Genomic DNA, 52,360 nt, shown 5'->3' on the forward strand with positions numbered 1-52,360 from the left:
CAAATGGGCAGCACCCTGGCGCTGTGTGCTATGGTAGAACAACCATAAGCGAAAGTTAAAACCCCAGGCTAGGTAAAACCAAGGAGGATGTATGGGCTTTATTGCGTGGTTGATCATTGGTGGTTTGGCTGGCTGGATTGCTGGCAACATCATGCGCGGCGGCGGTTTTGGCGTGCTGGGCAATATCGGGGTAGGGATCATTGGCGCCTTGGTCGGGGGCTTCTTGTTCAGTCTTCTGGGCCTTCAGGCGGGCGGTTTCATTGGTTCGCTGGTGACGGCGACCGTGGGGGCCGTGGTGTTGTTGTGGGTCATCAGTAAAGTCAAAAGCGCTTAGCGCTTCTCTCGGTTGTTCCCTACGCTGCCCGGCCCTTGTGCCGGGCAGCGTTGTTTTGTGCGCGGGCTATCGGTCTTGGCGTTAGTTTCCGTTACACTATGGCGCTTTTGGCAGCCCTGCCTCCGCGCGGTATTGCTTTCATGGATCGCTTTCTGTTTCTTCGAGGTGTCTTTTGGCCGATGCACTAAATGCCTGGTGGGCTCAACAGCTGGTGCTGTGTGATTGGGCTTTCACACCACACCCCTTGGCGGTAGATGCAGTGGCGGCCGAACAGCGCCTGCTGCAGCTGGGCATCACGGACCGCGGGACGTTGGCGGATCAGCTGTTTTTTGCACTGGGCGCGCCTGCCGGTCACGCAGACCGACTGCTGAGCGCCCTCGAGTGGGCCGCACTGGGTGGCGCCGCTGGCTGGCTGGCGCCGGATCAGGCTCAGCGCTGGGCGCATCACGTGGCGCGGCGTATCACCACGGATTACAGCGACCTGCGCGGCTGGCTGGCCGACCTGCGCCGGGCCATGGGTGCCAGGGGCTGGGAAACCGGCGCCGATGACCGATTCATCGACGCCTGCCAGGCGCTGGCCGACCTTGAAAGCGACGGTGAGGGCATCACCTGGCCTGCGCTGGAGGCGGCTTTGGCTAAGCTGGCGCCGCCCGCCTCGCTGTGGCCCGATGCGCCTGAGGCGCGGCCTTGGCGGCTGGGCGCCCTGTTCCGGCCGGTGATCTGCCATCCCGCCAGCGCCGCCGACTGGCCCGAGGCCCGCGTCTGGATGGAGCGCGTCTGGCAGGTCTACGACCGCGAGCAACTGCTCGAAGTGATGCTATGGCTGAGCGCTCAGGGCGAGCGTCAGCGCTGGAACATCGAGGCCCGAGAGCTGTTGAGCATGGATCATGCCCAGCGTCAGGAGTGGCAGCGCGGTGTCGAGCAGGAGTCTGCCCATGCGCCCGTACTTACCACCTTCGTACACCAGGGGGAGCCCCTGGAGTGGGCGGCCTGGGACTGGCTTCGGCTGGTCGAACTGGCCTGGGCGGGCGTTTGCAGCGGCTGGCTGAGCCAGGCCGAAGCAGACGACCTGGCGGCCCATGCGGCTGACCTGATTGGCCGTCGTTACCATGACTGGCATGCCATGCTGAAGGCTTACCTGCGTGGTCAGAGCCTGTTCGAGGGCGTCGATCGCCGGGGCATGACGCCTTCGCCACGCCACAAGCTGTTGATGCACGCCCCGTTCAGCCCATGGAAACAGGCGCCCAGCGCCCTGCTGGACGATGCCACCCGCGACGCTTCACGTCAGCGCATCCGCAGCTGGCGCAATACCCCTCATCATTGGCTGCTGGCGCTGGCAGGGGTGCGTGAACCCGATGTGATGCTGCGCCAACTGAACCCTGCAGCACCGATCAGCGAGCAGCGCCGCACCGACGCAGCGGTGTATCTGCAAGAGTCGTTGGGGCTGCATGCCGACGAAGGGCATCAAGTGCTGGCGCGCTACTGGTTGCCCGCTCAGGCACACCACCTGAATCAGCTGGCGGCGGATGCCGTCCATGGGGTGATGCCGCCTTCGCAGACGCATTTCGGCCAGCCTACCCCCGACGAGCTGAAGCAGCGCAATGCGGTGAAAGGCGTCAGCCGACACGCCGCTACCATTCACATGGCCGAGAAGTTCGCGTTCTATCTCCACATGGCGCTGGACAGTGGGCTGTTCGAGCGCGAACCGCTCATGGAGCATGCCAGCGCGTTGCGCAGCTGCCTGTGCCGTTTCTATGCCTCGCCCAAACGCTTGCTGGAAGCATGGTTTGCCTGGGAAAGCTGCCTGCCGGAGCCCGAGCACGACTCCTTGATCAGTGAAATTGCCTGGCACCTGGAGGATCCCGGCAGCCTGTTTCATTGGCTGAACTGGCAGCCAGACGCCTGGTGTGAGCCAGGTGAGCGGCCTACGCTGAGCCACTTTACGGCGATGTCTCTGGTGGGGCCATTGAATAGCGCCGTATGGAGCGAGCCACAGCTGGAGAGCCCGCGCGAATGTGCGGATATTCGCGAGTGGGTCGAAAGCCACTACCACCTGACCAGCGCCGACGACATGCAAGAGTTCCTCAGCTTCATGCTGGAGGCCGGGGACCGTCAGGAGTACCAGATCAATTACGCGCCCTACACGTTGAACCCTGAGCGGCTGGCGGCAGAAATCGCCATTCTCGAATCGGGTGACTGCGGCGAAGAGGAGCGCCACCATCTGCTACGGTTGCGCCGAGTGAGCGCCAACGAGGACGGCTGTAACGACGTCGACATGGCCGCGTGGGATATTGCTCAGCTCGTGGACCTGGCCATTGCTGCCCGGCAGTTGGGCTGGCTGGACAAGCAGGCCTTTGCCGACGTGCTGGACCGCGCCTATCAGCTGGCCGCAGACCATTACGCCGGTTGGCAAGAGTATGCGGCGGGGATGTACGCCGGATTCTCGTTCTTCATGGGGGAAACCCCCGAGCGAGAAAGCTTTCTGGCAGGCTTTCGCCAAGCGCTGGTGGCCTGGCTGTGTGGCGCGCCCATTCTGGCGGGGCCCTGGGCCAGTCTGGATTTTCCGGGCAACAAACCGCGCCATTTTGCGCCGCTACATATCGATACGTTACCGGGAGATCAGCGTATTTTGCATTGAGGCTCGCCAAACATGGGACAAGTGGCTTATAGTCCAGTGTTTGTGTCCATGAGCTTTCTCATGCTCGGTTTACTTTTTCCTATACATTTTTTACGAGGTTGATCGCATGGTTGCGTTGCCACACCCCGCTGTGACCGCTGTCCGTGTTGTAAGTGTTTGTGTCTTCGTAGCATTGTTGGCTGGTTGTGCAGGCTCCGGTGGACGTCAGGATATGGAGCCCCCCGAGGATTATTTCTCGATGGTGCTGCCCGGCATGAACGGCGCCACGCCGCAAATGTCGCCAGCCGATCCGATCATGGCGCAATTGCGCAGCATGCAGACCCCACCACCTACGGTAATTCGCCAGGCCCTCCTCGAACAGCACCAGCGCTGGGCCGGCACTCCTTACCGAGTCGGGGGAACCACCGAAAGGGGGATCGACTGCTCTGCACTGGTTAGACATGTTTTCCGCGATACGTTCAACATGGAGCTTCCGCGCTCCACCCAGGATCAGGTGCATGAGGGACGCTCGATCGACCGCCAGGAGCTGCAGGCGGGCGATCTGGTCTTCTTCCGCCCTCCAGGACGCTACAACCATGTCGGGATCTACGTTGGTGACGGCTACTTCCTGCATGCTTCCACCTCGCAAGGGGTGACCATCTCGAGCCTGGATAATAGCTACTGGCAGCGCTACTACTGGCAGTCTCGCCGGGCGCTGGAGCCGACCAATCTTGCTCAGCTGAATGGTCGTTTCGAACAGTCCTATCTTCCGTAGCCTTGGGCCCCCGTTGCACTGGGGGGCATCGCGCCAATTAACCATGGACATGGCATGATTGAAGCGAAAACGCGCGCTTGGTGGCGCGCGACGGCAGCACTCTGCCTCGGCTCTTTTCTGGTATTCATCAACCTGTATGCCCCGCAGCCGCTGCTGCCCGAGTTGAAAGAGGCATACGGCGTTTCTACCCTGGGCATCAGCCTGCTGATGTCGGCTTCTACCTTGTCGTTGGCACTGGCGCTGCTGGTCTTTGGGCCGCTTTCCGATGCCATTGGCCGTGAAGCGATCATGCGCTTTACGCTGCTGTTGGCGGGTGGCCTCTCGCTGGCGCTGGCCTTCGCGCCCACCTTTGAAAGTCTGCTGCTGCTGCGCTTGCTGCAGGGCTTCGTGCTGGGCGGGCTGCCCGCCGTGGCCATTGCCTGGATGGGCGATGAGTTCGACAAGCCCGCCCTGCTGAGCGCCGTGGGGCTCTATATCGGGGCCAATTCGCTGGGGGGCATCAGCGGCCGCATCGTTGGCGGGGGAGCGTCGGCAGTAGGTGGCCCAGGCGCTGCGTTTCTGGCCGTGGGCGCCATGACGATCATCGGCTGCGTGCTGTTCTGGCGGCTGCTGCCCAATAGCCGGGCCTTCCAGCCCAAACGGTTCAAACTACGCCAGGCGCTGAGTGATCTGGCGGGCCACCTGCGCACGCCTTTGCTGCTGGCGGCTTACTGTCTGGGCGGCATCAATTTTCTGATTTTCATCAATCAGTACAGCTACATCACTTTTCGCTTGGCAGAGGCGCCTTATCATTTGGCGGCCAGCGGGTTGGGGCTGATCTTCCTCACTTACCTGGGCGGTACTCTGGGCTCGACGGTCTCCGGTAAATTGGCCGGGCGTTTCTCTCCCGCCAGCTGCATTGGCATGGGCATCGTCATTCTGATGCTGGGTACGGCCATTACCCTGGCGGAGTCGCTGGTGGGGATTCTGGTAGGGTTGACCATCAATGCGTTTGGCTTCTTTCTGGCCCACTCGCTGGCTTCCAGCTGGGTGGGGCGCTACGCCCTGGGCGCCAGGGGCAGTGCGTCGGCACTGTATCTGGTGTTTTACTACCTTGGAGCAAGCATCGGGGGCTTCTGGCTGGAACCGTTCTGGCGTTGGGCGCAGTGGCAGGGGGTGGCCGTAGGGTCCTGGCTACTGCTGGCCGTGACCCTGATGATTGCGCTGGGTATGCGGCGCGTCGAGCGTCGTCTTGCCAGCGCTTAGTCGCTCCTTAGCTGTCCGTCGGCCAGGTGCAGGTGCCGGGTACAAAGCCGATTCAATAGCGCCATGTCGTGGCTGATGACCAGCACGCCCAGCGCCTGGCGTTCGGCGTGGGCCTTCACGGCTTGCCACAGGCTGAGTTGGGTCAGTGGATCCAGCATCGTCGAAATCTCATCGGCGATCAGATAGCGCACACCCGGGGCCAGGGCGCGTAGCACGCACACCCGCTGCAGCTCGCCCCCGGACAGCTCCCCCGGAAAACGCTTCAGCCACTCGGGCTGAATACCGAACGCTTCCCTCAGCGTCTGTGGCGGTGTCCAGGCCTCTTCCAATAATCGTGCCACCCGCCAGCGCGGATTGACCGCCCGTTCCGGCGATTGAGGCAGCCACTGCACGGGGCGTAGGCCCCGTGATGCCAAGGGCTTTCCATCGATGTGCAAAAAGCCGTGACGTGGTGCCCAGTGGCCCGCCAGTACTCTGCCCAACGTCGACTTGCCTGCCCCGGAAGCACCGCTCAAACCGACCCACTCGCCCCGTGCCAGCGCCATCGACAGCGCCTGGAACAGCGGTGGCTCGCGGCCAAACCCGAAGGTGAGCTGGTGGGCTTCAAGCAAGGCTGGGCTCCTGAACATGAGGCTGGATGGGTAAGGTGCCGAAGGCGTTGTCGGGCAGCGCTTGCCACAGTGCTTTGGCATAGGCGCTGTGCAGCTGCTCCCCTTGGCCATGAAAGGCCCGGGCCGAGGTCGTTTCCACGGCGCGCCCTTGGCGCATGATGGTCACCCGGTGGGCAATGGGCAAGGCATGGCGCAGGTCATGGGTGATCAGCAGGACAGCTTTGCCCTCTTTGGCCAGTGCCTGCAGGGTAGCCAGCACGCGGTCTCGCTGGGCCGGGTCCAGCCCGACGCTGGGCTCGTCGGCAATCACCACGCGGGCATGGCCGGCCTGGGCCATGGCCACCAGCACCCGCCTGGCCATGCCACCGGAAAGCTCATGGGGGTAGCGCCGCGCTGCATGGGCGAGCTGGTAGTGCTGCAGCAGGTCGTGGCTGCGTGCTTGAGCGCTGACGCGGGAAAGGCCTGCGCGGCGAGCAGCCCAGCGTATCTGGTGCTGGCTGCGTGCCAAGGGGTCCAGGGCGTTCAGGGTCTGTGGAATCAGCGCCAGTTCACGGCCACGCAGCTGGCGCTGGCGCTCGGGCGTCAAGAGGTCGCCCTGGAAGGTCAGAGTGCCGTGCTGCCGTGCTGCGGGCGGCAGCAGGCCCAGCAGGGCGTGGGCCAGCAGGCTTTTGCCGGATCCGGACGCGCCGACCAGGGCGTGTACTTCCCCCGCCTGAATGTCCAGCGAAAGCGACTCGATCACGGGTGACCACTCGCGCTTCCACCAGCGGGGGTAGTGGGGCAGGCTCAGGCTCCAGTCGGTGATCTCCAGCATGTTCGGCTCCCTTGATGGTTGAAAACGCGGGCCTTACAGGGCCTGGCGCAGCTGTGTGGCCAGCCGTTGAATGGCCAGCACCATCAGCAGCAGTCCTAGCCCGGGAAACACACCCAGCCACCAATAGCCGCCGCTGAGATAGCGCATGGCGTCGGCCAGCAGCACGCCGGTGGCGGGCTGGTTGGGGTCCAGGCCGACGCCGAGAAAGGTCAGAGCCGCTTCGTGCAGAATGGCGTGGGGAAACAGCAGTAACGCACCCACCACGCAGTGGGGCCAAAGGTGGGGCACGAAGTGCTGGGCGACGATGTACCCCGGCCCTTTGCCAAAGCCTTTCGAGAGCGCCACGTACTCGGCCTCGCGCAGGCTGAACAGCTCGGCGCGAAACACCCGCGCCAGGCTTGGCCAGTGGGTGATGGCCACGGCGATGATCACGGCCTGGGTGCCCCCGCCCAGCGCAAAAGCGATGAGCAGCAGTAAAATGAGGTGGGGCACGCTGAGCAGCGTATCGATCAGCAGTGACACAAGCGCATCCAGGGTGTTCGATAGCGCCGCCAGACTGGCCAGCAGCAGGGCGATGGCCGTGCCCAGCAGGGCCGCGCTCAAACCGACCCAAAAACTCAGCGCCAGCCCCGCCAGGGTACGCGCCCATAGCTCCCGGCCCAAGGCATCGGTGCCGAACCAGTGGAGCAGGCTGGGCGGCTGTAAACGTGCCTCGAACTGCATCTGCTGGGGGCTGTCACCCAGCCACAAACGGCTGCTCAACAGCAGCATCAGCAGGACACTGAAGAGCACCAGGTAAACGGCGGCGGCCAGGCGTGGCTGTGTGTTCATGGGGTGTGTGCCAAGCGGATGCGCGGGTCGGTCACCCGTGCCAGGGCATCGGCGGTCAGGTTGCCGATGCTCACGAACAGCGCGGTGAACAGGGCGATGGCCAGCAGCAGGGGAACATCGCTGCGCAGTCCCGCCGCCACGGTGGCCTGGCCCAGCCCCGGGTAGGCGAAGACCTGCTCCACCAGAATGGAGCCGCCAAACAGCTCGCCCAGCGAAGCAAAGGCCAGGGTGATGGCCGGGAGGCTGGCGTGGCGCAGCCCGTGCCGCCAGGCGATATCGGTGCGGCTAGCGCCCTGGGCAAAGGCGTGTAGCGCCGTGTCGGAGCGCATGAAGGCCACCATTCTGGCGCGGGTGTGCAGGGTGATGGTGGCCATGCTCAATAGCGCCAGGGTGGTCACCGGTAGCACCAGGTGGTGGAGGCGGGTGGCGAGCGTGACATCGCGGCTGACTACCCCCGTGGGGCCTGCGCAGCAGGTGGGGGTCCAGCCCAGGGTCACGGAAAACAGCAGCAGTGCCAGAATGGCCAGCCAGAAAGTGGGCGTCGAGGCGGTCACCAAGGCGTAACCGCTGATCAAGCGGTCGAGCAGCGAGCCTTCCCGACTGCCTGCCACGATACCCAATGCCACGCCCAGCACCAGTGACAGCAGCCAGGCACTGAACAGCAGCCAGAACGAGCGCTGAAAGCGCAGGCTGATGACGTCACCTACTGGCTGTTGGTATACATGGCTCCAGCCCAGCTCGCCGCTGGCCAGTTGACGCAGCCACTGGCCGAACTGCACGGCTGCCGGTTCATCGAAGCCCCACTGTGCGGCGATCAGGGCACGCTGCTCGGGGCTTACCTGGGCCATCTGCGGGCCCAGGTAGGCGTCGATGGGGTCGATGGGCGAGAGCATCATCAGGCCGAAGGCGAGACCGGCCACGCACAGCATGACCAGCCCCAGCCGTAGGCTTCTCCACGCCAGCCAGCGGGCTAGTGGCACGTCCAGCGCCACTCGAGCAGGTTGGCGGTAATCGGCCAGCCGTGTCCATGGGGGGCCACGCCCAGCTCGCCAACGTCCAGGCACGGGTCGGCGGCATAGACATGGGTCAGGTTGACCATCCAGGCCCAGCTGGCATCGCCCTGCAGGCCATAGCCGGTGCTGCCATCCCACTGGGCTGCTTGCCAGTGTGGGTTGGCTTCTTCGGCGCTGGCGGCGGCCTGGGCGGCCTCCAGGTGCTGGTCGACGCGCTCATTGGTGTAAAAGCCGCTGTTGTAGAAGCCAAACCCGGCGTGTTCGCTGTGGAAGAGATAGTAGATCTCTTGCGGGCTATGGCTGCCAAAGCCAAACACAATGGCATCCTGGTGCAGGGCTTCCCGCTGTATTTCATCCCAATGGCGGCCGGTGGGCTGCATCTCGATGCCCAGCGGGCGCACCATCTCTGCGCTGATTTGCGCGAGCTGCTGGCGAGTCGTATCACTGGCCGGGTAGGTGAGCCGGAAGCGAGCCGGCTGCCCGTCCTTGTAGCGCAGGCCATCGTCTGCGCGCAGCCAGCCTGCTTCCTCCAGCAGGGCATTGGCCTGCTCCAGGTCGAAAGCGATGGTTTCCTCGGGGTGCCCCCAGGGCAGGCCATCGGCGGGGCCATACGCCGGGCGGCCAAAGCCGTTCAGGGCCACGTCTACCAGCGTGTCGCGGGATAGCGCCAGGTTGATGGCCTGGCGAATGGCCAGGTCGGACGTGACATCGTTGCCAATCGGGGCACCGTTGGCGGCGCGCTCCCCGCTGTCGGGCTGCATGGGAAACAGAATCCCGCGATTATCGACGCTCTCCATCAGGACCCGCTGCATCTGGCCCGGCATGGTGCTGCCCAGCGCCTGGGGAATGACGGCCAGGTCGAGCTGACCTGCCTGAGCAGCGCTTAGCGTGCCTGCCTCATCGGTAAACAGAAATACCAGGCGCTCGAAGGCCGGAGCAGGGCCGTAAAAATAGGGGTTACGCTCGACGATCAGCTGCTCACCTTCCTGCCACTCCACCATGCGGTAGGGGCCAGAACCCAGCGGCTGGCGGCCGTAACCCGCATGATGGCCATTTTCCCGCTCGGCATCAGGTACAATGCCCAGGGTCATCAGCTGGTCGATGAAGGTGATGCGAGGGGCTTTCAGGGTAAGCGTGACGGTGTGGTCATTCACGGCGTCGGCATGTGCCAGCGCGCTAAGGTCGGCTCGGCCCCCTGCCGTGGCGGCGGCATTGAAGGTGTATGCCACATCCCGGGCGGTGAGCGGCGTGTCATCGGCAAACCGCACGTCCTCGCGCAGATGCAGTGTCCAGGTCAACTGGTCGTCCGACAGGGACCATTCGGTGGCCAACCCCGCTTGAGGGGTGAAATCCTGGCCACGGGTGAGCAGCGTGGACTGAAACAGCGGGCTACCGTATTGCCCCCAGCCCAGCAGCGGGTCGAAGCCCTGGTCTGGCTCGCCGCCGATGGCAAGCACCAACTGCTCTTTGGCCAGCGCGGGAGCGCTGAGCGCCAGGCATGTGCTGGCAATGGTCAGTAGTATCGAACGACGCATGGAGCACCCTGCGATGAATGAGTATGATGTTTTTACAATAACATCATACTCATGCGGCGGGTAGTCAACAGGCCCATTCTACGCTCGGGTGAGCAAAGGAGAACGTATGCAACGTATTACCGTGACGCTGGATGAAGAGTTGCTGCGCGAGGTGGATGCTTTGATGCAGCAGCGTGGCTATCAGAACCGTTCCGAGGCCATTCGAGACCTGACCCGCAGCGGGCTGACTCAGGCCAAGGAAGAGGTCGCGCCGGATGCCCCGTGCATGGGGGCTTTGGTGTATGTCTACGACCATGCGGCGCGAGAGCTCTCCAAGCGGCTGACCAAGCACTCCCACGACCACCACGACCTCACGCTGTCGACGCTGCATGTGCATATCAATCATGACAGCTGCCTGGAAGTGGCGCTGCTCAAAGGGCAGGGGAGTGCCCTGAAGCAGTTTGCCGACGAAGTGACCTCGTCACGCAGCGTACGCCATGGGCAGCTGGTACTGATTCCTGGCGAATAAGGGGCAGGGAAACGGCCACAAAAAAGGCGGCCTGCGGCCGCCTTGATGACGATGGCTTACGCTCAGTGGTGAACGCCGCCTTCGCCGTGTACGTGTCCGTGCTGAACTTCTTCTTCGCTTGCTTCACGAACGGTAGCAATCTCAACGTCGAAGTTCAGGTGCTGACCTGCCAGCGGATGGTTGCCATCCACGACGACGGTGTCACCTTCCACTTTTGTGACGGTGACCATCAGCGGGCCGCCTTGGGTCTGGGCCTGGAACTGCATGCCCGGCTCGATGCTCTCGACGCCCTGGAAGGCATCGCGAGGAACTTCCTGCATCAGCTGCTCCTGAACTTCACCGTAACCCTCGGCAGGGGCTACCTTGACGTTCAGTTTGTCGCCTGCGGCGCGGCCTTCCAGCTCTTTTTCCAGGCCCGGAATGATGTTTCCGGCACCGTGGAGGTAGGTAAGCGGCTCACGGCCTTCGGAACTGTCCAGCACTTCACCTGCATCGTTGGTCAGGGTGTAGTGAAACGCGACAACCGAGTTTTGCGCAATTTGCATTGAATAACCTTTCGGTGAGTGCATGTCCCAACATGGTAACGCGTGTGGGCTGGCTTGTCAGGGGGTAAGCCAGGTTTTTAACCCCCACGCCTTTGGCACTATTGCGCCCGACAGTGACCAGCGATACCCTACTCTCACCTTTTTTCCATAAGCTAACGAAGTGTGATCGGAGCTTGATATGACTGTTTTCCTGATTTGGGTGGTAGCCTTCGTGCTGATCGCCTACTTTGCCAACAAGCGTTGGGACAATGGCTTTAGCCAGGGACTGGATAAACTGTTGCCTGGTGTTCTGAAGACCCATGGCGAGAACCGCCACCTGTGGGTAGCAGCCATCGCCATTCTGGGGGCCACCACGCTGGTGCGCCCGGTCGATATTCTGCTGGTGGCTCTGTTGTTGGCGTTGATCGGGTTTGTTGTTTACAAGCTGGCCAATTGGGCCAGCAACAAGGTGACCCACTAAGTCTGCCAAAACCAGGTCTGCCAAAACCAGGTCTGCCGAAACCAGGCCTGCCCAATGGGTGACATGTGCTGTACCCCGCCACCCGTTGTTCAAGAATGGCTTGAAGCAGACATGAAAAAGCCCGTCCACTCTGGTGGACGGGCTTTTTTTCGAGATCGCACTTTTGCAGGCGCTGGTCAGCTGTGGCCCGCGCGGGTGCGAGGAGCGATCAGTAGGGGGCAACGCTCAGGTTGGCGCCGCTACCAATTAGGCGTACACGCTGGCCAGCCTGGAACTGACGGTCGGCACGTTGAACGACGACCACATCGGTACCGTCGTCACGACGCACTTCCATTTCCAGTGCATTGACGCGGTTGACGCTGTCTTCTACCGCCGTGCCGGCGACGGCACCGCCCAGTGCACCTGCCGCGGTGGCCAGCTGACGGCCTGAACCGCCGCCTACCTGGCTGCCCAGCAGGCCGCCAATTACGGCGCCACCGCCACCGCCCAGCAGGTTGCCGGTGCGGCTATCGGCCTGAATCTGTACCGGACGAACGGCCACGATGGTGCCATAGCTGACGCTTTGGCCCGTCTGCGCCTGGTTGCCGCGGTACACATCGCCCGAGTAGGTGGATGTGTTGGCGCAGCCAGCCAGTGCCAGGATGCTCAGCGCTGCAACGGGTAGTAAACGTTTCATTCAAACCTCCAGTAAGAATCAGCCCATCTGGCTGTGAACGTCCGCAGATCAATGCGTGCGTCTCATTATAGAACGGCGTTCGCTAAAAGATACCCAAAGCGTACGCTTTTGACCAGCCGTTTGGAAAAAAGGTCACAAAGTAGAGTGTAGACAGGCATTAAGAAAGCAGTGTGCAAAAAATCGACAGACCATGAAGTACGCTGCAAAAAACACCAAGGGGAGCCGTGGCTCCCCTTGGTGTGTTGCAGTGGCTAGGTGCTTAGCCAAACTGGTTCATGGTGTTGTCCTTGCCGCCAGCTTTCAGTGCGGCCTCACCATGGAAGAACTCCTTGTGATCGTCGCCGATGTTGGAGCCCGCCATATCCTGGTGCTTGACCGTGGCGATACCCTGGCGAATTTCCTGACGCTGGACGCCTGCCACGTAGGCCAGCATGCCTTCGTCACCGAAGTAGCCCTTGGCCAGGTTGTCGGTAGACAGCGCCGCCGTGTGGTAGGTGGGCAGGGTGATCAGGTGGTGGAAGATACCCGCTTCGCGCGCCCCGTCACGCTGGAAGTTGCGCGTCCACTCATCGGCCAGTTGCCCCAACTCGGTGTTGTCGTATTCGACGCTCATCAGCTTGTCGCGCTGGTAGGCCGATACGTCCTTGCCCTCTTTCTCCCAGGCATCGAAGACCTGCTGGCGGAAGTTCAGCGTCCAGTTGAAGGAGGGTGAGTTGTTGTACACCAGCTTGGCGTCCGGCACGACCTCGCGGATGCGGTTCACCATGCTGGCGATCTGGCCGACATGGGGCTTCTCGGTTTCGATCCACAGCAGGTCGGCACCGTTTTGCAGGCTGGTGATACAGTCCAGGATCACGCGGTCTTCGCCGGTGCCTGGCTTGAACTGGTAGAGGCCAGAAGCCAAACGCTTGGGCTTGACCAGCTTGCCGTTCTGCTTGATGACTACGTCGCCGTTGTTGATGTCCGAGGCGTTCTCGATGACATCGCCATCCAGGAAGCTGTTGTACTGGTCGCCCAGGTCGCCTGGCTCATTGGTGACGGCGATCTTCTGGGTCAAACCAGCGCCCAGCGAGTCGGTACGGGCGACGATGACGCCATCTTCGACGCCCAGCTCCAGAAAGGCGTAGCGCACGGCGTTGATCTTGGCCAGGAAGTCTTCATGGGGCACGGTGACCTTGCCATCCTGGTGACCACACTGCTTCTCGTCGGATACCTGGTTTTCGAGCTGGATACAGCAGGCACCCGCCTGGATGAATTTTTTGGCCAGCAGGTACGTGGCTTCGGCGTTACCAAACCCGGCATCGATGTCGGCAATGATCGGCACGATATGGGTTTCGTAGTTGTCGATCTTGCTGATCAGCTCTTTTTCTTTGGCGCTGTCGCCTGCGGCCTTGGCGTCGTCCAGCGCACGGAACAGGTGGTTGAGTTCCCAGGCATCGGCCTGCTTGAGGAAGGTGTAGAGTTCCTCGATCAGGTTGGCCACCGAGGTTTTCTCATGCATGGACTGGTCAGGCAGCGGGCCAAACTCGGAGCGCAGGGCTGCCACCATCCAGCCTGAAAGGTACAGGTAGCGGCGCTTGGTGGTGCCAAAATGCTTCTTGATGGAAATCAGTTTCTGCTGGCCGATGAAGCCGTGCCAGCAACCCAGCGATTGGGTGTACTGGGAGGTGTCGGCATCGTAGGCGGCCATGTCGTCACGCATGATCTTGGCGGTGTAACGAGCAATGTCCAGGCCAGTATGGAAGCGGTTTTGGGCACGCATGCGAGCGGCGTATTCAGGTTTGATCGCTGACCACTTGCCGCCTTGGGCTTCGCGCAGTTGGGCCATGGCTTTGATATCGTCGAGCAGTCCTGACATGAGCTGATTCCTCCAGGGTTATCGTCGTTCGCAGGCTAGCTTGTTGTTATGCTGCACCTGCGAGATAGCGTTCAGCATTGTGCAATTTTGCGGCGCTGTCTATAGGCCAATCGTCTCTCAGTAAAACGTCGTGCCTCGGCGCTTGGCGTCATACAGCGACATGGCGTAAGAGCTGAGAAGCAATGTCGCTGCAGTGCAATAACTATCGGTCAGGAAGCTGCATTCAACAATTGTCACTTCGGGGCAGGGGGCGTTGTAGTCCGACGACATCGACTACGTCGAACGCCCTGTTTGTGTAGTCGTTTTTCGCCTGTTGGACGTAAAAAAAAGCGCCGCTGTCTCAGCGGCGCTATAACGCGTGTTCGATGGCCTGATGGCGGGTTACAGCACCAGGGTCATTTCGCGGTGGGGGATGCCGGCATCCATGAAGACCTCGCCATGGGCTACGAAGCCTAAACGCTCATAGAAGGCGAGGGCGTGTAGCTGGGCGCTGAGGGCCGCGTGGCGATGGCCTGCCTCGCGGGCAGCGGCGATGGCAGCCTCCATGAGTCGATAGCCAATGCCCGCGCCCCGTGCGCTACTCAACACCGCTACGCGACCAATATGGCCGTCGGGCAGCAGGCGCGCGGTACCCACCGGCTCGTCATTCAGCGTGGCGAGGAAGTGCAGGCATTCGCCATCCCGGCCATCCCACTCCTCTTCCTGAGGAACCTGCTGCTCATCGATGAAGACCACGCGGCGAATCAACGACGCCGCGTCGCCCAGTTCACGCCAGTCGCCTTGTTGCACGGTGGTGGCTGTGTTCACGCCTTACTCCTCGTCGTCTTCACCCATGAAGCCCAGGCTGCCGCTATTGATCAGCTGCGTGAGCAGCGCTGCCGCACCGTCCAGTTCCAGCACCTCGTCGTACATGGGCTCCGGGTCGGCGACCCGCTTGGCCAGCGCTTCCGAGCAGGCGTGTCCGTCGCCATCCACGAACAGTGTGGTGCCGGAGGCATCGCTGCGCCAGGCAAAGCGCGAACCGGGCATATGGAACAGCGGCTCGCCCTGTTGTAGCTGAGCAACAAGCGCGGCTTCGTCCAGCGGCTCGTCCAGCGGCATCAGCTGGTCGACGTACTTGGGCTGAGTCATGACGCGGCCAAACCACTGGGCCATCTGCTCGGGTTTGTCCAGCGTCGAGAGGATGAACTGACGCATACGCTCGATGGCGGCGTCGTCCAGCTCGCTCTGATGTTGGGCCGGTGCCATGCCCGCATCGCTGTAACGCTGGGATTCCGACATCTGCTCGCCCACGTAGTCGGCGTAGGAGGTGATGGCTTCGTCGGCCGAGGGAGCGCGAAAACCCACTGAAATGGTCATGCAGTCGTCGGTCTGGCTGACCCCGTGATGCGCCCAGCCCGGCGGCAGGTAGAGCATGTCGCCCGGTGCCAGGGTCCAGTCGGAGTCGGGTTCGATCTCGAAGGTTTCCAGAATACGCAGGTCGATGCCCTGTACGATCGGCGCGTTGTCCGGCTGCTTGCCGCCCAGCTGCCAGCGGCGATGGCCGCGGGCCTGCAGCAGGAACACATCGTACTGGTCGATGTGCGGGCCGACGCTGCCGCCGGGGGGCGCGTAGCTCACCATGATATCGTCCATGCGCCAGCGGGGCAGGAAGTCGAACTCGTCCATCAGCGCAGCAATGGAGGGCACGTAGTGGTCGACGGCTTGCACCAGCAGGCTCCAGTGGCCTTCGGGGAGGCGCTCGAAGGTAGCGTCATCGAAGGGGCCGTGGGATACCTGCCAGGGGCCGTCAGGGCCGTTCTCTTCCACCAGCCGCGCTTCCACACCCGGCTCGCAGGCCAGGCCTGCCAGCTCATCGGGGTCGATGGGGCTGACGAAGTCCGGGATAGCGCCACGAATCAGCAGGGGCTTCTGCTGCCAGTAGTGGGCCAAGAAGTCGGCGGGTGTTAAATCACCCAGCAGGGTGAGTGGCTTATCGTGATGACTCATGGCGTTATCCTGAAGTGAGTGAGCGGCACGGAACGAAACGGCGTGCGTTTATAGGGACGCAAGCCGTTGCGGAAGGGCTTCGGCCTGCGCCTTCGCATTACCAATATAGCTGGCTGGCGAAAGAGATTTCAGCTCCTGTTTCACGTCGTCGGGCAGTGCCAGGGTGTCGATGAAGGCTGCAAAGCCTGCCTGGTCGATCTGCTTGCCGCGGGTCAGCTCCTTGAGCTTCTCGTAGGGCTTCTCGATGCCGTAACGACGCATGACGGTCTGAATGGGTTCGGCCAGCACTTCCCAGCTGTTGTCCAGGTCTTCGGCGAGTCTGGCCGGGTTGGCTTCCAGCTTGCTGATGCCTTTCAGGCTGGCGTGGTAGCCAATCAAGCCGTAAGCCAGGCCGACGCCGAGGTTGCGCAGCACCGTGGAGTCGGTCAGGTCGCGCTGCCAGCGGGAAATCGGCAGTTTCTGGGCCAGATGGCTGAGGATGGCGTTGGCCAGGCCCAGGTTGCCTTCGGAGTTTTCGAAGTCGATGGGGTTGACCTTGTGCGGCATGGTGGAGGAGCCGATTTCGCCCTCGACGGTGCGTTGCTTGAAGTAGCCCAACGAAATGTAGCCCCACACGTCACGATCGAAATCGATCAGGATGGTGTTGTAGCGGCACAGGGAGTCGAACAGCTCGGCAATGTAGTCGTGGGGTTCGATCTGTGTGGTGTAGGGGTTGAAGCTCAGTCCCAGCCCTTCCACGAACGTGCGCGCATTGGCTTCCCAGTCGATATCCGGGTAGGTGGTCAGGTGAGCGTTGTAGTTGCCCACGGCGCCGTTGATCTTGCCCAGAATCTCGACGCTTTCGATCTGTTTGAGCTGGCGCTTGAGGCGGTAGGCCACGTTGGCCATTTCCTTGCCCAGCGTGGTGGGGCTCGCCGTCTGACCATGGGTGCGCGACAGCATGGGCTGGCCAGCGTGGGCGATGGCCAGCTTACCGATTTCATCGGCCACTTCATGCAGGGTAGGCAGCATGGCTTTCAGGCCATCGGCCAGCATGACCCCGTAGGAGAGGTTGTTGATGTCCTCGGAGGTGCAGGCAAAGTGGATGAATTCGGTGACCGCATGCAGCTCGGCCTGATCGGCAATCTTCTCCTTGAGGAAGTATTCGACCGCCTTGACGTCATGATTGGTGGTGCGCTCGATCTCCTTGATGCGTTCGGCATCGGCCACTGAAAACTCACGAATCAACTGCTCCAGGAAGGCCGTGGCGGCTGCCGAAAGCGGCGGTACTTCGACGATCTGGCTGTGCTCTGCAAGGCGTTGCAGCCAGCGCACTTCCACGATCACACGGGCACGGATCAAACCGAATTCGCTGAAGTGTTCACGCAGCGCTGCGGCTTTGGCACCGTAGCGGCCGTCAACAGGGGAAAGTGCGGTCAAGGCTGAGAGTTGCATGGCTTGGTTTCCAGGTTGGTCGAGAGTCAGTGATCGAGAGTCGGTGATCGAGAGTCGGTGGTCGAACATCAGTGGTTGGGGCGTCAGGCTGGCGAGGCAGCGTTTGTCTAGCCCAGCTCATCCAGAGCGCGGCGCAAGGCCTTGCGCTGAAACACCAGTTTCCAGCGCCGTCCACCCTGCTGGTGCCACAGCAGCGCAAAGCGGATACCGGCCATGAGACAGGCGCGTACGCGTTCGGGCATCATGCGGGTCTGCAAGAGCGAGGGGTCACCCTGTACCACGATGCGGGTCTTTAGCGTGGAGAGGGTTTCCTGATAGGTTTCCCCCAGGCTTGCAATCACGTTTTCGTGGGTCGTGCCGAAGTGCTCTGCCTGCCCCTGCACGTGGGTGAGTTTCTGGCCCAGCAGGTCCATCATGGCCGTGTCGTTACGCAACTTGTTCATCAATAGCAGCAGCGAAAAGCCGTAGCGCAGCACCACCGGATTGGCCTGCTTGCGGCCTACCAGGGCTTCCAGTGTGTCGAGCCCCCGGCGCAGGTTGTTGGGGTGTCCGCCGTAAATGGCTTCGAAGCTTTCGGGGTTGGTATCCACCGTGGCATGGATCAGCGTGTCCCAGGCGCGGGTGTCTACCTGCCCGGTGCGGGCCAGTTCGTCCACCAGGCTGGCGGCCTGAAAGACCCCGGCCAGGGCCAGAGCCTGGCGCGCTGCCGGAGAGTCGGGAGCACGATGAATGGGGGTGGCGCTCATGCCGCGGCCTCCGTGGTGTTCCAGGTGGCGCGAATTACGCCGCCGCCCAGACAGAAGTCGTTGTCGTAGAGCACCAGCGATTGGCCGGGCGTCACGGCCCACTGCGGGTCATCGAAGATGACTTCGACGCTGCCGTCGGCCTGGGCGCGGATCTCGCAGGGGCAGTCGCTCTGGCGGTAGCGCGTCTTGGCGGTAAACCGGCCCTGCTGGGCAGGTGGCTCGCCCGCTACCCAGTCCATTGCTTCGGTGGCCAGCGCATTGGTATGCAGCAGGGCGTGCTGCTTGCCTTGCACGGCGATCAGTACGTTGCGCGTCAGGTCCTTGCCTGCCACGTACCAGGGGTCTTCGGGGTAGTTGGCTAGTCCACCAATTCCCAGGCCCTGGCGCTGGCCGAGGGTGTAGTACATCAACCCCATATGTTGGCCAATCACATCGCCTTCCGGCGTTTCGATGGTGCCTGGCTGAGCGGGCAGGTACTGCTGCAGGAAATCACGAAAGCGACGCTCACCGATGAAGCAGATACCGGTGGAGTCCTTTTTCCTGGCCGTCACCAGGTCGTGTTGTTCGGCCAAGGCGCGCACGGCGGGTTTCTCCAGCTCGCCGACGGGGAACAGCGTACGCGCAATGGCCGCTTCAGGTACGGCGTGCAGGAAATAGCTCTGATCCTTGTTGGCATCCAGCCCCTTGAGCAGCCGTGGTCGACCTGCGCGCTCGCCCTGGCGCACGTAGTGGCCGGTCGCGATCTTGTCGGCGCCGAGCATTTCGGCGTACTCCAGGAACACCTTGAACTTGATTTCTCGGTTACACAGGATATCCGGGTTGGGAGTGCGCCCCGCCTTGTATTCGGCCAGGAAATGCTCGAACACGTTGTCCCAATATTCGGCGGCGAAGTTGGCCGTATGCAGTTTGATGCCCAGCTTGGCACAGACCGCTTCTGCGTCGGCCAGGTCTTCCTTGGCAGTGCAGTATTCGGTGCCGTCGTCTTCATCCCAGTTCTTCATGAACAGGCCTTCGACTTCGTACCCTTGCTGTAGCAGCAGCAGAGCCGAGACGGATGAATCGACGCCTCCCGACATGCCCACGATGACCTTGCCAGTGGCGTGAGCGGCGGTGTCGGAGGTGGCCTGGGTAGCGGTGCCATGGATGGATGTCATGGGCATCCTCTGTTGAAGTGGTATGCAAGTGGGCGGCGATTATACACGATGGGAGCCGGATGCTTCGAGTGCTTCACTCGTGGATCACGTCCAGCGGGTAGTGGCGACCTGCCAGGGCATCGTCGATACGCTGCAGCACCAGCGGGCTGCGCAGCCGACGCTCGCTGGCCAGCGCGGCGATCTCGGCGCGGGTCAACCAGTGGGTGGCCAGGATGTCGTTATCCAGCGGTGTGCCGAGCGAGCGGAGCGGCGTGGCCACGAAGCCGTGGCTGTGAAAGGTATCGCCCTGTTCGGTATGCAGCACGTAGAGGCCCAGGTAGCTTGTGAGTGAAACGTGCCAGGCGGTCTCTTCCCGAACTTCGCGAAGCAGGGCGGCCTTCGGGCCTTCACCCAGTTCGATATGGCCCGCGGGCTGGTTGAACAGCGTCAGTGGGCTACCCTTGTCCTCTTCGACCATCAGGAAGCGCTCCCCTTCGCGAATCACGCAGGCCACCGTGCTGCGAATGATCGGGCGGCTCATCGCGGCTTTCTCCGAGTTGGGTGGGTGCGCGCCGTTTTCGCCGGTGCCTGGCGCGGCGCGTGGAGGGTTTCCTTGCGCCACTCGCCGGGCGCCAGCCCCTCCAGCCGCCAGGGCCCAATGGCCGCGCGTATCAGGCGCAGGGTAGGGAAGCCTACCTCCGCCGTCATGCGGCGCACCTGGCGGTTGCGGCCTTCGCTGATGGTCAGCTCCAGCCAGCTGGTCACCGGGTGCCGTTTGGGGTCGACGGCGGGGGTTCGCTCTGGCAGGTCGGGAGGCGCCATGCGCCGCGCCTTGGCGGGTAGCGTCGGGCCATCCTTGAGCATCAGCCCGGAGCGCAACCCGTGAAGGGCGTCGTCGGTGAGCTGGCCTTCCAGCTGTACCCAGTAGGTCTTGGGCTGCTTGTGGCGAGGGTGGGCAATGCGGTGAATCAAGGCACCATCATCGCTGAGCAGCAGCAGGCCTTCGGAGTCGTAATCCAGCCGACCTGCAGCGTAGACCCCGGGCACGCTGATCACGTCGGCCAGGGTGGCGCGGCCTTCCCGGTCGGTAAATTGGGAAAGCATTCGGTAGGGCTTGTGCAGTAAATATAGCGTGCTCATGGGCTCGAATAGCGGGTCAGTTGATTTGTCGACAATCGCTCATGCGATTACCGTGCAGCGCTGGTATACTCCGGCGCAGCCGTTTGAGATGTACCGGCGTCGTTTTACCACCGAGTGACCATAAGGGGCAGCGCATACAGGATGCTCCACCCGCTTCGCGGCAAGGCTATTCGTTGTATGAGCCGCGTAGCTCAGGGTTTTTTATAATCACAGCGACTGAAAAGAAGAGGTTAACGCAAAATGTCTAAAACGCCGAAGATCATTTATACGCTCACCGATGAAGCTCCTGCGCTCGCTACCTACTCCTTGTTACCGATTATTGATGCCTTCACCGACTCGGCCGGTGTCGAAGTAGAAACCCGTGATATCTCTCTGGCAGCGCGTGTGCTGGCGCAGTTCCCGGACGTGTTGAGCGACGAACAGCGGGTCAGCGATGACCTGGCAGAGCTGGGCCAGCTGGCCACCACGCCGGAAGCCAACATCATCAAGCTGCCCAACATCAGTGCGTCTGGCCCGCAGCTGAAAGCGACTATCAAAGAGCTGCAGAGCCAGGGCTACCCGCTGCCCGAGTATCCTGAAGAGCCCAAAAACGACGAAGAAGCCTCCATCAAGGCGCGTTACGACAAGGCCAAGGGCAGCGCCGTCAACCCGGTGCTGCGTGAAGGCAACTCTGACCGCCGTGCGCCGAAGTCGGTCAAGAACTACGCCCGCAAGTACCCGCATCGCATGGGTGCCTGGAGCGCCGACTCCAAATCCCACGTCGCTCACATGAGCGAAGGCGATTTCTACGGCAGCGAACAGTCGGCGGTCATGGAAAAAGCGGGCACGCTGAAGATCGAGCTGCAGCAGAAGGATGGCGGCAGCGTCGTGCTGAAAGAGGGGCTGGCGGTAAAAGCAGGCGAAGTCATCGACGCTGCCAGCATGAGCAGCCGCCGTCTGCGCAGCTTCATCGCCAGCCAGATCAGCGATGCTCAGCAGAGCGGTGTGCTGTTCTCGCTGCACCTGAAGGCCACCATGATGAAGGTGTCCGACCCGATCATGTTCGGCATCGTGGTCGAAGAGTTCTACAAGGACGTGCTGGAGAAGCATGCCGAAGCGCTGAAGAGCGCAGGTTTCAACCCGAACAGCGGTATCGGTGACCTGTACAGCGCCATCGAGAAGCTGCCCAGCGACCAGCAGGAGGCCATCAAGGCCGACGTGGATGCGCTCTACCAGCAGCGTCCGGCCATGGCCATGGTCAACTCCCATAAAGGCATCACTAACCTGCACGTGCCCAGCGACGTCATCATCGATGCTTCCATGCCAGCGATGATCCGCGATTCCGGCAAGATGTGGAATGCCAACGACGAGCTGCAGGATGCCAAGGCAGTCATCCCGGACCGCTGCTACGCCACCATCTACCAGGCGGTGATCGAGGACTGCAAGCAGCACGGCGCCTTCGACCCCACCACCATGGGTAGCGTGCCCAACGTGGGTCTGATGGCCCAGAAAGCCGAAGAGTACGGCTCCCACGACAAGACCTTCCAGATGCCTGCTGATGGCACCGTGGTAGTGACCGACGACGCAGGCCAGACGCTGTTCAGCCACAGCGTGGAAGCCGGTGATATCTGGCGCATGTGCCAGACCAAGGACGCGCCGATTCAGGACTGGGTCAAGCTGGCCGTTACCCGTGCCCGCGCCAGCGGTGCTCCGGCACTGTTCTGGCTGGACGCCAACCGCGCTCACGATGCGCAGCTGATCAAGAAGGTCGAGGCCTACCTGAAAGAGCACGACACGGCGGGTCTGGATATCCGTATCCTGGCGCCGGTCGATGCCATGAAGGTTTCCCTGGAGCGTATCCGCAAGGGCGAAGACACCATCTCCGTCACCGGTAACGTGCTGCGCGACTACCTCACCGACCTGTTCCCGATCATGGAGCTGGGTACCAGCGCCAAGATGCTCTCTATCGTGCCGCTGATGAACGGCGGCGGTCTGTTCGAGACCGGCGCGGGCGGCTCTGCACCGAAGCACGTTCAGCAGTTCCTGGAAGAGAACCACCTGCGTTGGGACTCGCTGGGCGAGTTCCTGGCGCTGGCTGCCTCGCTGGAGCACCTGGGCAGCACCTTCGGCAACGCCCGTGCGTCTCTGCTGGCCAAGGCGCTGGACGAGGCCAACGGCAAGTTCCTTGACAGCAACAAGTCGCCATCGCGTAAAGTGGGCGAGCTGGATAACCGTGGCAGCCACTTCTACCTGGCAATGTACTGGGCAGAAGCGCTGGCCGCTCAGGATCAGGACGCCGAACTGAAATCCCTGTTTGGCCGTCTGGCCGAGACGCTGCAAGCCAACGAGAGCGCCATCGTCGATGAGCTGAACAGCGTGCAGGGGCAGCCGGTGGATATCCAGGGATACTTCCACCCCAACGGTGAGCTGGCCAGCCAGGCCATGCGTCCGAGCAAGACTCTCAACGACGCGCTGGCCATGGTGGCCAAGGGCTGATCATGCGCTGAGCCGTCGCGCTTCAACGGCTGATCGACCCCTCGCCCGCCTTGCGGGCGAGGGTTTTTTATTCTCTGCTGTGTGATAATTTTTTACCTTTCATGAACCCTTGTTGATGGCAGGCGTCTTATACATGGGTGTACAGTCTGTAGAAGCCTGGACTGTAAATGCTTTGTCCTTGAAGTGACCCAAGGCCCTGACTGTCAGCAGCAAGAAGATGATGCATGTGACTTATGCCTAATACACAACGTCTGGACGTGACAGCGACTCTGCATGCAGGCATGACGCGTCCCGGTATGCCCGAGTACGAAGATGATCTGGCCGTACAGCCCGCCGAGCCTGCGTTGGCCCAGCCGCCTCTGTACAAGGTGGTGCTGCATAACGACGACTACACGCCGATGGAATTCGTCGTCGAAATATTGCAGGGCTTTTTCAATATGGATAACGAGAAAGCCGTACAGGTAATGTTGGCGGTGCATACCCAGGGGAAGGCGACCTGCGGCATTTTTACCCGCGACATTGCAGAAACGAAGAGTTATCAGGTGAATGAGTATGCCCGTGAGTGCGAGCACCCGCTGATGAGCGACATCGAGGCTGCGGATTGATCATGCTGCACCGCATGCAGCGTTGAAAAAAAGTAGCCTTGGGGCTTGCAACCACGCCATTTGTACCCGATGTTGAAAGTGCCGGTCGATTAAACTGATCCGACGCAAGCCCTAGGTGGCGACATGCCCTAGGTAGTAGCGAAAAGGGGACTGCCATGCTGAGCAAAGAACTTGAACTGACCCTGAACACGGCCTTCACCGTGGCTCGCTCGAAGCGCCACGAATTCATGACCGTCGAACATCTGCTCCTGGCACTGCTGGACAATGCCTCCGCGGTCGATGTGCTGAAGGCGTGCGGGGCAAACCTCGACAAGCTGCGGTCCGATCTGCAGGATTTTATCAACTCGACCACGCCGCTGATCCCGGAAGGGCAGGGCGACCGCGAAACGCAGCCTACGCTAGGCTTCCAGCGTGTGCTGCAGCGTGCCGTATTCCACGTCCAATCCTCGGGCAAGAGCGAAGTGAGCGGCGCCAACGTGCTGGTGGCGATCTTCTCCGAGCAGGAGAGCCAGGCGGTCTACTTCCTCAAGCAGCAGAGCGTTGCTCGAGTGGATGCCGTCAACTACATCGCCCACGGCATTTCCAAAGTGTCGGGTCACGGTCCATCGCCATCACCTTCTTCACAAGAGAGCGATGATGCCGAGGAGGGCAGTGCCGAAGGGGCGGCCCATCCGCTGACCGGCTATGCCACCAACCTCAACGAGCAGGCGCGCCAGGGCAAGATCGATCCGCTGATCGGTCGTGACCACGAGCTCGAGCGCGTCGTGCAGATTCTGGCCCGGCGTCGCAAGAACAACCCGCTGCTGGTGGGTGAGGCGGGCGTGGGCAAGACGGCCATTGCCGAAGGGCTGGCCAAGCGTATCGTCGAAGAAGACGTGCCGGACGTGATTGCCGATGCCGTCGTCTACTCCCTCGACATGGGCGCGCTGCTGGCGGGTACCAAATACCGCGGCGATTTCGAAAAACGCTTGAAGAGCCTGCTGGGCGAGCTGCGCAAGCAGCCGAATGCCATTCTGTTCATTGATGAGATTCACACGGTGATCGGCGCAGGAGCAGCGTCCGGTGGCGTCATGGATGCCTCCAACCTGTTGAAGCCGCTGCTCTCGTCGGGCGAACTGCGCTGCATCGGTTCGACCACCTTCCAGGAGTTCCGCGGCATCTTCGAAAAAGACCGTGCCCTGGCGCGTCGCTTCCAGAAGGTCGATGTGCTGGCGCCCTCGGTGGAAGATACCATCAAGATTCTCAAGGGGCTGCGTTCGCGCTTCGAAGAGCATCATGAGCTGAAGTACACCGACGGTGCGCTGGAGAGTGCCGCTCGTCTGGCGGATCGCTACATCAATGATCGTCATCTGCCCGACAAGGCCATCGATGTCATCGACGAGGCTGGTGCGCACCAGCGCATGCTGCCGCCGGAAGTGCGTGCCAAAACCATCGATGTGGAGCAGGTCGAAGCCGTGGTGGCGTCAATTGCCCGCATACCGCCCAAGAGCGTGTCGAGTTCGGATCGTAAACTGCTCGAGAAGTTGGATCGCGACCTGAAAATGCTGGTATTCGGCCAGGACGAAGCCATCGATACGCTGTCGGCCGCCATCAAGCTGTCGCGGGCCGGGCTGAAATCTCCTGACAAACCGGTGGGCAGCTTCCTGTTCGCTGGCCCGACCGGCGTGGGCAAGACGGAAGTGGCCAAGCAGCTGGCGCACATCATGGGGATCGAGCTGGTACGCTTCGACATGTCCGAGTACATGGAGCGTCATACGGTGTCGCGTCTGATTGGCGCACCTCCCGGCTACGTGGGATATGACCAAGGTGGCTTGTTGACCGAGGCCGTCACCAAACAGCCGCACTGCGTGCTGTTGCTCGATGAGATCGAAAAGGCGCATCCTGAAGTCTTCAACCTGCTGCTGCAGGTCATGGATCACGGTCGCCTCACCGACAACAACGGGCGCGAAGCCGATTTCCGCCATGTCATCCTGATCATGACGTCCAACGCAGGGGCCGAGCAGGCGTCACGGCGCTCCATTGGCTTCCAGAGTCAGGATCACTCCACCGATGCCATGGAGGTCATCCGCCGTACTTTCTCACCCGAGTTCCGCAACCGCCTGGACGGCATCATTCAGTTCCATGCTTTGCCGACCTCGGTGGTACGCAACGTCGTCGACAAGTTCCTGATCGAGCTACAGGCGCAGTTGGACGAGAAGCGTGTGCAGCTGGACGTGGACGATATCGCCCGCGACTGGCTGGCAGAGAAAGGCTATGACCCGGACATGGGTGCCCGTCCGATGGCTCGCTTGATTCAGGAGAAGCTCAAGAAGCCGTTGGCCGAGATGATCCTGTTTGGCGAGTTGGCCGAGCAGGGAGGCATCGTACATGTCAGTCTGGAGGAGGGGGAACTGCATCTCTCCACCGAGACGGAGATGGCGGACGCGCCCTGACGGGCGCGGTTCCTACGACACGCAGCGCCCTGTCTTCGACGGGGCGTTGTCGTTTTTAGCGAGCGGCACATTACGGTAAAGCGCGATGCAGTACGGCACTATACGGCGCTACCGTGGCAGTACGGCAAGTGCGGTACAGCCTGCAGAGAAAGGCAGGGGGGTAAAGCGCAGGCAAGAAACTGCGTTGCCTGCAGGCGATTAGCGCGAGCGATAAACGATGCGGCCTTTGGAGAGGTCGTAGGGCGTCAGTTCGACCTTGACCTTGTCGCCGGTCAGGATGCGGATGTAGTTTTTACGCATCTTGCCAGAGATGTGGGCAGTGACCACATGGCCGTTTTCCAGCTCTACACGGAACATGGTGTTGGGAAGGGTATCGACAATAACGCCTTCCATTTCAATATGATCTTCGCGTGCCATATTAGGCAGATCCTCACTTTTTTACGTCGTGGTTGGTCAGAAATTCACTCATCGCGCATCGGCAAACGCCGAGGCGCTCAGGAACAGCGCTATATTGTGCCGTAAGCCTGGCGTCAAGGCAAAAAAGCTGGCCTGTTTAGCGAATTAAAGGCCGCCAATGACGCCCGTCCAGCACCTCGATGGGTGAGAATGCCTGCTTGTAGCGCATTTTGCGGCACTCCTCGATCCAGTAGCCCAGGTAAAGGTGCGGCAACTGTCTGCTTTCACAAAGCGCGATGAGCTGCAGGATGGCGTAGGTGCCCAGCGAGCGTTTCTCCAGCGCGTCGTCCACTTTGAAAAACGTATAAATGGCCGACAAGCCGTGTTCCAGCTGATCGAACGCGGCCACGGCCACCAGCTCATCCTCGAGGCGCAGCTCCATCAGATGGGCGTAGGGCTCCTGCAGCGTCAGGAAAGTACGGTACTGGTCACGACTGGGCGGGTACATGTCGCCGTCGGCATGGCGCAACCGAATGTAATCGGCGTACAGCGCGTAGTGGCCGGGGTCGAAGTGGGCGGGCATGGCGCGCACCGTGATATCAGTATTACGTTGCCAAACCTTGCGCTGGGTGCGGTTGGGCTTGAAGCCGTTGACGGGAATGCGCACCGAACGACATGCATTGCAGCCTTCGCAGTGTGGGCGGTACAAGTGTCGCCCGCTGCGACGAAACCCTAGCAGAGATAGCGAGTCGTATACCCCGGGTACAGGCGACTCCTGTGGGTCGAGAAACAGCGTGGTCGCTTCCTTGTCGGGAAGGTAGCTGCAAGCATGAGGAACGGTCAGGAAGAAGCGCAGATCCCGCACGGGGCGGCGAGGAGCGTTACTACTCACGGCTTGCCTCCTTGAGTGGACAGTGACGCCATCATCTCGCCTCGATGGCATTCGGCAGCGCATCAAGCCAGGGCGAGGCGGGCACGACAGGCGTCTGATCAGGGGTTGAGGGTAAGCAGAATGTTTTTTCCGGTAACCACTGTTCAAGATAGTTGATGAACGTGCGGCGAGCGACTGTTGTTGCGCCCAGGCTGGCCAAGTGGGGGGTGTGCATCTGGCAATCGATCAGCTGGCCGCCATGGGACTGCATGGCATATGCCAGGTGGGCGAGAGCGATCTTGGAGCCATCGGGCACGCGCGAGAACATGGATTCGCCGAAGAACACCGGCCCCATGGCCAGGCCATACAGGCCACCCACCAAGTGCCCGTCCTGATGTACCTCGATGCTATGGGCGATGCCCAGAGTATGCAGGGTGTGATACGCGTGGCGCATCTCGGCGTTGATCCAGGTGCCGGGTTCGCCCCGGCGCGGCGCCGCGCAGGCATCCAGCACGGCTAAAAAGTGTTGATCCCGCGTCACACTGAAGCCACCATGGCGCAGGCGTTTAGCTAAGCTGCGACGTAGCTTAAACTGTGCAGGCAACAGCACCATGCGTGGGTCCGGGCTCCACCACAAAATGGGGTCGTCATCGCTGTACCAGGGAAAAATACCCTTTCGGTAAGCCTCGACCAGCCACGCTGGTGTAAGCTCTCCACCGGCAGCCAGCAGGCCGTTGGGTGACGCCAATGCCTGCTCGGTCGACGGGAAAAAGGGGGTTGGCGAGGAGAGCCAGGGTAGCATCGCTTGCTCCTGTGACGAGTAGCTTGATTAGAAGCGCTGTGACGGCGGAAGGATGCTCGGTATGATGCAAACTCGCAAGTGGATTAAAGACACCAATGTGGTGTAAAGGGAGAATCGCTTGAAAGTAAATAAGGCGGTAGACAAGCGAACGCAGCGTAACGCGCGCCAGTCACCATCTCGTTCATCGACGCGTGTCACGGCGGCAAAGGACAAGGCGCACCGGTTCGGCCTGCGCCTGCAGGGCTCGGCCCGTGAAGGCGTCGTGGTGGTGATGTTGGCCGTCTGCGTCTTCTTGCTGTTATCACTGTTTAGCTATCACCCGGCAGATCCGGGCTGGTCTTACCAGGGGCCTGAGACGCAGGTACGTAACTGGATGGGCCCGGTCGGCGCCTGGCTGGCCGACGTGCTCTATTCACTGTTGGGGGCCAGCGCTCTGTGGTGGCCAGGCATGTTCGGTTATTCGGCCTGGTGGTTGATGCGCTCGCGCCAAGTGCGTTTCGAGCTGGATCCGGTGGCCATTGCCGTGCGCGCGGGTGGCCTCGTGTTGCTGATGTTTGGCACCACCACGCTGGGCGCACTGCATTTTTATCACCCGAACAGCATTTTGCCCTACGCCTCTGGTGGCATTCTGGGAGAAGGGCTGGTGGGTACGCTGAAACTGCTGGTGGGCAGCGGTGGCGTGGGCTTGATTGCTGCGGCGTTGATTCTGATTGGTTTTCCGCTGTTCAGCGGTACTTCCTGGCTGCAAGTGGCCGATGAGGTAGGGCGCAGGCTCTGCCGAGTGGGTGGCTGGTTCGGTGTGCGTCGTGCCAAAAGCCGCGAAAAGCGTGCCGAGCGTGCTGCCGTTCGCGCGGCAGGAAAAGCCGCGGCCAGCAAAGTGAAACAGCGCTCCTGGGTCGAGCCTAGCGATACCAGTACCGACCCAGAACCCGACCCAGACGATGCCTTCTATGCCACGCCTGAACCACAGGGCAGCAGTGCACCCATTTCAGCCCGCCGTGGCGATGACGAAGTAAGCGAGCGCTCACCTGCTCCGCGTCGTGAGCGCCGCGAACCCAGTTTTACGGCAACGGCTCCCGATAGCGATACCTCCATTCCTTGGGAAGCAGCGGCCGTGCTGAGCGAGCGCCATGCTGCACCGTCGAGCGCCTCATCGGCACCGAGCCCCGAGCCTGCTTCCCAGGCGCCTGCTGCGCCCGTGCAGGAAGAGGCCGCTCCCGAGGCCGCAGTGCCTGCTAGGCAGCTCGTCAAGGAGCTGGTCGAGCCGCCTCGTGAACCAGTGATGTCGTTTTCCGCCACGGAGAAGCCGTCTGCCGCGCCGCAGCCGACAGCGTCCGCTCAGCAGTCAACGCCCTTTGTCGAGCCCGTCAAGGTGCCGCGAGAGCCGAGCTTTACTCTGGCAGAGCCGGAAGAAACCGACACCCCAGCGCCCTTGGCGGAACCGCGCATTTGGGCCGCACAGCCCCAGGTGACGCCGACTGCCGAGCCGGAACCTGCCCAGGAGCCCGCTCTCAAGGCAGAACGAGTGCCCGAGCCGCCACAGGCGCAACCGGCAGCACCCGGCTCAGAGGTTGACGAGCCGACAGTCGATGAACCGGTGATCGATAAACCAGTGGTCGATGAACCCGTTTCTGAAGGGACGCCGCTGAGAGCTTCCCGAGAAGACGATGCCGCGATGGCCGCGCCCACGTCGCTGAGCGCCCGCGACCCGGACGATGAGACACGTCAAGAGGCGCCTCTGGCCGTCGTTCCCGAACAGGTGGCTGCTTCGACATCGGTTGAATCGGCCCCGGTGCCCCTGGCGGCGGAGCCACGCCGCGAGCGGGTGCCCGAAGTCGTGCCCGAGCCGGTATGGGACGAGGATGACGAAGAGCTGCCCGTCAGCCCGGCGCCGATAGCCACAGGGCCACGCCATGAGCCAACCCTGGCGGCAGATACGCCGCCGGATGCAGAGCCCGATAATGGCCCTACGCTGTGGACCGTCGAGCATCTGCAGAGTCAGCGACCCAGTTTCGAGACCCAAGATGAGCCCGAGGGGGAGGTGCCCAGCCTGCAACTGCTGACCCCGCCCGAGCCCCATCAGCCCAACTACACAGACGAGCAGCTGGCGGACATGGCCGAGCTGCTGGAAGTCCGGCTGCGTGAATACGGGGTCAAGGCAGAAGTGGTGGACACTTGGCCCGGGCCTGTCATCACGCGTTTCGAAATCAAGCCCGCCGCTGGTGTGAAGGTTTCCAAGATCAGTAACCTGGCCAAGGATCTGGCACGCTCGCTGATGGTGAAAAGCGTGCGCGTGGTCGAGGTCATCCCGGGTCGTCCTACGGTCGGTATCGAAATACCCAACCCTCATCGGGCCATGATTCGATTGCGCGAAGTGATCGACTCCGACCGCTACCAGCAGGAGAGCTCACCGCTGACCATGGCCCTTGGCCAGGACATCGGTGGCGGGCCCGTGGTCGCCAATCTGGGCAAGATGCCGCATCTGCTGGTGGCCGGTACCACGGGGTCGGGTAAGTCGGTCGGGGTCAATGCAATGCTGATCTCGATGCTGCTGAAGGCCAAGCCTGACGAGCTGAAGCTGATCATGGTCGACCCCAAGATGCTGGAGCTGTCGGTATACGATGGCATACCGCATCTGCTGGCCCCCGTGGTGACGGACATGAAAGAGGCCGCCAACAGCCTGCGCTGGTGCGTGGCGGAAATGGAGCGTCGTTACAAGCTGATGGCTGCCATGGGGGTGCGCAACATTGCGGGCTTCAATGGTCGGCTGGAGGAGGCCGCCCGCGCCGGTGCCCAGGTGGCGGACCCCCTGTGGGAGCCAGAGCCCTGGGAGATGCACCAGACGCCCCCGATACTGGAAAAACTGCCCTATATCGTGGTGGTCATCGACGAATTCGCCGACATGTTCATGATCGTGGGCAAGAAGGTGGAGGAGCTGATTGCCCGGCTGGCCCAGAAAGCACGGGCGGCCGGTATCCACCTGATTCTGGCCACCCAGCGCCCCTCGGTGGATGTGGTGACGGGCTTGATCAAGGCCAATATTCCCTCACGGATGGCGTTCCAGGTATCGTCACGGATCGACTCGCGCACCATTCTCGACCAGGGCGGTGCAGAGAGCCTGCTGGGGCATGGCGATATGCTCTACCTGCCGGCCGGGTCGGGCCCGCCCAACCGGGTCCATGGCGCGTTCGTGGATGATGATGAAGTGCACCGGGTCGTCGATGACTGGAAGCGCCGCGGTGAGCCGGAGTACATCGACGAGATTCTCTCGGGCGGTGTTTCAGCCGATGCGCTGACGGGCCTCGAAGCCGAAGGCGTAGAGGGTGACGATGCCGAGCAGGATGCGCTGTACGATGAGGCGGTCCAGTTCGTCACGGAAACGCGCAAGGCGTCCATCTCGGCGGTTCAGCGCCGTTTCAAGATTGGCTACAACCGCGCGGCACGCCTGGTGGAAGCCATGGAAGGGGCAGGCGTGGTCTCCTCCATGGGGGGCAACGGTTCCCGCGAGGTGCTGGCGCCGCCGCCGGTGGGCCATTGAGCCATCGGTATTCGTCAATCATGCAACAAGCGTGAAAGTCGCGCCGCAGGTGCAACCCTGCGGCGTTTTTCGCGTCTGAATGGCATCAGGAGCAGCGCTTGCTCCGTGCCTCATCCGCTTTTGGCAATGACTGCCTAGGGAGAATCACTATGCGCGAACCTACTCAACGTCGCTCGCCTGCATTGGCATTGGCTGCTAGCGCACTGGGGCTTACCTTTGCCGCACCCATGGCCTGGGCCAACGAAGCGGCCGAACGCCTCACCGAGCGTCTCGACCCTCTCGAGAACTACCATGCCAGCTTCGAGCAGCGGATTCTCGATGGCAGCGGCCAGCGCCTGCAAAGTGCTCATGGCGAAATGTGGCTGTCACGTCCTGGCTTGCTGCGCTGGGAAGTCGACGCTCCTTATTCGCAAACCGTCGTGTCCGATGGGGAAGACGTTTACCTGTACGACCCGGACCTGGAGCAGGTCACCGTTCAGGCCATGGATGACCGTGTCACGCACACGCCGGCGCTACTGCTTTCCGGAAGTGCCACCGAGCTGACGGCCAGCTACGACGTGTTCTACGAGCAGCAGGATGGCGATGACGTCTTTACGCTGATTCCCACCTCTGCCGATACGCTGTTCGAAGAGCTCAGCATGGTGTTCGACCAGCAAACCCTGACCGAGCTGTGGATGATGGACAGCACCGGGCAGCGTACTTCGATTACCTTCAGCGATATCACCCGCAATGGCAGCATCGACCGCAGCCTGTTCGACTTCGACATCCCGGACGGCACCGACGTCATCCGTGAAGAGTGGTAGGCAGCGTGCTTGCTGTTTAAAACGCTCTTTCCGCTTGGCATCTCTGTATTAGCACCTCTTGATCAGGCACTTTCGGGTGCCTGATCTGCTTGTTGGTCCTGCTGTGCTCGCCAGGCCATGATCTCGGCAAAGCGTTTCTCCTGACCCAGCTCACTGGGTTCGTAAAAGCGGGCTGCTGGTACTTCGTCTGGCCAGCAATCGTGTGCGCTGCCTGCCGGGTAGCCGTGGGGCTCATTATGGGCGTAGCGGTAACCTTGCCCATGCCCCAATTGCTCCATGAGTTTGGTTGGGGCGTTACGCAGGTAGCTGGGGACTTCCAGCTGAGGCTGCTGTGCCACGAACTGTCGAGCACTTTTCCAGGCCTGGTCGACCCGGTTGCTCTTGGGTGCCACTGCCAGGTGAATGGCGGCATGGGCAATGGCGCGTTGGCCTTCGTAATCACCCAGCCGCAGGTAGGCATCCCAGGCGGCGATCACCAGTGGCAGTGCCCGTGGGTCGGCATTGCCCACATCTTCCGAGGCAATGGCCGTCAAACGGCGCACGATATCCAGCGGATCGCCGCCTCCCTGAAGAAAGCGCGCCATGTACAGCAGGGCGGCATCCGGGCGCGATGAGCGAACCGACTTGTGAATGGCCGACAGCAGGTCGTAGTAGGCATCCCCCTGTTTGTCGAAGGCGCTAGCCTGGTGGCCCACCACGTCGGCCAGTACCGCCTTACGCAGCACTTCCCGGCCTGCGACGGCGTCGGTGAAGTCGCAGGCCGTCTCCAGCAGCCCCAAGGCCCGCCGGGCATCGCCAGCGCTGGCGTGGGCCAGCGCTTCCAGCACCCCCGGTTCCACCTGAATGCGCCGTTTGCCGAGCCCTCGGCTGTCGCTGTCGAGGGCCTGCTGCATCACCTGTATCAGCTCTTGCTGAGAGAGCGACTTGAGCACGTAGACCCGAGCGCGGGAAAGCAGCGCCGAATTCACCTCGAAGGAGGGGTTTTCCGTGGTCGCGCCGATCAGGGTCAGCAGCCCTGACTCCACGTGGGGCAACAGCGCGTCCTGCTGGCTCTTGTTGAGCCGATGAATCTCATCCAGAAACAGCAACGTGGGTGTCTGACGCTGGCGGGCGCCCTCGACCACCAGCCGAATTTCCTTGACCCCGGCCATCACGGCACTCAAATGCTCCAGGTGCGTTTCGGAGGCGCGAGCCAGCAGTTCGGCCAGGGTGGTCTTGCCCACGCCGGGGGGGCCCCAGAGAATCATCGAGCGAACGACACCTGATTCGGCCATGCGGCGCAGCGGCTTGTCTGGCCCCACCAGCGCCTGCTGGCCAACGTATTCGTTGAGGGTTAGAGGGCGCATGCGATAGGCAAGCGGCGCCTCTTCGGTGGATTGAGTATCAAAAAGATCCATGGCAACTTCCGTTGTAAATCGTTACGTTGAACATTCAATGCTTAACAAGTGTCTGTGGTAAATAGCGCTACGTCAGGCTACCTTTGGGCGTAACTGGGAAGTTCTGCATTGGTTGGCCAACCCCCCAGGCGCAAGACAAGGATTAACGCTAGTGTAGTAGAACCCTGATCATGGTCGCGTACCCTGGTTTCGGTAGGGGAAGCACGGGGTACGATACTTATCAAAGGAGACGGCAAGATGTTAAACCAACTGCGTCTGGATCATGCCAATATGGCGCGCATGCTGCATGTGCTTCAACTCAAGCATAAAACGCTGGCCGAAGGAGAGCGGCCTGACTTTCAACTAATGCGTGAAGTGGTCGACTACATCTTGTCTTACATGGATGGTTTTGCCGCGCCTCTCGAACGAATCTGCGTCGAGCGGCTGCAAGCGCAAGCGACGGAGCATCAGCCGCTGATGACCCAAATGGCCGATGACTACCGTGAGCTAAAGCCTCGCTTGATGCGCCTGTCCCATGATATCGATATGATTCTCATGGACAACATTCTACCCATGGACCGTTTCGCGGACGACCTGAAGTCGTATCTGGAAGCGCACCGCGCCTATCTGCGCCACGAGCGGGAAGGGCTATTCCCCCTGATCGACCAGCACTTCACGTCCGAGGAGCTGGAAGAGCTGCGCCAGGCGCTGCCGGAAGGTGCGGAGAAAGAACTCGAGCGTTTACAGCTGGCCTATCCTGAGCTTTACGCCGAGTTGCGCGGTGCCGAGGTGCCCTCGCTGTAATTCCCGCGGTCTCCCCCTTCAGCGCTGGACGGGGCGTGTTAAACTAGCGCCCCGTTTTGATCAATATCTATGCAAACGTTCATGCAAAGAGGGCAGCGCAGGGTGGGCAACGTATCCCCAATATCGATTGATCGGCTGGGTAACCACTGATGCCCGGCCCCGTACTGGTATTCGACTCGGGGGTGGGTGGGCTCTCCGTGGCTCAGTCGCTGCGTCAGCACTACCCCCACGCCTCGCTGTGTTACGCCTGCGATAATGCCTGGCTTCCTTACGGTCTGCGCGATGACGTGGTACTGGCCAAGCGTATCGTGGACGTTTGCCAGGCCGCCGTGGCCGCCTGCCAGGCCAGCGTGCTGGTGGTGGCGTGTAACACGGCCAGCACGCTGGCGCTGGAAGCGCTGCGTCAGGCGCTGTCGGTGCCGGTGATTGGTACGGTGCCCGCCATCAAGCCCGCCGCGCAGCTCAGCACGACGCGCCATATTGGCCTGCTGGCTACCTCGGCCACGGTCAACCGCCCCTACACCCAAGGATTGATCGAAAGCTTCGCCAGCGACTGCCGCGTCACGCGGCTGGCAGCAGACCCGCTGGTAGTGGAAGCCGAAGCCTGGTTGGCGGGAAAGCCGCTGAACGCCGCTCATATTCAGCAGGCGTTAGCCCCGCTTTGGGAGGCGACCCAGGCGACCCCTGCCCTGGATACCGTGGTATTGGGGTGCACGCACTTTCCGTTGCTGCAGCCGCTGCTGGTGTCACTCTCCCCCGTACCGCTGGCCTGGGTGGACTCTGGAGACGCCATCGCGCGGCGCGTTGGACAGGTAGCCGCCACGCTGATCAGCAGCGTGCCGGATGGCCGTTGTTTTACCACGGCGCCCGCTGCTGCCCTGGCCGATGGCATGGCGCGGTACGGTTTCAGTGCCCCCCAGCTGCTCGCGCTGCCCGACGCTGATTAACGGTGAGCCGCTGCCGCTAAGTTCAATTTTCCAGTCAATAGGAGCCACCTTGGCCATCCCTACCGTCGATCCGGCACGCTACGCCGAACAGCTGGCTGACAAACAAGCCTACGTGGAACAGATGTTCGCGGACTTTGCGCCGCCTGGGCTCGAAGTGTATCCCTCGCCCGCCAGCCATTATCGGCAGCGCTGCGAGTTTCGTATCTGGCATGAAGACGATGATCTGTTCTATGCCATGTTCGAGGTCGACTCTGACAACCCCAAACAGAAGCGGGTCATTCGTCTGGACCAGTTTGCCGTGGCCAGCGAACGCATCAACGAGCTGATGCCGCAGTTGCGGGATGCCTTTCTGGCCAGCGATGTGCTGCGCCGCCGGCTGTTTCAGGTGGAGTTTCTGACCACGCTGTCGGGAGAAGCGCTGGTCACGCTGATTTACCATCGTCCGCTGGACGACGCCTGGGAAGAGCAGGCGCGTGCTCTGGAAGCCGAGCTGGACATCATGATCATTGGCCGTTCGCGCAAACAGCGCCTGGTGCTCAGCCGTGACCACGTCTGGGAGCGCCTGGAGGTGGATGGTCGTACGCTGCACTATCAGCAGGTCGAAAACAGTTTTACCCAGCCCAATGCGCATATCTGCCAAACGATGTTGAGCTGGGCCCGTGAAGTGACGGCCGGACGTCAGCAGGAAGACCTGGTCGAGCTTTATTGCGGAAATGGCAACTTCACCATTGCGCTGGCGGAGAATTTCCGGCGCGTGCTGGCCACGGAAATCTCGCGCACCTCGGTGGCCAGCGCCAATGTCAACCTTGAAGCCAACGGGATCAACAACGCGCACGTGGCGCGCATGTCGGCAGAGGAGTTTGCGCTGGCGCTGAAAGGCGAAAAAGCCGGACGGCGAGTGGCGGAGATGGGGCTGGACGATTACCGTTTCTCCACCGTGCTGGTCGACCCGCCCAGAGCCGGGTTGGACGAGCAGAGCTGCGAACAGCTCAGCGAGTACGCGCAAATCGTCTATATTTCATGCAACCCGGTCACGCTTGCCGACAATTTGGCGCAGCTCACCAAAACCCATCAGATCGAGCGTTTTGCGTTGTTCGACCAGTTTCCGTTTACCCATCACTGTGAGTGCGGGGTGCTGTTGACACGGCGTAGCGCTTGAACGCAAGTGTCATGGGCCGCTTGTCAATAGTGCTTATGATGCACAAGCGGCATACACCATGAATAACATGCCAGATGGTTAGGGTGCTGGACGAGGGTAGCGTAAGCTATCTGGTAGCGTGGCCTAAAGGCCTATTGTCCTTCGTTTTTTTGGCCCAGGTTGTGGCCCCAGGCAGTCGAGGTGATGGATGCATTACGTTGCGATTGAAGAGAGTCGGCGGGATCTTTTGAAGCAGCTACAAGAGCGCCTGGAAGCGCGACTGGAGCCTGCGCGAGCGGCGGATGTCGAAGCCTTCGCGCGCCATTTCTACGCGACGGTGCCGGTCGAGGACCTGATCGACCGTCGTCTTGACGACCTCTATGGGGCCACGCTCTCGATCTGGCAGTTTCTCCAGCATCATGACCGTCAACACCCTAAAGTGCGTATCTTCAACCCCGATTTCGAAGAGCACGGCTGGCAGTCCAACCACACCTTCGTGGCCGTGCTGCATGAAGACATGCCGTTTCTGGTCGACTCGGTACGTATCGAGCTCAATCGGCGCGGATTGACCGTACATGCCATTCAGAACGCAGTGTTTGCGGTTGCCCGCGATGGCCAGCACCAGCTCAAGGTACTGACCTCGCCCAAGGATGAGCATGCCCCCGAGGCCCGCGAATCCTTGATCGTCATCGAGGTGGATCGTCATACCGATCCTGAATCCCTGGCCAATATCGAGCGCAACCTGCACGAAGTGCTGCGCGACGTGCGCACGGCAGTGGGTGATTACGACGCCATGTGCGGGCAGATCACCTCCGCCATCCAGGAGCTGGAAAAGAACTGCCCGCCGCAGATCGACCCCGACGACCACGAAGAAGCGATTGCGTTTCTCGAGTGGCTGTTGAAGGACAACTTCACATTCCTGGGGTATGACGAGTACCTGCTGGAAGGCAGCGAGCTGCAGCGTGATCCCAACAGCGTGTTGGGCGTGTTCCGCCTGGACCAGCCCCGCTACCGGGAGCGCATTCGCACCGAAGAGGGGGTGGATGAGCACAATGACTACGTGCTGGTGCCGCAGCTGCTCTCGTTTGCCAAGAGCGCCCATCACTCTCGCGTGCATCGTCCTACGTACCCCGACTACATCACCGTGGACCGCTACGATGATGATGGCAACGTGATCGGCGAGCGTCGCTTCTTTGGTCTGTTCACCGCGACCGTCTATAACGAGTCGCCGCGCAACATTCCGCTACTGCGTCGCAAGCTGAAAGCCGTGACCGACATCGCCGGGTTCAACCCTCAGGGCCACAATGGCAAGCAGCTGCTGCAGGTGCTGGAAGTGTACCCGCGGGATGATCTGTTCCAGATCGGCACCGACGAGCTGGCCACTACCTCACTGGGCATCTTGAACATCCGTGAGCGCCGTCAGGTACGCCTGTTCATCCGCGCCGATGTCAGCGGCAAGTTCTACTCCTGCCTGGTCTTCGTGCCCCGCGACGTGTTCTCGACCGACCTGCGCCAGCGTATTCAGAACATGCTGTGCGACGAGCTGGATGCGCACTTTGGCGATTTCAACACTTACCTCTCCGAATCGGTGCTGGCGCGTATTCAGCTGATCCTGCGCTTCAATGGCGACACGCCCAGCCAGTACGACCTGAAGCGTCTGGAGGGCAAAGTGGCACGGCTGTCGCGCAGCTGGCGTGACGACCTGCACGCGGCCATGATCGAAGGGTTTGGAGAAGAGCGCGCCAACCACCTGCTGGATAACTTCCACGATGCCTTCTCGGCCAGCTACCGCGAAGACTTCAACGCCCGCACGGCGGTATTCGACATTCAGCACCTGCTGAATTTGGACAATGGCGACACCCTTTCGCTCTCCCTGTATCGTCCGCTGGAAGAGCAGGCAGGGGGCATGAACCTGAAGCTGTTCCATCGCGAATCGCAGATCCCGCTCTCGGACGTGCTGCCGATGATGGAGAATCTCGGCCTGCGGGTGATCGGCGAGCGCCCCTACGACATCAACGCGCCTCAGCAGCGCTACTGGATACACGACTTCGAGCTGGAGCATAGTCAGGGCGCCAATCTGGGCGACATGCGCGACACGTTCAGCGAAGCGTTCAAGCGTATCTGGGCCGGCGAGGCCGATAACGATGCCTTCAATCGCCTGATCGTCGGGGCCGGTCTGGACTGGCGGGAAGTGGCCATGCTGCGCGGCTACGCGCGTTACCTGAAGCAGATTCGCTTTGGCATGTCCCAGGATTACATTGCCGCCACGTTGGCCAACTATCCGGTGATCACCCAGACGCTGGTAGAGCTGTTCCGCCTGCGCTTCGACCCGGTCCAACAGCAGCCCGGCCAGACCGACGACTGTCTGGCGCGTCTGAACGAGCACCTGGAAGGCGTTGCCAGTCTCAATGACGACCAGCTGCTGCGCCGTTTCATGGAGCTGATCCAGGCCACGCTGCGCACCAACTATTATCAGAAGACCGACGATGGCCGCTTCAAGGATTACATTGCCTACAAGCTGGAGCCGTCGAAAGTGACCGGTATGCCCAAGCCGCGTCCGGCCTACGAGATTTTCGTCTGCTCGCCCCGTGTCGAAGGCGTGCACCTGCGAGGTGGCAAGGTGGCGCGCGGTGGCCTGCGCTGGTCGGATCGTCTGGAAGATTTCCGTACCGAAGTGCTGGGACTGGTCAAGGCGCAGCAGGTGAAGAACGCGGTCATCGTGCCGGTAGGCGCCAAGGGCGGCTTCGTGTGCAAACGCATGCCTGAAAATGCCGACCGTGAAACCCAGCAGAAAGAGGGCATTGCCTGCTACCAGATCTTTATTCGGGCGCTGCTGGACGTCACCGATAATCTGGTCGCAGGAGAGGTCGTGCCGCCGAAGAACGTGGTGCGCCACGATGACGACGACACCTACCTGGTGGTGGCTGCCGACAAGGGCACCGCAACGTTCTCGGATATCGCCAACGCCATTTCCGTCGAGTATGGCCACTGGCTGGGGGATGCGTTCGCCTCGGGCGGCGCCAACGGCTACGACCACAAGAAAATGGCGATCACCGCACGGGGCGCCTGGGAGTCGGTCAAGCGCCACTTCCGCAACCTGGGCGTGAACACCCAGCAGGACCTGTTTACCGTGGTGGGCATCGGTGACATGGCGGGGGACGTGTTCGGCAACGGCATGCTGCTGTCGGACAAGATCCAACTGGTGGGGGCGTTCAACCACCTGCATATCTTCGTCGACCCCAACCCTGATGCGGCAGCGGCGTTTGCCGAGCGTCAACGGCTGTTCGACCTGCCGCGCTCCAGCTGGGAAGATTACAGCGCCGAGCTGATCTCTCAAGGGGGCGGGGTGTTCAGCCGCAGTGCCAAATCCATCGCCATCAGCCCGGAAATGCAGCAGGTGTTCGGAATCACCGAGGCGCGCCTGTCGCCCAATGATCTGATTCGCGCCATGCTCAAGGCCCAGGTCGACCTGATCTGGAACGGCGGTATCGGCACCTACGTGAAAAGCGCCGATGAAACCGATGCCGACGTGGGCGACAAGGCCAACGATGCGCTGCGTATCAACGGCAAGGAGCTGAACTGCCGAGTCGTGGGAGAAGGCGGTAACCTGGGTCTCACCCAGCGTGGCCGGATGGAAGCAGCCGCCAACGGCGTGCGGGTGTACACCGACTTCATCGACAATGCCGGGGGCGTCAACTGCTCCGACCATGAGGTCAATATCAAGATATTGATCGACGAAGTGGTCAAGCGTGGCGACATGACCGACAAGCAGCGCAACCAGCTGCTGGCCGACATGACCGACGAAGTGGCCAACCTGGTCATTCTGGACAACTATCGCCAGACCCAGGCGCTGGACCTGTCGGAAATTCTTTCCCATCAGGGCATGGGGCCGTATCGCCGCTTCATCAGCGAACTGGAAGCCGCTGGGCAGATCGACCGCGAGCTGGAGTTCCTGCCCACCGACGAGGTGCTCAAGGAGCGTGCCAGCAGCGACCAGGGCATGCGCTTGCCGGAACTCTCGGTGCTGATCTCCTACGCCAAGAGCACCTTGAAGGGTGATTTGATCAACTCCGAGGTGCCCGACGACCCCTACATCCACCGCCATCTCGAGCGGCTCTTCCCGGCGGTGCTCACCGAGCGCTACCAGGGCGAGATGTACGAGCACCGCCTGAAGCGTGAGATCGTGGCCACTCAGGTCGCCAACGACCTGGTCGACCACATGGGCATCGTCTTTGTGCGCCGCTTGATGGACTCCACCGGCGCCGGCCGGGCCGATATTGCCCGGGCCTACGTGGTCGCCCGCGATGCCTTCAACCTGGCGGACCTGTGGGCGCAAATCGAAGCGCTGGACAATCAGGTCTCCAGCCGGGTGCAGTACTCCATGATGCTGGATCTGATGCGCCTGGTACGTCGTGCCACCCGCTGGTTCCTGCGTCAGCATCTGGGGCTGTCGACCCAGGACACCATCGAGTACTTCGGACCGCGTCTGGCGCAGCTGCAGGAGAGCATCGGTGAGCTGCTCAGCGGTGAAGAGCAGCAGGAGTGGCAAGCGCGCTGTGACGAGCTGGAGCAAGCCGGGGTACCGGAGTCCCTGGCCGCCACGGTGGCTGCGGCACCGCGCCTGTACGCCAGCCTGGGGATCATTCAGGCTGCCCGCTTGACCAACGAGAAGCCCCAGCGGGTGGCGGAAGTCTTCCACGAGATTGGCAGCCGTCTGGAGCTACCGTGGATGATCCAGCAGGTCACCCAGCTGGAAGTGCGCGATGCCTGGCAGGCACAGGCCCGTGAAACCTTCCGTGACGATATCGATCGCCAGCAGCTGGCGCTGACCACCAGCGTATTGAAACTGGAAGCGGGCAGCCGCGACACCCAGGAGCGCGTGGCTCAGTGGCTGGAGCAGCACGCCGAGTTGCATCGTCGCTGGTGCCGCTTGATCGAAGAGGTGCGTAGCGGCAGCGAAGGCGGTTTTGCCCTGTTTGCGGTCGCCGTCCGTGAGCTGGTGGACCTGGCCGAGAGCGACAGCGAAGCCTGACGCCTGACGAAAGGCCCACTCAAGGCCGCGCCCTGGTTCACCAGGGCGCGGCCTTTTCATTCTGCCTCGCTGGGCCAAGTGCGTTATACTGCGGCCGCCTCGCCAACAGCCCATCGCCCAGGAGTGTCTCGCTGATGTATACCCTTGCCCGCTCGCTCATGTTCCGCCTGGATGCGGAAACGTCCCACGGTCTGGCGCTTGGCGCGCTGGATACGCTGCACCGAGTCGGTGGCGTGAAGCGGCTGTATGGCGAGCCGGTCAGCGACCCGGTCGAGCTGATGGGGCTGCGCTTTGCCAATCGCGTCGGCCTGGCAGCCGGTCTGGACAAGAATGCCGATCACCTGGATGCCCTGGGTGAGCTGGGCTTTGGTTTCGTGGAAGTGGGCACTGTCACGCCGAAAGCGCAGCCGGGCAACCCCAGGCCGCGTCTGTTTCGCCTGGCCGAACACGGGGCCATCATCAACCGCTTCGGTTTCAACAACAAGGGCGTCGAGCACCTGGTGGCACAGGTCAAGAAGCGCCACTACGGCGGTATCGTAGGCATCAACATCGGCAAGAATTTGACCACCTCGGTGGAGCAGGCGCTGGATGACTATCTGCTGTGTCTCGACGCCGTGCATGGGGTGGCCGATTATATCGCGGTCAATATCTCGTCGCCCAACACGCCGGGGCTGCGCACGCTGCAGTTCGGCGAGCAGTTGGATGCCCTGCTGGGGCCGATTCGTGCCCGCAGCCAGGCGCTGGACAACGCGCTGGGCCGCAAGGTGCCGCTGCTGGTGAAGATCGCCCCCGACATGAACGCAGAGGAAGTGGCGCTGGTGGCGGGCAGTATTTCTCGCAATGGGCTGGATGGCGTGATTGCCACCAATACCACGGTGTCTCGTGAGGCCGTTCAGCAGGACCCCCAGGCGCAGGAAGCCGGTGGGTTATCGGGCCGACCGGTGTTCGAGGCTTCCAATACGGTCATCCGGCTGCTGCGTGCCGAACTGCCTGACCTGCCGATCATTGGCGTGGGCGGCATCGACAGCGCGTCGGCAGCGCAAGCGAAAATCGAGGCAGGTGCCGACCTGGTGCAACTCTATTCAGGCTTGATTTATCAGGGGCCGACGCTGGTGAAACAGTGTGCCGAGGCGCTCAAGGAGCAGGCTTCTGCCCACTAATAGGGAAGGCGCGGGGGATAGGTGGGCAATAAAGGGGTGGGCAATAAAGGGGTAGGCAATAAAAAGCCCGCTGGCGAGCGGGCTCCGTACTCCAAATGTCCGTGTAAAAGGTAAATAAATCAGGTCATGACCATGGGGTTTTTATGGATGCCGGAAACGCCGACCATGCCATCCCACTGGTCTCCGCGACCTTCACGCCAACCGCTCATCCAGTATTCGCGTAAATTGACATCTTGACTGGGGCAATCATCACGGGAGCGACCCGTAACACCCGCTTTATAGCCGTGAACATAAGCCCGCTGGAAGCGATCACGTTTTTGTCGTTTCATTGGCTAACCTCTTTTCACGAAAACCTTTGATAAGAAGCAAACAGCCAGCAATTGGGCAGCTCATTATTCACCGAGCTCCTTTCAAGCGTCATCACGACGCCGACCATTGCTGCCAACTCTGCTTCGAGAGGTGACTTCAAGTCCAAGAGTGAGTCTTCGCCAGTACCTTGGTGTCTAGCACTCACGTGCTGAACAGGTAAAGCCGCTGACTCGACAAGCCGTGGGTCGTTACAGGAGTCTCCTTGCGGAAGTGCACAGTAATGACCCAGACAAGCAACGCATGCGTTTTTAGTAGCTACCCTTTTATTGATAGACCATCATGGGGTCACTTGTCGACCATCAAATTGTCATAAGACGTAAACTCATTTGACATATACAGGAATATCGCGCGGTGACGCGCGGCGAAGAACATGACCGAGCTGAGCCAAACACCCTCTTTGAATCTGCTGGCCACCTGCCCCAAAGGCATCGAAGGCCTGCTGGCAGACGAGCTGCAAGCGCTAGGCGCCGAGCCTGGTAAAACCACCGTGGCCGGTGTCTATTTCACTGCCGACCAGGCCACCGCCTATCGGGTCTGCCTGTGGTCGCGACTAGCCAACCGCGTCATTCTGCTGCTGGCCCGGGAAAGCATGATCGAGACCGCCGAGCAGGTGCGCGATGTGGTAGCACGCATTGCCTGGCGTCAGCATCTGGCACCAGGACGCACCCTGGCGGTGGATTTTCATGGCCGCAGTGAGCACATTCGCCACACCCGGTTTGGCGCGCAAACCGTCAAGGACGGGGTGGTGGACTCGCTACAGCTCTCGGGGCAGGAGCGCCCCAATGTGGATACCAAAACGCCAGACCTGCGCCTTTATGCGCACCTGCATCGCGCCAACCTGAGCCTGGGTATTGACCTCTCCGGTGAGAGCCTTCACCGGCGCGGCTACCGGCGTGACGTCGGGCATGCGCCGCTCAAGGAGAACCTGGCCGCTGCCTTGCTGGTACGTGCAGGCTGGCCCGAGCGCGCCAGGGCTGGCGAGCCTTTGCTAGACCCTTTGTGCGGGGCTGGCACTCTGCTGATCGAGGCCGCGTTGATGGCCGCCGACCAGGCCCCCAACCTCAACCGTGAGCGTTTCGGCTTTCATGGCTGGGCGGGGCATGAGCCTGCGCTCTGGAGTGAGTTCAAGCGCGAAGCCGAAGCGCGGGCGTCAATTGGCCGCAAGCGCTGCAGGAACCCACTGGTCGGCTTCGACCAAAGCCCTGCAGCGCTGAGTGCCGCCAAGTCGAACGCCATGCGTGCGGGCATTCCTGCGCTGATCAGTCTGCATGGCCAAAGCCTGGCCCAGCTCACTCGCCCCGCCGACCTCACCGCCGAGCAGGGCCTGTTGATCACCAACCCGCCCTACGGCGAGCGTTTGGGCGAATTGCCGGAACTGGTCAGGCTCTATGCCCAGCTGGGGGAAAAGGCCAAGGCGCTGTTCCCCGGCTGGATGCTGGCGCTGTTCACCGGCAATCCGGACCTGGGGCATCGCTTGGGGCTGCGCGCCCATAAGCAGTATGCGCTGAAGAATGGTGCGCTGGATGCCAAGCTGCTGATGATGCAGATCGGCGCAGCCAGACAGCCCGCCGCGCCCACCAATCCCGCCACGGCAGAGGCCCCGGCGCCGGAACGGCCTGCCAAGCCAGCGGTGTCGGAAAATGCCCAGATGTTTGCCAACCGCTTGGCAAAGAACCAGAAACGCCTGAAAAAGTGGCTCAAGCAGAGCGGTGAAACCTGCTATCGCCTCTACGATGCCGATATGCCGGAGTATGCGCTGGCCATCGACCGCTATGGCGACCGCGTTCACGTGCAGGAGTATGCCGCGCCGGGCTCCGTGAACCCTGCTCAGGCACAAAAGCGGCTGTTCGACGCGCTGGAAGTGCTGCCTGAGGCGCTGGACGTGGACCCCAGCAAGATTTATGTGAAGCGTCGTGAGCGGCAAACCGGCGCCGCCCAGTACCAGAAGCGCGATGCCAGCGGCGAGCGTTTCGAAGTGCGTGAGGGGAGTGCGCGGCTGTGGGTCAACCTGCGCGACTACCTGGACACCGGGCTGTTTCTCGACCACCGCCCCGTACGGCGTATGCTGGGCGACATGGCCAGCGGCAAGCGCTTCCTGAACCTGTTCTGCTACACCGCCACGGCCACCGTACAGGCCGCGCTAGGCGGGGCCAGCGACAGCGTCAGCGTCGACATGTCCAACACCTACCTGGAGTGGGCCAGAGACAACTTCAGCCTGAATCAACTGGATCACCGACGGCACCGGGTGGTCAGGGACGACTGCTTCCGCTGGCTGGAAACGGCCAATGCCGATTTCGATCTGATCTTCATGGACCCGCCGACGTTCTCGAACTCCAAGAAGATGCGCGATACGCTGGACATCCAGCGGGATCACCCAAGGCTGGTCGAGCTGGCCATGGCGCGCCTGGCGCCGGGTGGCGTGCTGGTGTTCTCGAATAACCAGCGGCGTTTCAAACTGGACGACGCGCTGGTGCAGCGTTACGCAGTGGAGGAGATCACCGCGCGCACCTTCGACCCGGATTTCCAGCGTCGCACCAACCTGCATCACGTCTTTTTGATCAAGAGCCGAGCCGATGATTAAACTCTCCATCTACACCACTCTGGGCTGCCACCTGTGCGCTCAACTCGAAGCGCTGGTGACCACCCTGGCCAACCAGCCAGTGGACTTGCGACGTATCGAAATCAGCGAAGACGACGCGCTGGTCGAGCGCTACGGCGTGCGTATACCGGTGTTGCTGGATGAGCAGGGGGAAGAGCTGGACCGTGGCTTTGATCTGGTGCGGCTGAGCCAATGGCTGGAGCAGCGAGGCTGGCTGGACGAAGCGGCGCTGGCGTCCCTGACCAACCCGCCTGCCCCGACGCCCCCGGTGGGGGTGCACCAGCGTAATGGGCGTCGGTTTCTGGGGTAGGCGTGCCTACAGCACATTCAGCAGCGACAGCTGGCGCATGGCCTCTTGGCCTTCGGGGGTGTGGTCGGCGGCTTCCAGGACCTTGCGAAAGCCTCGCGAGGTCTGGATGGTGGACTCGTCCTCCAGCCACATCTGTGCCTGCGCCAGGGTGTCGGCCAACTGATGTTTCAGCCCGCCAAACTGGGTGCCGATCTGCCCCCAGGCGCGGCTGAAAATCCAGTCGCCGAACATATCCTGGTGAATGTGCACCAACACATAGTCATGGTCGGTTTCCCAGCGTACGATCACACCCATCTCCTTAACGCCATCATGTTCACGCCTGCACAGCAAGCCGTTGCGGGCGTATTGTAAAGCCCGGAAATCAAAACGCCTATGAAACTTGTCATCGATGCCAACATCCCCGCCGCCGACGCGTGCTTTGGTGGGCTGGGCACCTTGCACCGCCTGCCCGGGCGCGAGATTCGCGCGGCCGACGTGGCCGATGCCGACGCGCTCATCGTGCGCTCCATCACCCGGGTCGATGAGGCCTTGCTGGCCAACAGCCGTGTTGCTTTCGTCGGCACCTGCACCATCGGCACCGATCATATCGACTTGAACTACCTCTCAGCCCAGGGCATCGGGTTTGCCAGTGCGCCTGGCTGTAATGCCGACGCCGTGGTGGACTATGTGCTCAGCAGCCTGTTGACCGTGAGCGAGCGGGAAGGGTGGCCGCTGCTGTCGCGCCGTGTGGGAGTCGTCGGGGCCGGTAACGTCGGCAGCCGCTTGCTGACGCGGCTGAGTGCACTGGGCATGGAAGTGCTGGTATGTGACCCGCCCCGCGCCGAGCAGGAAGGGCCTGAGGGCTTCGTAGACCTGGATACCCTGATCGAGCAATGCGATGTCATTTGCCTACATACGCCGCTGGTCAAGCACGGCCCCCACGCAACGTACCATTTGTTGAACGCCGAGCGGCTCCAGGAACTGGCCCCGCAAACGGTACTGCTCAACGCCGGGCGCGGGGACTGCATCGATGGGCTGGCACTGCGCAGCCGCCTGGCAGGCAAGGGCGACATCTCTGCCATTCTCGATGTGTGGGAGGAGGAGCCTGGCATCGATGCCGGCCTGAGGGATCTGGTGGCCTTGGCAACCCCGCACATTGCCGGCCACAGCCTGGACGGCAAGCTGCGCGGCACCTGGATGATTCAGCAGGCGCTGGCGGCACATGAAGGCCGCCCCTCCGGCCTGGCATTCAGTGACTTGTGCCCGCCCCCGGTGCTGGCCTCGCTGACCCTCTCACAGGCACTGCCCGTTGAAGAGGCACTGCGGCTATGTATCCGAGCGGTGTATGACGTGCGCCGTGACCACGACACGCTGCAGCGTAACGTGATGCAGCAAGGGGTTGCCAAGGGGTTCGATCACTGCCGCGCCCATTACCCGCTGCGTCGCGAGTTTGCCACGCTGAGTGTGCTGTTGAAAGAAGATGCCCAGCCACTGTGTGCGCCTTTGGAAGCTGCCGGTTTTCAAGTCCAGCTCGGCTGAAAAGAGCTGGATACAAAACGCATAAGGCCCGCGATGCGGGCCTTATGGTAGCGACTGCCGTTAAGTGACGGTTAGCATCACTGACGGTAGGCGGCTTCTTTCAGGGCGCGAATGCGGTCGTCCAGCGGTGGGTGGCTGGCGAACATGCGCTCCACCAGCGAGCGGGTCTGGCCTTTGGTGATGGCCATGGCGCGCATCTGGTCGGGCATCTGGTCGGGCATTTCGGTTTCGGCCTTCAGGCGCGCCAAGGCGTTGACCATGGCGCCGGTGCCCGCCAAGCGTGCACCCGCTTCGTCGGCGCGGTATTCGCGGTAGCGCGAGAACCACGCCACGATGGCCGACGCAAGGATGCCAAACACGATCTCGGCAATCATGACCACCGCAAAATACCCCATGAAGCCCAGGCCGCCTTCACCGTCGCTGCGGCTTTTCAGGAAGGTGTCGATCAAGTGGGCGACGGCACGGGCAAAGAACATCACGAAGGTGTTCACCACGCCCTGGATCAGTGCCAGGGTGACCATGTCGCCGTTGGCCACGTGGCCAATCTCGTGGGCCAGTACCGCGCGGACCTCTTCGGGGCGCATGCGGTTGAGCAGGCCCGCCGAGACGGCTACCAGCGAGTCGTTCTTGTTCCAGCCGGTAGCAAATGCATTGGACTGCTGGGCCGGGAAAATGCCCACTTCGGGGGTCTTGATCCCGGCTTCACGGGAAAGCTCGGCCACGGTGTCCACCAGCCACTTTTCGGTGGCGTTGGAGGGCGTTTCGATGATCACCGTGCCCGTGGAGCGCTTGGCCAGCCATTTGGACATGAACAGCGAGATGATCGAGCCCGCCATGCCGACGATGAAGCAGAACAGCAGTAGGCCAGTGAAGTTGATTCCCTGGCTGCGCAGATAGCCCTCGACGCCGAACAGGCGCAGCGTAAAGCTGGCCACCAGTACGACGGCGAGGTTGGTCGCCAGAAACAGCATAATTCGCATCATGGGTGGGTTTCTCCCTTCAGGTTTATAGCGGGGTCTTGCTGGAATATGGCTTAGATGCGTGCCCGTCGCTACAATTTCAAGTAGCTGTTTTTAATGCTGTAGCGACGGACATGAAGACTGAAATAACTACTGCCGATAGCGTGACAGGAAATTGGCAAAGCGATCCAGTGCGTCGCCCAGCTGGTCGGCCCAGGGCAGCGTCACGATGCGCACGTGGTCCGGGTCTGGCCAGTTGAAGGCCGTGCCTTGCACCAGCAGGATCTTTTCTTGCAATAACAGGTCCAGCACCAGCTGCTGGTCATTCTTGATATTGAAGACCTTGGGGTCCAGGCGCGGAAACGCGTAGAGCGCCCCTTTGGGTGTTACGCAGGAGACACCGGGAATGGCGTTGAGCTTCTCGATGGTGATGTCCCGCTGCGCCAGCAGGCGCCCGCCAGGCAGGATCAGGTCATTGATGGACTGGTAGCCGCCCAGCGCCGTTTGAATGGCGTGCTGGGCAGGTACGTTGGCGCACAGCCGCATGGAGGCCAGCATGGTCAGGCCCTGAATGAAATCCTTGGCCCGCTGTTTGGCCAGCGTGCCGGAAATGGTCATCCAGCCGGAGCGAAAACCAGCGCAGCGGTAGCTCTTGGAAAGCCCGTTCATGGTGATGACCAGTTGATCGTCGTCGGCCAGCGCCCCCGTGGCGGTGTGCTCGACCCTGTCGTAGAGAATCTTGTCGTAGATCTCGTCGGAGAATACCACCAGATTGTGCTGTTTGGCGATCTCGAGGACTTCCCGCACCACTTCCGGAGAGTACACTGCCCCGGTGGGGTTGTTGGGGTTGATGATGACGATGGCCCGGGTACGGCTGGTGACCTTGGCACGAATGTCGGCCATGTCCGGCGCCCAGTCGGCCTGCTCGTCGCACAGATAGTGAACGCCGTGGCCGCCCGACAGGTGGGCAGCAGCGGTCCATAGCGGGTAGTCCGGTGCCGGGATCAGTACTTCATCGCCATCGTTGAGCAGCGCCTGCATGGCCATGACGATCAGCTCGGACACGCCGTTGCCGATATAGATATCTTCGATACCGACGCCGGGGATCTGCTTGCGCTGGCACTCCTGCATGATGGCCTTGCGCGCAGAGTAGAGCCCTTTCGAATCACAGTAGCCCTGGGCGGTGGGCAGGTTGCGCATGACGTCCTGGAGAATCTCTTCCGGTGCCTCGAAACCAAAGGGGGCCGGATTGCCAATGTTGAGCTTGAGAATCCGCTGGCCTTCCTCTTCCAGGCGCTTGGCATGGTCGAGAACCGGGCCGCGAATGTCATAGCAGACATTGTGCAGTTTATGGGACTTCTTGAGCGTGTGTGATTCGTTAGGCTGCGCGGTGTCCATGGGGTGCGTTATCCAAAAGTGTCCATTGCCGTGGGAGTGACTGATTATTCGCCCATTATGCGTTGCTTGATGGCGAGCTGTCTTGGTCGATTTGCTCCACGGGCGGTGGAATGTCCTCGGGGGTTTCCAGCGTCAGCCTGCCCACCTTGCCGTCGCGCAGTTCATGCAGCAGCACTTCGGCGCCCCGGTGCAGGTCCACGGCGCCGCCAGGGCGCAAACCACCGCGCTTGCTGGCAATTTCGGTGAGGATGGCGTGGCCATCGAACCCGGCAATGGCCATAAAGTCGGGCTTCTGGGGGCCATCGGCATCGACCTCTGCCTGAGGGGTGGCAGGGGCTTCATAGCGGGGCAGCGCCTTGAGCTTGTAGCGGGCCGTCAGCGCGTCGGGGTAGCGTTTGGCGAGTTCGGCACAGGCCACCATGGCCACATCGGTATACTCGATGGCCGTGTCGCGAATGGCACCGCTGGCCGCCAGCCGGTAGGCACTGGCCTGATCCTCGATTTTGGGCCACAGCACACCAGGCGTATCGATCAGTGCCACGCGGCCATCGATGCGTACCTTTTGCTGGCGCTTGGTCACGGCGGGCTCGTTACCGGTCTTGGCGATCTTGCGTCCTGCCAGGCCGTTGATCAGCGTCGACTTGCCGACGTTGGGAATCCCCATGACCATCACACGAACATCACGGTCGGCACGCACCGCACCGGCCAGCTCATGGCAAAGCCGGGGAATGCGCTTCAGTTCCCGGGTGTTGGTGGTGGTGATGGCCAGCGCCCGTGTGTCGGCTTGGGCATCGAAAAACGCGACCCACTCGTCGGTACGCGCAGGGTCGGCCAGGTCGGCACGCGACAGAATCTTGAGGACCGGCTTGTGGCGGGTCAGCTCGGCCAGCATCGGGTTGGCGCTGGAGTAGGGGAGCCGCGCATCGAGCACTTCGATCACGACATCGATTTCCGGCAGCGCGTCCTTGATCTGGCGGCGGGCCTTGTTCATGTGTCCTGGGAACCAGCCGAGCATGGGGATCTCCTGCAAGCACTAACATTCGGCATAAAAAAGCGGGCCGCCATTCTAACAGATGGTGCCCGCCTTGCTGCGCTTCGTTTGGGATCAATTATTCGTCGGGGTGAAACTCCAAAGAGACCGAGTTGATGCAGTAGCGCAGGCCCGTCGTTTGCGGGGGGCCGTCGGGAAACACGTGTCCCAGGTGGGCATCGCAGTGGGAACACACCACTTCGGTGCGAATCATGCCGTGGGAAGTATCGCGATGCTCTTCCACGCAGCGGATGCCCAGTGGCCTGTCGAAGCTTGGCCAGCCACAGCCTGCATCGAACTTGTGTTCGTTCTCGAACAGCGGCGCATGACAGCAGACGCAGTGGTAGATGCCCTGGGCATCGCTCACTTGATAGTCACCGGTAAACGGACGCTCGGTACCCTTCTCCCGGGCGACGCGGTACTGCTCCGGGGTCAACTGCTGGCGCCATTCTTCAGGGGATTTCGCTATTTTCGCCATGGGGCTCTCCTCTCCCTCCGGTTGCTGATAAGCAGAGGCTTATGGGGCAGGCAGGATACCACCGTTATGCCTGACGCTATACCAGTGACAATGGCAGCCCTGCTCAGGTTCAGCATGTGCGAAAGTGGGCGATAGCGCCAGTACCGGGCCTAAACGCTGGCGGCGCCGCCGCAAACATGGTGCTCACGGATTCACCGAGGATCTCCGCCAGCAGAATCAGCACCAGGCTAGGGAGGATGATTTGCCCCAGCGTGTCCGACGCACAAATCATGCCGGTGGCCAGGCCTTGTAGTGCCAATAGAAGAAACCCCAGAGGGATGAGCGATTTCAGCAACCAGCGGAAGGGCAGGCCGCCTGGGTTGGGTGAGGTTTCGTTACGCAGATATGACTGCTCTACCCAGGGCAGGGTCAGCCAGGCGATGTAGAGCCCCATGACCAATAGCAGCAGACCGCCGATCACTTTGGTGATGCGCCGAACGATGGCGGGAAAACGCTCGTAAAACACATCCACCCGCACCTGTGCGTACCAGTGAGTCGGCGTTGGCTTCGGTGGCCAGGGTATCCATCGTGGCTTCACGCAGCGCTTCGACCACAGGATCAGTTCTCCTGCTGCAAAGTGCTGAATATTGAGCCGTCCGCCCGACATGGCGTTGATCTTGGCAATCACGTCCCGCGGGCTGCCGGGCCCTTCTACATAGAACGGAGAGCTTGGGCTGTAGGCATTGGTCATTCGCCAGTTGAACTGTTCGCTCGACTGCGCCTTGGCCAAGGAAGGGGCGCCCAACACCAGCCCCGCAGTGGATGTCAGATCTGCCGTGGGGGAGTGTGGTGAGGATGCGCTAATGTCGTGCACTGTTATCGCGCAGGTTGTTGCCCTCAGGCACCTTCGTTGCGCAGGCATAAAACGTTTCGATATCAGAGGGCTTGACAGTAAGAGGTGCGCTGATTAATATACGCGCCACCTCGACGAGGCAATGAAACGTCCCATTCGTCTAGTGGTCCAGGACACCGCCCTTTCACGGCGGGAACAGGGGTTCGAACCCCCTATGGGACGCC

Annotated in this window: 45 protein-coding genes and 1 tRNA gene; 20 read left to right on the forward strand and 26 right to left on the reverse strand. The window is 61.7% G+C overall.

Features of this window, described 5'->3' with window-relative positions:
* Window positions 1-91: 91 nt before the first annotated feature.
* The 4 genes from CWI66_RS05905 (at window position 92) to CWI66_RS05920 (ending at window position 4,971) form a co-directional block, all read left to right on the forward strand.
* Window positions 92-334, forward strand: coding sequence for a GlsB/YeaQ/YmgE family stress response membrane protein (locus CWI66_RS05905; protein ID WP_009098790.1), 243 nt, complete (start codon window positions 92-94; stop codon window positions 332-334).
* Between the two features lie 172 nt (window positions 335-506).
* Window positions 507-2,972, forward strand: coding sequence for a DUF1266 domain-containing protein (locus tag CWI66_RS05910; RefSeq protein ID WP_100731178.1), 2,466 nt, complete (start codon window positions 507-509; stop codon window positions 2,970-2,972).
* A gap of 211 nt (window positions 2,973-3,183) precedes the next feature.
* Window positions 3,184-3,726 (forward strand): C40 family peptidase, encoded by a 543-nt coding sequence (locus tag CWI66_RS05915; RefSeq protein WP_100731179.1) that lies wholly within the window; start codon window positions 3,184-3,186, stop codon window positions 3,724-3,726.
* A 54-nt stretch (window positions 3,727-3,780) separates the two neighbouring features.
* On the forward strand, window positions 3,781-4,971 hold the full coding sequence (locus tag CWI66_RS05920; protein WP_100731180.1) for an MFS transporter: 1,191 nt from the start codon (window positions 3,781-3,783) through the stop codon (window positions 4,969-4,971).
* Here the strand turns inward: CWI66_RS05920 and CWI66_RS05925 are convergent.
* From CWI66_RS05925 to CWI66_RS05945, 5 genes are read right to left on the reverse strand one after another with little or no spacing between them, the layout of a single operon-like run.
* Window positions 4,968-5,582 (reverse strand): ABC transporter ATP-binding protein, encoded by a 615-nt coding sequence (locus CWI66_RS05925; protein ID WP_100731181.1) that lies wholly within the window; start codon window positions 5,580-5,582, stop codon window positions 4,968-4,970. The two genes, CWI66_RS05920 and CWI66_RS05925, sit on opposite strands and share 4 nt — an antisense overlap.
* Window positions 5,575-6,396 (reverse strand): ATP-binding cassette domain-containing protein, encoded by an 822-nt coding sequence (locus tag CWI66_RS05930; RefSeq protein WP_100731182.1) that lies wholly within the window; start codon window positions 6,394-6,396, stop codon window positions 5,575-5,577. The genes CWI66_RS05925 and CWI66_RS05930 overlap by 8 nt, the downstream gene beginning before the upstream one ends.
* 33 nt (window positions 6,397-6,429) lie before the next feature.
* Window positions 6,430-7,227, reverse strand: a complete 798-nt coding sequence (locus tag CWI66_RS05935; RefSeq protein WP_100731183.1) for an ABC transporter permease — start codon at window positions 7,225-7,227, stop codon at window positions 6,430-6,432.
* Window positions 7,224-8,207, reverse strand: coding sequence for an ABC transporter permease (locus CWI66_RS05940; RefSeq protein WP_446718575.1), 984 nt, complete (start codon window positions 8,205-8,207; stop codon window positions 7,224-7,226). Before CWI66_RS05940 ends, CWI66_RS05935 begins: the two co-directional genes overlap by 4 nt.
* On the reverse strand, window positions 8,198-9,775 hold the full coding sequence (locus CWI66_RS05945) for an ABC transporter substrate-binding protein (RefSeq protein WP_081195593.1): 1,578 nt from the start codon (window positions 9,773-9,775) through the stop codon (window positions 8,198-8,200). Before CWI66_RS05945 ends, CWI66_RS05940 begins: the two co-directional genes overlap by 10 nt.
* A 106-nt stretch (window positions 9,776-9,881) precedes the next feature.
* Between CWI66_RS05945 and nikR the strand changes: the two genes are divergently transcribed.
* Window positions 9,882-10,283, forward strand: coding sequence for a nickel-responsive transcriptional regulator NikR (gene nikR / locus CWI66_RS05950; RefSeq protein WP_081195594.1), 402 nt, complete (start codon window positions 9,882-9,884; stop codon window positions 10,281-10,283).
* A 62-nt stretch (window positions 10,284-10,345) separates the two neighbouring features.
* Here the strand turns inward: nikR and CWI66_RS05955 are convergent, their stop codons facing one another.
* Window positions 10,346-10,828, reverse strand: coding sequence for an FKBP-type peptidyl-prolyl cis-trans isomerase (locus tag CWI66_RS05955; RefSeq protein ID WP_081195595.1), 483 nt, complete (start codon window positions 10,826-10,828; stop codon window positions 10,346-10,348).
* A 178-nt stretch (window positions 10,829-11,006) separates the two neighbouring features.
* Between CWI66_RS05955 and CWI66_RS05960 the strand changes: the two genes are divergently transcribed.
* Window positions 11,007-11,288 (forward strand): hypothetical protein, encoded by a 282-nt coding sequence (locus CWI66_RS05960; protein WP_016914502.1) that lies wholly within the window; start codon window positions 11,007-11,009, stop codon window positions 11,286-11,288.
* A gap of 208 nt (window positions 11,289-11,496) precedes the next feature.
* On the opposite strand, the gene CWI66_RS05965 is transcribed toward CWI66_RS05960, so the two are convergent.
* The 9 genes from CWI66_RS05965 to CWI66_RS06005 form a co-directional block, all read right to left on the reverse strand.
* Window positions 11,497-11,964: a glycine zipper 2TM domain-containing protein gene (locus tag CWI66_RS05965; RefSeq protein WP_081195596.1), complete on the reverse strand. Its 468-nt coding sequence runs from the start codon at window positions 11,962-11,964 to the stop codon at window positions 11,497-11,499.
* Window positions 11,965-12,223: 259 nt separating this feature from the next.
* Window positions 12,224-13,822 carry an isocitrate lyase gene (locus CWI66_RS05970; RefSeq protein ID WP_081195597.1) on the reverse strand — a complete coding sequence of 533 codons (1,599 nt, stop codon included), beginning with the start codon at window positions 13,820-13,822 and terminating at the stop codon, window positions 12,224-12,226.
* Between the two features lie 381 nt (window positions 13,823-14,203).
* Window positions 14,204-14,629 carry a GNAT family N-acetyltransferase gene (locus CWI66_RS05975; protein WP_081137491.1) on the reverse strand — a complete coding sequence of 142 codons (426 nt, stop codon included), beginning with the start codon at window positions 14,627-14,629 and terminating at the stop codon, window positions 14,204-14,206.
* A 3-nt stretch (window positions 14,630-14,632) separates the two neighbouring features.
* Window positions 14,633-15,811 (reverse strand): cupin domain-containing protein, encoded by a 1,179-nt coding sequence (locus CWI66_RS05980; protein ID WP_100731184.1) that lies wholly within the window; start codon window positions 15,809-15,811, stop codon window positions 14,633-14,635.
* A 48-nt stretch (window positions 15,812-15,859) separates the two neighbouring features.
* Window positions 15,860-17,245 (reverse strand): adenylosuccinate lyase, encoded by a 1,386-nt coding sequence (purB, locus tag CWI66_RS05985; RefSeq protein ID WP_100731185.1) that lies wholly within the window; start codon window positions 17,243-17,245, stop codon window positions 15,860-15,862.
* A gap of 107 nt (window positions 17,246-17,352) precedes the next feature.
* Window positions 17,353-17,991, reverse strand: coding sequence for a high frequency lysogenization protein HflD (gene hflD / locus CWI66_RS05990; protein WP_081137495.1), 639 nt, complete (start codon window positions 17,989-17,991; stop codon window positions 17,353-17,355).
* Window positions 17,988-19,145: a tRNA 2-thiouridine(34) synthase MnmA gene (mnmA, locus tag CWI66_RS05995; protein WP_100731186.1), complete on the reverse strand. Its 1,158-nt coding sequence runs from the start codon at window positions 19,143-19,145 to the stop codon at window positions 17,988-17,990. The genes hflD and mnmA overlap by 4 nt, the downstream gene beginning before the upstream one ends.
* A 73-nt stretch (window positions 19,146-19,218) precedes the next feature.
* Window positions 19,219-19,665, reverse strand: coding sequence for an NUDIX domain-containing protein (locus tag CWI66_RS06000; RefSeq protein WP_100731187.1), 447 nt, complete (start codon window positions 19,663-19,665; stop codon window positions 19,219-19,221).
* Window positions 19,662-20,264, reverse strand: coding sequence for a pseudouridine synthase (locus tag CWI66_RS06005; RefSeq protein WP_100731188.1), 603 nt, complete (start codon window positions 20,262-20,264; stop codon window positions 19,662-19,664). Before CWI66_RS06005 ends, CWI66_RS06000 begins: the two co-directional genes overlap by 4 nt.
* Before the next feature lie 240 nt (window positions 20,265-20,504).
* Between CWI66_RS06005 and CWI66_RS06010 the strand changes: the two genes are divergently transcribed.
* The 3 genes from CWI66_RS06010 (at window position 20,505) to clpA (ending at window position 25,776) form a co-directional block, all read left to right on the forward strand.
* Complete coding sequence (locus tag CWI66_RS06010; protein ID WP_100731189.1) at window positions 20,505-22,739, forward strand: NADP-dependent isocitrate dehydrogenase; 2,235 nt, start codon at window positions 20,505-20,507, stop codon at window positions 22,737-22,739.
* A gap of 281 nt (window positions 22,740-23,020) precedes the next feature.
* Entirely contained in the window at window positions 23,021-23,344 is a 324-nt protein-coding gene (gene clpS, locus CWI66_RS06015; RefSeq protein ID WP_371317426.1) for an ATP-dependent Clp protease adapter ClpS, read from the forward strand.
* A 155-nt stretch (window positions 23,345-23,499) separates the two neighbouring features.
* Window positions 23,500-25,776, forward strand: coding sequence for an ATP-dependent Clp protease ATP-binding subunit ClpA (clpA, locus tag CWI66_RS06020; protein ID WP_100731190.1), 2,277 nt, complete (start codon window positions 23,500-23,502; stop codon window positions 25,774-25,776).
* Between the two features lie 198 nt (window positions 25,777-25,974).
* On the opposite strand, the gene infA is transcribed toward clpA, so the two are convergent.
* The 3 genes from infA to aat form a co-directional block, all read right to left on the reverse strand.
* Window positions 25,975-26,193 carry a translation initiation factor IF-1 gene (gene infA / locus CWI66_RS06025; RefSeq protein ID WP_007111068.1) on the reverse strand — a complete coding sequence of 73 codons (219 nt, stop codon included), beginning with the start codon at window positions 26,191-26,193 and terminating at the stop codon, window positions 25,975-25,977.
* A gap of 136 nt (window positions 26,194-26,329) precedes the next feature.
* Entirely contained in the window at window positions 26,330-27,064 is a 735-nt protein-coding gene (locus tag CWI66_RS06030) for an arginyltransferase (protein ID WP_100731191.1), read from the reverse strand.
* Window positions 27,065-27,095: 31 nt separating this feature from the next.
* Entirely contained in the window at window positions 27,096-27,845 is a 750-nt protein-coding gene (gene aat, locus CWI66_RS06035) for a leucyl/phenylalanyl-tRNA--protein transferase (RefSeq protein WP_100731192.1), read from the reverse strand.
* A 118-nt stretch (window positions 27,846-27,963) separates the two neighbouring features.
* Here aat and CWI66_RS06040 point away from each other — a divergent pair, with 118 nt between their 5' ends.
* Window positions 27,964-31,383, forward strand: a complete 3,420-nt coding sequence (locus CWI66_RS06040) for a DNA translocase FtsK (protein ID WP_100731193.1) — start codon at window positions 27,964-27,966, stop codon at window positions 31,381-31,383.
* 149 nt (window positions 31,384-31,532) lie between these two features.
* A complete protein-coding gene (lolA, locus tag CWI66_RS06045) occupies window positions 31,533-32,186 on the forward strand; it encodes an outer membrane lipoprotein chaperone LolA (protein ID WP_016914486.1) in 654 nt (217 codons plus the stop codon).
* A 62-nt stretch (window positions 32,187-32,248) separates the two neighbouring features.
* Here the strand turns inward: lolA and CWI66_RS06050 are convergent, their stop codons facing one another.
* A complete protein-coding gene (locus CWI66_RS06050; protein ID WP_100731194.1) occupies window positions 32,249-33,583 on the reverse strand; it encodes a replication-associated recombination protein A in 1,335 nt (444 codons plus the stop codon).
* Between the two features lie 237 nt (window positions 33,584-33,820).
* Between CWI66_RS06050 and CWI66_RS06055 the strand changes: the two genes are divergently transcribed.
* From CWI66_RS06055 to CWI66_RS06075, 5 genes are all read left to right on the forward strand, one after another.
* Window positions 33,821-34,366 carry a hemerythrin domain-containing protein gene (locus CWI66_RS06055; RefSeq protein WP_081195609.1) on the forward strand — a complete coding sequence of 182 codons (546 nt, stop codon included), beginning with the start codon at window positions 33,821-33,823 and terminating at the stop codon, window positions 34,364-34,366.
* A 149-nt stretch (window positions 34,367-34,515) separates the two neighbouring features.
* On the forward strand, window positions 34,516-35,313 hold the full coding sequence (gene murI / locus CWI66_RS06060) for a glutamate racemase (protein ID WP_100731195.1): 798 nt from the start codon (window positions 34,516-34,518) through the stop codon (window positions 35,311-35,313).
* A gap of 49 nt (window positions 35,314-35,362) precedes the next feature.
* A complete protein-coding gene (trmA, locus tag CWI66_RS06065) occupies window positions 35,363-36,472 on the forward strand; it encodes a tRNA (uridine(54)-C5)-methyltransferase TrmA (protein ID WP_100731196.1) in 1,110 nt (369 codons plus the stop codon).
* A gap of 187 nt (window positions 36,473-36,659) precedes the next feature.
* The gene (locus tag CWI66_RS06070; RefSeq protein ID WP_100731197.1) at window positions 36,660-41,483 is read left to right on the forward strand and encodes an NAD-glutamate dehydrogenase; all 4,824 of its coding nucleotides are present in this window, start codon (window positions 36,660-36,662) and stop codon (window positions 41,481-41,483) included.
* A 134-nt stretch (window positions 41,484-41,617) separates the two neighbouring features.
* Window positions 41,618-42,643 carry a quinone-dependent dihydroorotate dehydrogenase gene (locus tag CWI66_RS06075; protein WP_100731198.1) on the forward strand — a complete coding sequence of 342 codons (1,026 nt, stop codon included), beginning with the start codon at window positions 41,618-41,620 and terminating at the stop codon, window positions 42,641-42,643.
* Between the two features lie 119 nt (window positions 42,644-42,762).
* On the opposite strand, the gene rmf is transcribed toward CWI66_RS06075, so the two are convergent.
* Window positions 42,763-42,972, reverse strand: a complete 210-nt coding sequence (gene rmf, locus CWI66_RS06080) for a ribosome modulation factor (protein ID WP_016914479.1) — start codon at window positions 42,970-42,972, stop codon at window positions 42,763-42,765.
* A gap of 410 nt (window positions 42,973-43,382) precedes the next feature.
* Here rmf and rlmKL point away from each other — a divergent pair, with 410 nt between their 5' ends.
* Window positions 43,383-45,593: a bifunctional 23S rRNA (guanine(2069)-N(7))-methyltransferase RlmK/23S rRNA (guanine(2445)-N(2))-methyltransferase RlmL gene (gene rlmKL, locus CWI66_RS06085; protein WP_100731199.1), complete on the forward strand. Its 2,211-nt coding sequence runs from the start codon at window positions 43,383-43,385 to the stop codon at window positions 45,591-45,593.
* A complete protein-coding gene (locus CWI66_RS06090; protein ID WP_016914477.1) occupies window positions 45,586-45,921 on the forward strand; it encodes a glutaredoxin family protein in 336 nt (111 codons plus the stop codon). Before rlmKL ends, CWI66_RS06090 begins: the two co-directional genes overlap by 8 nt.
* 6 nt (window positions 45,922-45,927) lie before the next feature.
* Here the strand turns inward: CWI66_RS06090 and CWI66_RS06095 are convergent, their stop codons facing one another.
* The gene (locus CWI66_RS06095) at window positions 45,928-46,209 is read right to left on the reverse strand and encodes a hypothetical protein (RefSeq protein WP_026001780.1); all 282 of its coding nucleotides are present in this window, start codon (window positions 46,207-46,209) and stop codon (window positions 45,928-45,930) included.
* An 84-nt stretch (window positions 46,210-46,293) separates the two neighbouring features.
* On the opposite strand from CWI66_RS06095, the gene pdxB reads away from it, so the two are divergent.
* Complete coding sequence (gene pdxB, locus CWI66_RS06100; RefSeq protein WP_100731200.1) at window positions 46,294-47,439, forward strand: 4-phosphoerythronate dehydrogenase PdxB; 1,146 nt, start codon at window positions 46,294-46,296, stop codon at window positions 47,437-47,439.
* Between the two features lie 77 nt (window positions 47,440-47,516).
* On the opposite strand, the gene htpX is transcribed toward pdxB, so the two are convergent.
* The 5 genes from htpX to CWI66_RS18310 all read right to left on the reverse strand — a co-directional run bounded on the left by htpX (window position 47,517) and on the right by CWI66_RS18310 (window position 52,157).
* Window positions 47,517-48,422: a protease HtpX gene (gene htpX / locus CWI66_RS06105; protein ID WP_100731201.1), complete on the reverse strand. Its 906-nt coding sequence runs from the start codon at window positions 48,420-48,422 to the stop codon at window positions 47,517-47,519.
* Window positions 48,423-48,548: 126 nt separating this feature from the next.
* Window positions 48,549-49,796 carry a pyridoxal phosphate-dependent aminotransferase gene (locus tag CWI66_RS06110; protein WP_016914473.1) on the reverse strand — a complete coding sequence of 416 codons (1,248 nt, stop codon included), beginning with the start codon at window positions 49,794-49,796 and terminating at the stop codon, window positions 48,549-48,551.
* A gap of 55 nt (window positions 49,797-49,851) precedes the next feature.
* Window positions 49,852-50,811: a ribosome biogenesis GTPase YlqF gene (gene ylqF, locus CWI66_RS06115; protein ID WP_081137518.1), complete on the reverse strand. Its 960-nt coding sequence runs from the start codon at window positions 50,809-50,811 to the stop codon at window positions 49,852-49,854.
* Between the two features lie 94 nt (window positions 50,812-50,905).
* Window positions 50,906-51,304, reverse strand: coding sequence for a peptide-methionine (R)-S-oxide reductase MsrB (gene msrB, locus CWI66_RS06120; RefSeq protein WP_016914471.1), 399 nt, complete (start codon window positions 51,302-51,304; stop codon window positions 50,906-50,908).
* Between the two features lie 109 nt (window positions 51,305-51,413).
* Window positions 51,414-52,157, reverse strand: a complete 744-nt coding sequence (locus CWI66_RS18310) for a TRAP transporter small permease subunit (protein ID WP_232710762.1) — start codon at window positions 52,155-52,157, stop codon at window positions 51,414-51,416.
* 128 nt (window positions 52,158-52,285) lie between these two features.
* Here CWI66_RS18310 and CWI66_RS06135 point away from each other — a divergent pair.
* Window positions 52,286-52,358 (forward strand) — tRNA-Glu (locus CWI66_RS06135).
* Window positions 52,359-52,360 lie beyond the last annotated feature (2 nt).

Source organism: Halomonas sp. 141 (genome assembly GCF_002810305.1).
Classification (GTDB): domain Bacteria; phylum Pseudomonadota; class Gammaproteobacteria; order Pseudomonadales; family Halomonadaceae; genus Vreelandella; species Vreelandella stevensii.

Excerpts from the sequence above, each read along its gene's own strand:
- CWI66_RS06110 (WP_016914473.1), bottom strand. The coding sequence starts at position 49,796 with ATGGACACCGCGCAGCCTAACGAATCACACACGCTCAAGAAGTCCCAT.
- CWI66_RS05935 (WP_100731183.1), bottom strand. The coding sequence starts at position 7,227 with ATGAACACACAGCCACGCCTGGCCGCCGCCGTTTACCTGGTGCTCTTC.
- clpA (WP_100731190.1), top strand. The coding sequence starts at position 23,500 with ATGCTGAGCAAAGAACTTGAACTGACCCTGAACACGGCCTTCACCGTG.
- CWI66_RS06055 (WP_081195609.1), top strand. The coding sequence starts at position 33,821 with ATGTTAAACCAACTGCGTCTGGATCATGCCAATATGGCGCGCATGCTG.
- CWI66_RS06075 (WP_100731198.1), top strand. The coding sequence starts at position 41,618 with ATGTATACCCTTGCCCGCTCGCTCATGTTCCGCCTGGATGCGGAAACG.
- pdxB (WP_100731200.1), top strand. The coding sequence starts at position 46,294 with ATGAAACTTGTCATCGATGCCAACATCCCCGCCGCCGACGCGTGCTTT.
- CWI66_RS06070 (WP_100731197.1), top strand. The coding sequence starts at position 36,660 with ATGCATTACGTTGCGATTGAAGAGAGTCGGCGGGATCTTTTGAAGCAG.
- CWI66_RS05955 (WP_081195595.1), bottom strand. The coding sequence starts at position 10,828 with ATGCAAATTGCGCAAAACTCGGTTGTCGCGTTTCACTACACCCTGACC.
- CWI66_RS05965 (WP_081195596.1), bottom strand. The coding sequence starts at position 11,964 with ATGAAACGTTTACTACCCGTTGCAGCGCTGAGCATCCTGGCACTGGCT.
- CWI66_RS05945 (WP_081195593.1), bottom strand. The coding sequence starts at position 9,775 with ATGCGTCGTTCGATACTACTGACCATTGCCAGCACATGCCTGGCGCTC.
- CWI66_RS05915 (WP_100731179.1), top strand. The coding sequence starts at position 3,184 with ATGGAGCCCCCCGAGGATTATTTCTCGATGGTGCTGCCCGGCATGAAC.
- CWI66_RS06090 (WP_016914477.1), top strand. The coding sequence starts at position 45,586 with ATGATTAAACTCTCCATCTACACCACTCTGGGCTGCCACCTGTGCGCT.
- CWI66_RS06000 (WP_100731187.1), bottom strand. The coding sequence starts at position 19,665 with ATGAGCCGCCCGATCATTCGCAGCACGGTGGCCTGCGTGATTCGCGAA.
- clpS (WP_371317426.1), top strand. The coding sequence starts at position 23,021 with ATGACGCGTCCCGGTATGCCCGAGTACGAAGATGATCTGGCCGTACAG.
- rmf (WP_016914479.1), bottom strand. The coding sequence starts at position 42,972 with ATGAAACGACAAAAACGTGATCGCTTCCAGCGGGCTTATGTTCACGGC.
- purB (WP_100731185.1), bottom strand. The coding sequence starts at position 17,245 with ATGCAACTCTCAGCCTTGACCGCACTTTCCCCTGTTGACGGCCGCTAC.
- CWI66_RS05980 (WP_100731184.1), bottom strand. The coding sequence starts at position 15,811 with ATGAGTCATCACGATAAGCCACTCACCCTGCTGGGTGATTTAACACCC.
- CWI66_RS06010 (WP_100731189.1), top strand. The coding sequence starts at position 20,505 with ATGTCTAAAACGCCGAAGATCATTTATACGCTCACCGATGAAGCTCCT.
- msrB (WP_016914471.1), bottom strand. The coding sequence starts at position 51,304 with ATGGCGAAAATAGCGAAATCCCCTGAAGAATGGCGCCAGCAGTTGACC.
- hflD (WP_081137495.1), bottom strand. The coding sequence starts at position 17,991 with ATGAGCGCCACCCCCATTCATCGTGCTCCCGACTCTCCGGCAGCGCGC.
- CWI66_RS05930 (WP_100731182.1), bottom strand. The coding sequence starts at position 6,396 with ATGCTGGAGATCACCGACTGGAGCCTGAGCCTGCCCCACTACCCCCGC.
- CWI66_RS05970 (WP_081195597.1), bottom strand. The coding sequence starts at position 13,822 with ATGTCAGGACTGCTCGACGATATCAAAGCCATGGCCCAACTGCGCGAA.
- ylqF (WP_081137518.1), bottom strand. The coding sequence starts at position 50,811 with ATGCTCGGCTGGTTCCCAGGACACATGAACAAGGCCCGCCGCCAGATC.
- CWI66_RS05920 (WP_100731180.1), top strand. The coding sequence starts at position 3,781 with ATGATTGAAGCGAAAACGCGCGCTTGGTGGCGCGCGACGGCAGCACTC.
- rlmKL (WP_100731199.1), top strand. The coding sequence starts at position 43,383 with ATGACCGAGCTGAGCCAAACACCCTCTTTGAATCTGCTGGCCACCTGC.
- CWI66_RS06050 (WP_100731194.1), bottom strand. The coding sequence starts at position 33,583 with ATGGATCTTTTTGATACTCAATCCACCGAAGAGGCGCCGCTTGCCTAT.
- CWI66_RS05960 (WP_016914502.1), top strand. The coding sequence starts at position 11,007 with ATGACTGTTTTCCTGATTTGGGTGGTAGCCTTCGTGCTGATCGCCTAC.
- CWI66_RS05905 (WP_009098790.1), top strand. The coding sequence starts at position 92 with ATGGGCTTTATTGCGTGGTTGATCATTGGTGGTTTGGCTGGCTGGATT.
- mnmA (WP_100731186.1), bottom strand. The coding sequence starts at position 19,145 with ATGACATCCATCCATGGCACCGCTACCCAGGCCACCTCCGACACCGCC.
- htpX (WP_100731201.1), bottom strand. The coding sequence starts at position 48,422 with ATGATGCGAATTATGCTGTTTCTGGCGACCAACCTCGCCGTCGTACTG.
- lolA (WP_016914486.1), top strand. The coding sequence starts at position 31,533 with ATGCGCGAACCTACTCAACGTCGCTCGCCTGCATTGGCATTGGCTGCT.
- aat (WP_100731192.1), bottom strand. The coding sequence starts at position 27,845 with ATGCTACCCTGGCTCTCCTCGCCAACCCCCTTTTTCCCGTCGACCGAG.
- infA (WP_007111068.1), bottom strand. The coding sequence starts at position 26,193 with ATGGCACGCGAAGATCATATTGAAATGGAAGGCGTTATTGTCGATACC.
- nikR (WP_081195594.1), top strand. The coding sequence starts at position 9,882 with ATGCAACGTATTACCGTGACGCTGGATGAAGAGTTGCTGCGCGAGGTG.
- CWI66_RS06005 (WP_100731188.1), bottom strand. The coding sequence starts at position 20,264 with ATGAGCACGCTATATTTACTGCACAAGCCCTACCGAATGCTTTCCCAA.
- murI (WP_100731195.1), top strand. The coding sequence starts at position 34,516 with ATGCCCGGCCCCGTACTGGTATTCGACTCGGGGGTGGGTGGGCTCTCC.